The following is a 57671-nucleotide window of genomic DNA, read 5'->3' as shown; positions in this document are numbered from 1 at the left end:
CAAATGGGTAAAAATGTTACTCTAATCCGTGGAAATTTGTTACGTGATAATTTTTCGATAAATGTTGTTATTGTAAATGATAAAGATGAAAAAATGGTCTGGCTGGCTGATTTTCTGTTGAAAGTTAAAGGAAATGGGCTAATTTATACGGGCACTCGGGTTACAACTGAAACATTTTCCGCCTGGTTACAATTTAATCATATCGAAGCAATAAACTATAATGCTGGCCTGGATGCTATTTCGAGAAATGAAATAGAAAAAGGGCTACAATCAAATCGTTGGAAATGTGTAGTTTCTACAAATGCTCTGGGCATGGGTATTGATAAGCCGGATATTCGATTTATTATTCACACCCAAATTCCACAATCACTCATTCATTATTATCAGGAAATTGGACGAGCTGGTCGGGATGGGAAACCAACACAATTATTTCTGCTTTATAGCCCTGAAGATTTGAAACTTCCAACACATTTCATTAAAAACAGCAGGCCATCATTAAAAAAATATCAACGTGTTATTGATGCTTTAAAGGAAGAACCGCTTGGCGAGTGGGATTTGATGAGAAAAACCAATCTGACCCAAACTCAAATCAGAGTCATAAAAGCAGATTTGATGGATCAAAGGATTATCCGAAAAGTATTATACAGCAAAAGGAATAAATATGAATATCAGTTCAACGCTCCTGATTTGGACACCAAACCATTTGAAGAATTGCGAAAGTTCAAGTTTCATGAACTTGAGCAAATGTTCGAATATATTCGCTCAGGAACTTGCAGGATGGAATATTTGTGCAAGTATTTAGGTGATTACAGTGTTGTAACGTGTGGAAAATGTGATAACGATCGAAATATAACACATAAAGTAAGTATTAACAATTTTTGGCGATCAAAGATACACTCATTTAGAAATTCTTATTTCCCCGAATTACCGTTTGAAAGCAAATCATCTAATATTATAAATGGTGTTGCAGCCTCCTATTATGGTGTTTCAAATATCGGTTCAACAATTCATCGTTGTAAATACGAAAATGGGGGTGATTTTCCTGATCACTTGTTAAAACAAACGCTGCGGGCTTTTCGATTTAAATTTGGTAGTGAAAAATTCGATTTTATTCTTTATATTCCACCAACAGAGTCAGGTGATCTGGTGAAAAATTTTGCAGAAAAAGTATCCAAAGTGCTAAAAATTCCCATTTCCCATAATTTAAAGAAAACGCGAGCTACAAAACCACAAAAGGTATTTACGAATTCCGTGCTCAAACGGGACAACGTAAATCATGCTTTTTCCTATGAATCCATTGATGATATGAATGGTAAAAAAATATTGGTCATTGATGATATCTTTGATAGCGGTGCAACGATTAAAGAAATTGGAAAATATTTAACAACATCAGGTGCAGCATTGGTTGCGCCATTAGTCATTGCAAAAACAGTCGGTGGTGATATAGCATGAATATAGAAAGCAAATATCCATATTGGATGGCTCTAAGTCATCTTCCAAAATGGGGAAATGAAAAAATAAACCAGCTAATCATAGATATCCTTGTTACAAAAAAATTATCATTTCAAGAGTTTTTTGCTTTAGATGAAAAAGATTTAAAAGCTAAATTTCGTCTTTCTGATAATCAAATAGCTGATATTCAAAAAGTAAAGTCAGAACTGCCCAACTATTCTTTCCTTGCTGAAAACTTGTTAGAACAGGGTTTCCAGCTCATTCCCATAAACTCTAAAGACTATTCAGAAACACTGAAACAAAACTTGAAAAGAAAAGCTTCGCCCCCATTATTATATGTAAAAGGTAATACAAAGCTCTTGAATGAAGAATCCATTGCTATAGTAGGTTCGAGAAAAGCGTCCGAAATTTCATTAGAGTTTACAAAAACGATTGCAAAACAATGTGCAGAAAATTATAAAGTAGTGGTTAGCGGTTTTGCAAAAGGTGTTGATAAAATGGCTCTTGATGCAACATTAGAGTTTAATGGGCACAGTATTATTGTTCTTCCCCAGGGTATATTAACATTTGGCAGCGGTATTAAGAAATACTATAAAAAAATAATCAATGGTGATGTGTTAATTTTAAGCACGTATCATCCAAAAGCGCCATGGTCCGTTGGCCTGGCAATGAATAGAAATACTTTTATTTATGGCCTTGCAAAAACGATTTATGTTGCGGAATCGGATACTAAAGGTGGCACATGGAATGGTGTAATGAGTGGTTTAAAAAAAGGTCGAAAAATATTTATTCGTAAACCAGACCCAAATGAAAAAAATGCAAATAATATGTTAATTTTACAGGGCGCTATCCCGGTAGACACATTTGGAAATCCCATTGAGTCAATTGAAAATAATATAGAAGAAAAACTAAAACAAATATTATCCAAAGGTCATTTGACAGCAAAGGCAATAAATGAAAGATTAGATATTGAAATTGACCAGAAAAATCTTCAAAAACTGCTCTCAAATTTATCATTTATTGATTCAAAATCAGCAAAACGAAAAACATATTATTTTTTAAAGGATTCTATTCCAGCACAACCAGAATTATTTAATCAAGTTTGATGCAAACAAGCCTTTTGGCAGGTTACGCTCGTCGATATACCATCGGCGGAATGATGCTATTTCCATCAGGCCGGATTAACAAAAAGTGGACGATCAACCAAACACGTGGTTGCACGAAAAGCATTTATGCCGAATCTGAATTCACATGCTGTTGCAGCAGACCAGCACGACATATTCGAAAAAGAAAGCAAACGATGAACACCGTATTTAGCCACATTATCCAAAAACGTTTCTCGCGGGAAAATGAGGATGTTGCAACCGATGCTCTTGCTTATATCCTCAAATCAAGCGAGTCTGCCCGTTACGGCATGATAAAGCTTTTACGCAGCATTGCGCCGAATCTTCCTGACTTGCGGTTTAAAACCCAGCAAACGGAGGGTCATATTCGCCCCGACATGTGGGGATACGCTGAGGATCAACCACGGGTCTTTATAGAAAACAAGTTTTGGGCGGGATTAACCGACCATCAGCCGGTTTCATATCTTGAACAACTTGGTTCTTATGAACAGCCCACCGTACTTTTCGTCATCGCACCTGCTATGCGTGAGCAGACACTATGGCGTGAGCTGAAGAATAGACTTGCTGCTGAAAATATCTTTATAACCAACCGCGCCGGCACCGCCATTATCCCGTGTTCTGCCGATACGCCAAACGGAACCGTAATCGCACTCTCCTCATGGAATAAGGTTTTATCTGTATTGGAACATGACTGCATGAATGATCCATGCGCAAGAGGAGACCTTGTGCAGCTTCGTGCACTCTGTGATTCCGCCGATGCCGATGCGTACACACCGGTTTCCCGTGAGGCAGTCTCGGACCAGCGCACTCCGGCTTTTGTACTGCAACTCGGCGTTATTGTTCAAGCCGCCGTTGACAGGGCCGCGAGTGAAAATTCAGTTTTAATCAAGGGACTTAATCCTCAGGCGAACTGGGACAGGATCGGACGATATATTCGTTTCCCATGTCAAGACTCCATCGGAGCCGGCGCCTGGTTTGGTATTGATTTCAGTCTCTGGAAGACTCACGGTACATCCCCTGTTTGGCTGTTTTTTTATAACACAGACTTTGGTCGTGGACAAAAAGTCCGTGCACTTGTCGAACCCTGGGCTGCACAAGAGGGATATCTCACAGCTGTTTATGATCATGGCATTGCCATTGCTTTGGAGATTCCCATAGGAGAAGAAAAAGATGCCGTGATACGTTCACTGGCGGATGACCTGAAAAAAATCGCCGGCGTTCTGGCACATCTGCCGCCACTGCCTACAAGTGATACAAAAGAGAACAATGATGCGGTTTCCCTCTGATCTCAAAGCATTTGTAAACGAGTCTCTCTGGATATTCGCAAAGACCTATGCAAAAACCTGGCCTCACGAATACATTGTTTGTGACCGGGTTGACAAACGCCTCTTTGTCTCGCTCGTCCACCATATTCGTAAATATGGATACGAGGGCAAATTTTATCACAAATCAATCACCTACTTTGATGAGGATGGAATGGTCTATTGGACGATGGGCGCCCCGGTTGAAGAAACCACTATTGTGAATAGATGTGCAAAAGAACAAACCTATGAATATCGTTTAAACCATGGGGCGCTTCCCGGTTCGAAAAATAAATCCGCATCATTATAATTAAAGGTAAATTATGAACAATTATCATTCTCATGATTTGGGTATTATTGCACTTGCAACTGGATTGATTGCTTTGGGTTGCTCTATAGGCAATAAATTGTCTTGAAGCCAAAAAGTGATTTCAATGAGGAATGGCAAGTAATTTTTTATTCAATATTTTCACTTTTGTTTGAATTTTTACTACAACCCGTAAAATCCAAATTATGCCTGTTGGTATAATAAGCAAATGAATCATGGAATCTCGATGAATCAGGTTTAAAATAATTTACAACCAAACAATTTTGGATAATAAAACTTCTTGCAAAAGACCCTAAAACAGGCTATATTGTGGTCAATTTAAAAGGAGATTAATAATATGAAATATAGCGAAGCAGTAAAACCCATCAGTTATTTTAAAGCTCATGCATCCAAAGTAGTGCGAGATGTATTTGATAATAAAAAAACCATGATCATCACCCAGAATGGTGAAGCTAAAGTTATTCTGCAGGATGTTCGTTCGTACGAGCAATTACAAGAAAGCCTTGCCTTGCTAAAAATATTGGCAATAAGCAATAAAAGTTTAAATGAAGATAAATATAAACCTGCAGCGAAAGCTTTCGAGGATATCAGACAAAAAATTGACGAACGACAGGCTGAATGAGCTATAAAGTTTATATTATTGCCGATGCCGAGCAAGATATACTGGAAATCTATGATTATATATCACATTCGGATTCCTTGGAAAAGGCAGAATATGTCTACAGGAATATTGAGGAAAAATGTGCAAGCTTGAGTGAACAGCCAAATAGGGGGCATTTCCCACCGGAATTAGAACGAATTGGAATATATGAATATCGCGAAATACATTACAAGCCGTATCGAATCCTGTATCAGGTGATGGATGAAAAAATGTATATTCATTGCATATTAGATGGACGCCGCGAGTTACAAGCTTTACTGGAAAAACGACTGTTACGTTCATAGATCATTTGCAATAAAGCGATTTTAAAAACGGTCCATTGAAGAAAATCAATCGCAATAGTCCAAATAAATGCACACAAGCAGCAAAAACTGCTAATCGGGTAAGTGCCGAATTCTCTCCGGTCCTCCCCACACCACCGGACATGCGGGTCCGCATCCGGCGGTTCACCCCGTTGGATATAAGCAGAAAAATTCGATGCAGCATAAAGCTTTTTCCAAATTACACTTTTATGTTATGAACCAGGCAGATTTATCCATTGGGGTTCATCATAGATCACTTTGGATAGTGTAAAGCGATCCAGAGATCGCGGACTGAAACAAGACCCTGTTTTTTTAAGCTAAGCCTTTGTCAAACTGCTTTGACTGCCATAGGTTCCGGCAAACTGCCAAGACCCCCATAGGCGATTCGACAGCTGGTGCCTTTTTTAAACAATATTTGTATTTATTCAGGAAAATAGTATATTAAAGATGTCAATTCACTCAGGACATGACAAATCAAAAGGGGTCGCATGCAACGTTTGATATGGATGACACTGCTTTTTGCAATTTCCGCAATTGCTCAAGATATTCCGGAATTGCGTCTGGTTGGTGAACCCGTGTTTTCTGAAAATGAGTTTGTCGGTGTACGCGATGTGAACGGAAGACTATGCGCGGCGATTAAAGTCATTTCTGATCTTGACGGACTCCGGTATACGTCATACAATGGTATCGTGCGAGTCGATGATCTGCCGGGCCAGGATATGGTCTACTTGTCACCGAATGAACGGGTGCTGGAAATTTATTACACAGGATTCAGACCGAAAAAGATCATATTGTATGATGCCGGTATCCGATTGCAAAGCAAAGCTGTCTGGGAAATTCAAATCACGGGTGATGAGAAAAAAGATCCCATTCCGGTGACCATTCTCACAGAACCGCAAGGCGCTGCAATTCGCATTGATGGCGGACCTGCCAGCGCTGAACTCCAGCACCTGCTCGTTCCCGGTATGCACCGCATTTCAGCGGCAAAACCGGGATACGCAATCACGGATACAGTCGTATCCGTTGACCTCAACCACGCCCTGGTGCGTCTCGGTCTGCAGGCACGCTCAGAAAAGGCCGTGGTTGACATTGCGGTCACACCTCCGGACGCTTCTATCCTGTTAACACATACAACCGGACGAACCTTTACCGCAGACGGCAGTCATACGTTCGCCGATCTTCCGCCCGGTGATTTTGAATACCAGATTACTCATCGCGGCTATGAACCAAGAACCGGCCAGATTAGCGTCAAGGCCGGACGGCGGCTCAGAGGACGGATCAGTATGCAGCCGGTGGACCCTAAAAAAATCGGATTGAAATCCGTAAAATGGTACTGGTGGGCTCTCGGAGTTGCGGCTGCAGGCGGCGGATATTATTATATCAATCATGTAAAAAAGGACAAGCCATCTACGATTCTGCGCATTGATATGCCGGATCAAGTCGGTAATTGAATCACTATCAACATCAACGGCGGGACATCTATGAAGATTTCATCACTCATTAAAACAACCCCGGCACTTGCCCTGTTATTCACCCTGTCTTGCGGCATCTTTCAGCCGCAGGATCAATCCGCGCATCTGCTGCTGCAGATACGGCAGGCGGAACCGGAAACATTGGCCAAAGCGCAGACGTCCATTGACAGTATGCAGTGCATTGTTCAGCGCAATAACAAGATCGTTTACAATGAGATATTGAGGCCCGAAAACGGCCGGTTTCAAAATGATATCAAACTGGATCCGGGCAACGGCTATTCGGTGAGTTTACTGGGACGGCATCAGAGCGTGACCGTCGGTCAGGCCTATGAGGACAGTATTGATTTGAATCAAGGTGAAACGCGTACGGTGGTGTTGACCTGGAACGTGTTCACTGTCAAACTTTTGCAGCCGGGCTCGGACAGTCTGCTGTTTCAGAATAAAACCGAACTGGCGTGGCAGGACTGTCCCGGAGCGGTCAGCTATGACCTGCAGATCGATGATCAACAGGATTTCGCGGCCCCGGAGGTCAATGAATCTGCCCTGACCGCCACAGAATTCAAGCTCGAAACGCCATTGAGCGCCGCAACCTGGCACTGGCGCGTGCGGCCGCGCGATGAACAGGACACACCCGGACGCTGGTCGAATTCACGCACATTCAGCGTTGACACCCGGGTGCCGGCTGCGCCTGAATTAATCTCTCCTGTGGATCAATCGGTGCTCAGTTCACCGCCGACGTTAGAATGGCAGAAACAGCAGGGCATTCAGAGCTGGCATGTTCGTCTGGATGATCAACCGGGATTTTCATCGCCAGAGTCACAGGATTCGGCACTGACTGTACCTTCTTTTCTACCAGATTCACTCAATGATGGTCTATACTACTGGCAGGTACGTGCCTCCCGCAACGGAAAATGGAGCGACTGGTCGGATGTCTGGCGCTTTACCCTGGATACCCGCGGTCCCGAGGCGCCGTCACTCACCCAGCCCGCAGACGGGAGCGTGCTTGACACAGACACTCCAACGCTCAGCTGGCAGCAGGTGAGTGAAGCCCAGACCTACGAGGTGGTGATTGACACCCGTTCGGCGTTCACGGCACCGGTGGCTCGCGATACGGCCTTGAATGAAACCTTGTACACGCCGTCATCCCTGGACGATGCGTCCTATGTCTGGCGCGTGCGGGCTTGTGATGCGCAGGGACATTGGGGCGCGTGGTCGGAAATTTGGTCTTTTGTTGTTGATGCACGGGTGCCGGAGGCGCCAGAGCTGCAGAGTCCGACCGATGGGAGTGTGGTTGCGGATTCTTTGCCGGAGTTCAGCTGGTACTCTGTTGACGCTACCGGCTATAACATTCGTATATATTCGGATGGATCATTTGCTTCACCCTTTATCGCGGATAGAGATATTGTAAAGCCAGAATATACAGTACAAATCGCTTTGCCTGATAGCGTTTATCGTTGGCAGGTTCGCGGTAGTGATTCTCACGGGAACTGGGGAGATTGGTCTGAGACCTGGTCGTTCAGCATTGACACACAGGGGCCGGACGCACCGCCATTGATGTCACCCATAAACGACACGACTTTAATAGACAGTATTGTAACTTTTAAATGGTCTTTTTTAGATGATGCTTCGGCTTATGAACTGCAAGTCTGTAATGAACAGAGCTTTACCAATCCTGAAATCCATTTAGCCGACCTCACATCAACAGAGTCACCCGGAAATTTAATAACTCAAGGTATTTGGTACTGGAGGGTCCGAGCAGTGGATATGTATGGAAATTATGGTAGCTGGTCACAAATTTGGTACTTTAAAATTCCTGAACGAGGAAAGATGACGGATCAAGACGGCAATGTATACAAAACAATAAAGATCGGTGACCAATGGTGGATGGCGGAGAATCTGAAAGTGACGCATTTCCGCAATGGAGACTTAATTCCGAATATTACCAGTAACTCTGAATGGATAAATTTATCAAGTTGTGCTTATTGCGCCTATGGCAATGATGAAAACAATACAGAATTGTATGGCTATTTATACAACTGGTTTGCGGTAAAGGATCCAAGAGTAATTGCTCCAGAAGGATGGCATGTGCCGACTGATGAGGAGTGGAAAAAGCTTATTAATTTTTTAGGTGGACCGAATATAGCCGGTGTAAAATTAAAAGATAAAGGTACTGAATATTGGCAAGATTCGGATGAACAAGGTACGAATGAAAGCAGGTTTACTGCATTACCAAGTGGACTTCGTTATTTTGAAGATGGTATTTTCTATGAGCTTGGGCAAAGTGCAAATTATTGGTCGTCAAGCCAAGCTGAGCCGAATCAAGGGGTGGCATGGAGCAGGACATTAAGTTTTGATAGCAAAGGCACAAGTCGAGATTACAGTGATAAGCGCAGAGGTTTTTCTATACGGTGCATCAAAAATGGATCGGTTCAACCGAGCAATACGCCCAATGCATCGTTTTCTATATCACATTCTTTTGGCACAACCGAAACTATTTTTACGTTTGATGCTTCAGGATGTACCGATGCAGGGGATGCTGTTTCGGCCTTACAGGTACGTTGGGACTGGGAAAACGACGGAATCTGGGATACCGGGTATTCGACAACCAAAACCGCAACACACACTTTTGTAGATCCGGGGACAAAAACAGTAAAATTACAGGTTGTGGACAGCGGCGGATTGACAGATTCGACCACGAGGCAGGTTACCGTTTTAGATGCAAATTATGAAACCGGCATGGTGACGGACATTGACGGAAATACCTATCAGACCGTCAAGATTGGTGATCAGTGGTGGATGGCGGAGAATCTCAGGGTGACTCATTATCGCAATGGGGATGCAATCCATAATGTGACAATCGATTCGGAATGGCAGGCATTAGCATCTGGTGCCTATTGTGCTTATGATAATCTTGAAAGCAATGCGCATGTTTACGGTTATTTGTATAATTGGTATGCAGTTGATAATACACGAAATATAGCGCCCGAGGGCTGGCATGTGCCCACTGATGAGGAGTGGAAAGAGTTAGAGATGGCATTGGGAATGAGTCTGCAGGAAGCTGGTTTAACAGGATGGAGAGGAACGGATGAAGGGGGGAAGTTAAAAGCTACCGGTATTGATCATTGGACTGCACCCAATACTGGCGCGACAAATGCAAGCGGTTTTGGCGCCTTGCCTAGCGGATTCCGCGATCATTTAGGTGAATTTCACAAGAAAAATAATTTCGGCTACTTTTGGTCATGCACCGGATATGATATCGTCGATGCATGGTGTCGTTATTTATATCATGACCATGCTGATATCTATCGAAATAATGATAATAAAAGGTATGGTTTTCCTGTTCGCTGTATAAAAGGCGAACATACCCCAATAACAAATACAGCACCTCAAGCTTCATTTGCCATATCTCCTGATTCCGGCACAACCGAAACCACTTTTACATTTGACGCCTCGGACTGTTCCGATGCCGAGGATGCAACATCAGGTTTGCAGGTCCGCTGGGACTGGGAAAATGACGGAAACTGGGATACGGAGTACTCAACTTCAAAGACGGCAACGCATCAATATTCAACAAAAGGAACCCGGACAATAAACATGGAGGTTATCGATACCGAGGGATTGACAGACACTTTCACTTTGGATATTACTGTTTCAGAAAAGACAACTGGCACAGTGACCGACATCGATGGTAATACATACAAAACCATCAAGATCGGTGATCAATGGTGGATGGCTGAAAACTTGAAAGTTACACACTATAGCAACGGAGACACGATTCCCAATGTGACGAGCAATTCAGAATGGATGAATTTAGAAAGCGGTGCGTATTGCGCCTACGACAATAGTGAAAGCAATGCTGAAACTTTTGGTTATTTATACAACTGGTATGCGGTTGATGACAGCCGAAATATCGCTCCTGAGGGTTGGCATGTGCCTACAGATGATGAGTGGAAAGAGTTGGAGATGGCTTTAGGCATGAGTCAATCAAAAACCGATATTGTTGGATGGCGCGGCAACAACAGTCAAGGCAGCAAGTTGGCCGATAATGCTTCACTCTGGAGTGATGGTGACTTGAAAAACAATTCCGCCTTTGGAGCCAGTGGCTTTAATGCGCTGCCTGGCGGGTACAGCTTAGACAATCGTGTTTATGACGACGGTATAGGCAACGACGCCTACTTTTGGTCCTCGTCAGAAAGCTATAGCTACCACGCGTGGTACCGCCATCTGAATTACAGCAGTACATACGTGGGTCGCAACGAGCGCAGTAAGCGAACCGGGTTCTCGATTCGCTGCGTCCGGGATTGATTTTACAGCCTTCCAGTGATGGGAGGCATATTTAAATTTAATCACACTCTCCACACCGCTGATCTCAACCAAAGTAAAAAATGATAGAATGAGAATCAAACTTGATAAACCAGGACAAAGCTCAAAACCCCTCATACCCGCGTCGTTCCCAAGGAGCCTTTAATACCAATAATATCATTAATTTTCTATTTAATATCGTCAGTCTCTTTTCCGCCAGTCGGCGGACACAGGTTCAAACCCTGCCCCCATCCCCTGTCTTATTTTTCAGTTCGTTTTGTTCGCTGCCCGTTTTTTCATCCTGACCGCAATCCAGCATCCCGGCGTTCCGCTCGTATTTCCCGTCCTGTCATCCGCTCTGAAAAGCTCCGGTGTCATCGTTTTTTGGAGTGCAGCAATCCGCGATGCTAGCGTGCAGGGCAAGAGCGGAAATCCCGGTTGCCAGTCAGGCACCTGCCCCGACCATTCGTAGCACAACAAAAGCAGTTGTACTACGGAGGCGCTGCCAAGAATTCAGGAATTCAGCCGCGAATCCGGCCCATGGCACAGGTTCAACTACAGCCTCATCACCGTCTGATGCTGTAGTTCGTTTCGTTCGTCTTGTTCGCTGCCCGTTTTTTCACCCTGTCTGCAAGACAGCATCCCGGTGATACACGCGGATTTACCGTCTCGTCATCCACTCCGACAGCTTTCGGCGGCATCGCTTCGTCCAGCACCTGCTCCGACCATTCGCAGCACAACAAAAAGCAGTTGTACTACGAATTTAATGCGTCCACAAACCGGATATTATCAGAATCTTATTGAGGAATCTGCCGCGTTAATGGAAAGCCTGGTCATGAATCATCCTTTTATCGACGGCAACAAACGTGTGGTATTTTTGCAACTGATACATTAACCAGGTTGAACGGATATTATACCGACTGTGATCATGAAAAAGCCTATGCCTTTTTCATGCAACTGTTCGAGTCGAACCAATTTCGCTTTGATCATATGTATTTTCTATCCAGGTTCAATCTACTTCTTCTCATCTCGCAAATTATTAGAAATAGTTGCATCCGGCCACATGTTTATAATAAAGAGTTATGAAAATGATAAAAAACAGGACACAACATGCCGGAAAAGCAGAACAAAAAATCCAAAAATCAAAAGACTCGCAAGAATTCTTCAAACAAACCGACTCCACCGCCACCGCCGCAGCAGGCGGGACCCGTATCCTGGATACGGGTGGTGTTTTTTGCCATCATTGTGTATCTCATCCTGCAGTGGGCGTTTGGCTCCTTCGACCAGTCGGTAAAAATTCCTTATTCAAGCTTTAAAACGCATCTTCAGGAGAACAAAATCACTCAGGTTACCGTACGCGGCAGCCGCATTCAGGGCTCTCTGAAAAATCAGGCGCAACTGGTGAACGCCCGCGGTGATACGGTACAATATAGCGACTTTGTCACTTTTTTCCCCAAATTCGGTGATGAAAAACTCATGTCCATGCTCGAAGAAAATCAGGTCACGATAGCAACCCAACCGGAACGGGACACCAACTGGTGGACCACCCTGCTGATATTTGCGCCTCTGATTTTTCTGGGTTTGATTTTCTACAGTCAATACAAACGCATGCAGGGCGGCGGATCCCAGGGCGGACTGTTCAGCATCGGCAAGAGCCGCGCCAAACTGCACACCGTATCCAAAGAGGATACCACATTTGAGGATGTCGCCGGAGCGGAATCCGCCAAGGAAGAGCTGCAGGAAGTGGTCAGTTATCTTAAAGAACCGGAACGCATCCAGAAATTAGGCGGTAAAATCCCCAGCGGTATGCTGCTGCTGGGACCACCGGGATGCGGCAAGACCCTGCTGGCACGCGCCGTGGCTGGAGAAGCGGGTGTGCCGTTTTTCAGCATCACCGGCTCTGATTTTATGGAAATGTTTGTCGGGGTGGGCGCCTCACGGGTGCGCGATCTGTTTGAGCAGGCGAAAAAAAACGCCCCCAGCATCATTTTCATCGATGAACTGGATTCCATCGGACGCCAGCGCGGCGCCGGACTCGGCGGCGGTCATGATGAACGCGAACAGACGCTGAATCAGCTCTTGTCCGAAATGGACGGATTCGAACCCAATGAAAGCGTCATTGCCATGGCCGCGACCAACCGGCCGGACATCCTGGACTCGGCTCTGCGCCGACCCGGTCGTTTTGATCGCCAGGTGATTGTGCCGGCTCCCAAACTGAAAGACCGTCTGGAAATTTTGAAAATGTATGCCGACCGCAAAACCATGGCGGATGATGTAAACCTGGAACAGGTGGCCAAAAGCACACCGGGATTCAGCGGCGCGGATCTGGAGAATCTGCTCAACGAGGCGGCGCTCATGGCGGGACGCAAAAATAAAAGCGAAATCACCCAGCAGGATGTCGATCAGGCGCGCGACAAGGTGATGATGGGCCTGACACGCCGCGGTCTGGTGCTGTCGGATGAAGAAAAGAAAATGATCGCGTATCACGAAGCCGGACATGCTGTAAGTTCCGTGATTCTGACCGAAACGCATCCGGTGCACAAAATATCGATTATTCCGCGCACCCGCGCCATGGGTGTCACTGAGCAGTTTCCGGAAGAGGAAAAATATGTGTACAAAAAAGAGTATATGCTGGATCAGCTGAGCGTCATGATGGGCGGCCGCGCGGCCGAAGAGCTGTTTTTCAACACCGCCACCACCGGCGCGGAAAACGATTTGAAACAGGCGACCCAATTGGCCCGGCGAATGGTGCTGGAATGGGGTATGAGCGATAAATTCCAGAACATCGCTCTGGGTCAACAGCAGGGTCAGGTGTTCCTCGGACAGCAGCTATCGCAGAAACGCGATTTCAGTGAATCCACAGCATATAAAGTCGACAAGGCAGTACAGGAATTGCTCAAGCAAGCACATGACAGAACCCGAAAAGTCCTTGAAAACCGGCGCAAGGTGCTTGACAAAGTGGTAAAGCGGCTGCTGGAAGACGAAGAAATTGCCGGTGAAGAGCTGGATGAAATTATCGAGAATGACGGAGAATAAAAACCTCTCTTTTTTTTGCATTGAAACGCATCTGGTTTTCAAATTGTATTTGGAAACCAGATGCTGTAGGTTGTTTCATTTTTAACTCTTTTTCACGGCTGAGAACGCCCGTTCCGTTTACAGCCCTTTCCAACAGTTTTGCGCGCGAATAATCCGATTCACCTCTACCCTGCCGGATCTATGGCTATCCAAGATAATGCATTAATCTATATCACATCCGACTTTGTTTGCAAAACATCGATTTTTTTCATACCTTGATTTTATAAACATCTATTCAAAACATCAATGACCCCATGCCGAATTTCAAAATTCCTTTTCATAAAACCAATCTGACGCTGGAGATTCCGGACTCGATATCCGTCAACGTGCTGAAATCCAGACTGGACGATTATCAACCCGCCGCTTCGGAAACCCGCCTGATCGATCAGGCCCTGGACCAGCCCGTCGACAGCCTGTCCCTTGAATCATTATCACAGAATAAATACAATATCGTTATCATCACCAGTGACCACACGCGTCCGCTGCCCAGTCATTTGACACTGCCGAGGCTATTAGAGCGCATTCGTCGCGGCAATCCTGCCGCGCAGATCAAAATACTGGTCGCGACTGGCTCACACCGGCCTCCCTCCCGGAACGAGCTGGTCTCCATGATGGGAGAATCGGTTGTTCAAACAGAGACCCTTCTGATGCATGACTGCCACGACCCTGAGAACTTGAGCTATCTCGGAACACTGCCGTCCGGCGGCGAATTATGGGTGAACAAAGAAGCATCTGAAGCGGATTTACTGATTGCAGAAGGATTTATCGAACCGCATTTTTTCGCCGGATTTTCCGGCGGCCGCAAGAGTGTGCTACCGGGAATAGCCGGCTACCAGACCGTACTCGCCAATCACTGTTCAACATTTATCGCACATCCGAACGCCAAAAGCGGAATCCTGGACGGCAATCCGCTGCATAAAGATATGCTGTATGCCGCCAGGCAACTCAACCTACAATTCATTCTTAACCTAATTCTAAACCAGGATAAAAAAATCATTTCGGCCGTGTCGGGAGATTCGGAAAAAGCCCACAGCAAAGGCTGCCGTTTTTTGAACAGGTATTGCCGGGTTCCCGCAGCCCCGGCAGACATTGTCATCAGTTCCAACAACGGCTATCCCCTGGATCAGAATATCTACCAGTCCGTCAAAGCCATGAACACCGCAGCAGCCACGGCCAAACCGGGTGCGGTCCTTATTGTGGCTGCCTCCTGCGCGGACGGTCACGGCGGTGAGGGATTTTACCGCTCCATGGCGGAGGCTGACAGTCCGGAACAGGTCCTAAAAGCCGTGCTGCGTACCCCGCAGAACGAGACTGTCCCCGACCAATGGCAGTTTCAGATTCTGGCACGCGTGCTCAAGGAGCATCGGGTCATTCTGGTGACCGATCAATGCGATCCGCAAGTCATCTTGGATATGCACATTGATCACGCATTCAGCATGTCCGAAGCGCTGCGTAAAGCGCAGCGCATCAAGGGTGCGGATGCTGATATCACGGTTATTCCGGACGGGGTCGGGGTGATTGTGGAGCAGAATCCGGATGGCAGGTAAAACATTAAAAACAATTGACTTGACACGTAGGATTTAAAAAGCCTTATCCTGCTTTTGATTTTCAAACCGCTATACATTTTCATCATAGTTTTTTATTGCATTTTTGCGCCATATACACTATTTTTGTGTACACTATATATGTATGCGGAGGTTTTATGAAGAAAAATATTACACTCAGTGCTGAAGAGGAGCTCATAAAAACAGCCAGACAGAAAGCTCAGCGTGAACATTCAACCTTGAACCATGAATTCCGGCAGTGGCTTCTACAATATGTACATTCAAATTTAAAAAGAAATGAATACCAGTCCCTCATGCAGTCGCTAAGCTATGCAAAACCCGGCAAAAAATTCAGCAGAGATGAGATGAATGAACGCTAAATACTTTATTGATACGAACATTTTTGTGTATGCATTTGATCAAAGCGACAAAAACAAGCAACACACTGCAAACCAGTTGATTCAGGATGCGCACATTGAACGCAAGGGTTGTATCAGTTACCAGGTGATTCAGGAATTTTTAAATGTGGCTACAAACAAATTCAAGCAGCCATTATCCATTTCAGATTGTCAGCGGTATCTGCAATCCGTTTTATCCCCATTGTGCCAGGTTTTTACAAGTGTAGATTTATATCAGTATGCACTTGACATCATGCAACGGTGGAAATATTCATTCTATGATTCCTTGATCATTGCCGCAGCAATCCAGGCAAATTGTGGTATACTATATTCCGAAGATATGCAGCATGGACAATCAGTGGGTTCTCTCACCATTCTTGATCCATTTTTATAATTTTGCAATGTTTGTGATATTACCATCGACGACCTGTTGATCAAACAACAATCTACCATCATAGACCAGTTCCTGAATGCCTGACCATCTTCTTTTGACGTCAATGTGTGAAATAGTAGAGTTCTTTCACCTCAAAAAAAATTTACGAGTAAAACATCCGTGATGTTGTCTTGCAAGGCGCGGTCGGGAATCTCAACGCCTCGTCCAATACCTGCCCCAGAGCATTCATAGCACAACAAAAAGCAGTTGTACTATGAAATACTGCTCTGCGTTAAATATTTATGGTGCCCAACATCCATGATATTGCCGAACAGGATCGATCCTGCAGATAAATGGCGACGGTCCGACGCTGTGCACTGAATTTGTAGATATTACCATGACGCTAACCGGTGAAAACTCACGGATATTTCACGCCAACCTATTCACTCCGCAGCGCCTCGATCATCCGACCTTTTAATCCGTTGCGGATCGCCAGTTGCGTCCACCCTGCTCCACTGATCAGGAGGACGATTACAATTACCAGCATGGTCACGACCGGCACGTCCGCGCCCGGTGCGGTGATCGCCGGCCACACGGCCAGCAGCGACGCCAGAGCGCCGAACAGGATGCCGGTGAGCATCAAGGGTGCGTGTTCGGCAAACAGTATCAAACGCAGCTGTCGGTGATCAAATCCCACGGTCAGCAGCAGTCCCAGTTCATTGCGGCGTACGTCCAGATTGCGCAGCACCACCAGACCAAATCCGATACTGCCCAGCAGCAACCCGAGTCCGCCCAGAATCATAAAAATAGACAGATAGGTGTTGGGCACGCGCGCAAACTGCATCAGCCGTTCCGAGGTATGACTGATATCCACCCCGTAATCCTGCAGCGCCCAGCTGAGCTCGGACAAGGCCGTATCCGCTTTGGCCGGGGGAGCGTCCACTAAAAACAACCGGTGACCGCTGACCGACGGGAAATGCCGGACAAAATGCTCCTGCGAAATCAGAATATTACCCTGAAACACCGAATTCGCCAGTCCGGCTGCCAGCACGATATTCAGATCATCGCCGTTCTCATCCAAGTATTTTAGCGTGTCCCCCACCGTCATTTGCAGGCTCCAGGTGATCACGGTCTGATCCGCGATCCCGGGGATGGTGTGTTCATCGAACCGCTGATCCAGCGCGGTCCAGGGATCATCTTCCGGCACGGCTTTTGTGCGACTGACAAAACTGAACGCGTCGCGCTGCGCCAGTCTCTCCGGCTGCAGTCCGAGAATCCGCGGTCTGGAGATCCGGTTCAGATTCAAACAGCTGGCTTCATCCCCCTCTTTCACCCGGAACGGCACAAAACGGACGGAATCCGGTAATTTGAGATTGTATTCACTCCGGCCTTGCCGGCTATTCAGGTTTTCCAGAATCGGTACCCGCGTCTGCATAAACAGGGCAAATCCGCCGGTACCTGCGGACCGTTCATACTGGTCCTGCTTTGTGCTGGTGCGGTTGGCGCCGACCATGAACACCAGAAACACGCCCATGGCCAAAAGTCCGACCAGCGACAAACTGCGTCCCGGTCGCCGCGCGATGTTGCGGAATCCGGCGTTGCGCAGATTTACCGTTTTTGAGGTGGCGTGCCATAGCCGGGCGATGCCCACACAAATCCAGGCCAGTCCGCCGATGAGCAGACAGGCGCCGGAGATAAAAAACGTCACCGCCGCATGGCGGTCCTGTCCCGGATTTGTCGTCAAAATCAGAATCAGCGCAGCGATGACCGTGATGCTGCCGATAATCAGGTCCCGGCGGGATTTCCACGGCCCCGCGGCCGTCCCCTGCTGCAGCTGTACGATTTCCTGTTTAACATGCCGGCGGATGACGATCAGAATCGAAGCGAGGGCCGTGAGCACTCCGGCGGCAAATCCAGTGAGCAGCGACTGCCAGGTGACCAGCATGTGCAGACTGGTGGTGCCGACGATCTCGTGCCAGATGGTCTTGACCGCCAGGATCAGCAGACCGTTATACGCCAGTCCCAGCGGTATCCCGACGAGTCCGCCGGTTACTGCAAGAATAGCCCCTTCCTGTAACAGCAGGCGCCGCACCCCTTTTACCGTAAATCCCATGGCCAGCAGCGATCCGATTTCACGTCGGCGCCGTTCGGCATTCAGAGCGTACAGCAGCGCCGTCAGAATCAGCGCCGCGATAATGATGAAAAACGACAATCCGATGAACAGCTGGGAAAAATTCGTGGACTGCTGTGCCGACTGTAAAGCGCGTTCACGCACCGGCTGAAACAGCAGTCCGGTATCGCGCGGATGCAGGCGCTGATTTAATAATTCTGCTGTACGTGCGGGCTGCGGTTCAATATCAATGGCTGTGGCTGCCCCGAACCGGTTGGCCCACATATCCTGTCCCGCCTTTAGGGATACAATCGCCTTGGGTGTGCCGCGATAGGCATCCCAGTAGGCTTCATCCTTGTCGCGGATGCGGTCATAATCAATGGGAAAACCGGATTCCCAGTCACGGCAGTTTTCCTGATCCAGTCCGGGGAAATCCGGCATCAACCGCGGCGACCACACCGGATGCGTCATCGGCAGGATACGCGCGACCGTAAATGCCCGCTGCTTTTCCCGCAGGGTCTGATTCGCGTCCAGAATATAATAACGCAGTGTCAATGCATCACCGCTGCGCAGATTCAGATCCGCGGCCAGCCAGTCATTGACAATGATTTTGTCCGGGTTTAGCTCGTTGCCCGCAGGCGTTCCGGCGGTGACAAAGGAATAAGGCGTGGATTGGTTGTTATGATTTAGAGAATTGACCAGATAGGTCAAGAGTACATCGGGAGTATCAGCCATCTGTTTAATGTTCTGCGCCAGAGTCGACTCGATGAACGCGCGCCGGGACTCGATGCGGGTGCCGCCGTCGTGTTCCGATAATAACAATTCCGCATCCTCTAACGTATAATGCCGCTGCAGAACCGACTGTGCGGAATCAGCTGAAACATTACCTGCGAGCAGCGTATTGACGCGGCCCGGCAAATCAACGAGATATCCCAGCTGCTCCAGCGGCAGATACACATTCAGCGGCGCCACCTGCGTGGTGCGCAGGGTGTAGCGTCCGAACTGCCGGTCATCGATTACCGCAGCGACCGTAAACCGGCGGGTGAGGGTCATAGCATCGGCGTGCGCAAACGGCGTATCCAGCGGCATGGCATCGGGACGGTCCAGGCGGATCAACAGCTCGTCGCCGGCGCCGCAGCCGAGTGTTTGCGCCAGATGCGAATTGATCATCACACCCTCACTCGATTCAGGCGTGACCGGTTCAGGTGCAAGAGACCAAAAGGTTGAATCTACGCCCAGCGCCTGAACCTGATTGGCGCGCTGATCGCCGCCCTGAAACACGGCCATCGCCTGCAGATTCAGCACCGGCGCCACTGTTACACCCAGATCGGCGCTCATGTCCTGCGCCAGGCTTTCTGTAAAATAGCGGTCGCCACTCTCCATGGCGACGTGTGTTTGACCCAGATTCATCAGCGCAATGCTCTTTAAACTGCCGCGCACCGAATCGCCGATCACCAGAGCACCCACGAGAATGGCGGTCGCGACCGCCGTGCCGAGTATCACGTTCACATGCCGTCGCGGGAACCGGGTCAGGGATTTTTTCACAACATCGGAACGCTTCATACCGATGCCCCCTCCTGCAAACGACCCTCGGTCAGGCGGTAAACCGTGTTCATCCGTCGCGCCAGGTCCAGTGAATGCGTGACCATGATCAGCGCGGTTCCCTCCTGTTCATTCAGCTGCACCAGCAGATCCGCCAGCGCCGCCGCCGTATCCTGATCCAGAGACCCCGTGGGTTCATCCGCCAGCAGCAGCCGGGGACGATTGATCAACGCCCGCACCAGAGCGGTGCGTTGTTTTTCACCCCCGGACAGTTGCGCGGGATGATGGTCCTGTCGCTCAGCAAGTCCGACAGATTCCAGCAAATTCCCGGCGCGTTCCTGCGCGTCGTCCGGACTCGTTTTCCGGAACGCCAGGGTGGGCATGAGCACATTTCCAGCACCGTCAGAGTGCGGCAGCAGATGATGTTCCTGAAACACAAAGCCGATCTGTTCATTGCGCCAGCGGGCGCGCCGCGCTTCGTCATAGTCGGCAATATGTTCTCCGTTGAACCGGATTTCGCCGCTGTCCGGCTGATCCAGTCCGCCGATCAGATTCAGCAGCGTGCTCTTGCCGGACCCGGACGGTCCCACCACCGCCAGCGCCGCACCGGCATTGACAGACAGGTTCAGGCCGTTCAGGACCGTCAGGGGCTCATTGTTGGCCGGAGTCGCAAAGGTTTTGACCAAATTTTCAATATGTAATAGCATGTGATCCTCGACATGAAAAAGTATTGGGATTGATAAACAGTGTTTTGACTGGTTAAACAGTTGATTCGGTTGCTGCATTCCGGACAGATAGGAATGATCGCAGGATAAACAAGAATCGATGTAATTTCCAAATTATTTCTGGAGTTATTTTCCTCATCGATTCAGCCAAACTTTACATAGTTTTTCCTAATTGATTAAACAAAATTAGCACAATTCATTCAATATTGTTTGCATATCAAATAAAAAATGCTAAATTAGAAGTGCAATATCTCAACCACATAAAAATAATCTGAATAATTTTTATTTATTAGCGGGGACATCTATATGGGATATTCATATAAAATGATACTCAAAGAATTATTATCCCTAATTGAACGAGCAAAAGGACTGGATCAGAAAAAAAATCAAGCTGACTATATTTTATAGGTAAATTGACTGCCAATCAATCAAAATGGATTTTTTGATAGATACAAAAATTATCTGGATTTACTACTTGTTTGGCAAATATGACTGGAATGTTATTTAATGCCTTACAACTATTTTATTGAGCACATAAAATGACAAAACAAATACAACATATCATAAGACATTTTAAAAAAGACACACAGGCCATTTTAAAGGACAACCTGCTTGCCGAATACTTGTTTGGTTCTTACTCAAAAAACACATATACATCACATTCAGATATTGATATTCTTATCATCGTCAAATCACTCAATCCGGAGATTCGTGATAAAATCAGCAGCTTGTCCTCAGATTATTCGTTGAATCAAGGTGTAATCATCTCGCCGATACTCAAGGATCATGAAACATGGGATAAAAACAAAAAATACAATACATACTTTTATAAAGAAATTCAAAAGTATGGGAAAGAATTATGATCAACCAGCCCAACATTGATTTGGCAAGTTACAGGATTGATAAAGCCAAAGATTTGTTTTCCCAGGCTAAATTGCTCCATAAAAACAAAAAGTATGATGGCAGCATCAACAGATCATATTATGCCATATTCAACGCCGTCAGAGGTCTATTGGCCCTGGTTGAATTAGACAGTTCCAAGCACAGTGGCATCTTGTCATATTTTGACCGTTACTTTGTTAAAACCAAAATATTTGACAAAGAATTCAGCAAAATTGCTCATAAAGCCTTTGACACGAGACAGGAAAACGATTATGAGGATTTTTATAATCCAAGCAGTGAGGAATCGGAATCCCAAATCAAGAATGCGATCAAATTCATTTCAGAAATAGAGAAAAAACTGTCTCAACTTGTCACTGGGGAGATAAAATTGCCCTCAATTAGAGAAAATAAATAACCAAAGATTACTCTTAATCGTCCTGCTGAATAACGCAGGCCGGCCGCTCGATTGCCTGTCTTCCGCCCCCTCTTTAAAATCGAAAACAATCATTTGCAAAGGATAAATTGTTCAGACACGGATAGTATTTTAATCCGCATAAAGACTTTTTACACGTCAATGAAAAAATATTATATTCAATTCTTTACCTGAAAACGCCAGGCAAAAAGTCGCTGATTTTATTGATTTTTTGCAGGAACGTTATAAAAAATCAAAGACGCTTCAATCTGATAAATCAGACCTGTCAAATAAAGATTTTGTGGGTATATGGCAGGATTGCGAGTAATTTGAAGACAGCGTTCGCTGGGTTCGCGACCGCAGAGAAACCGAATGCAAGAACAAATGGTGCAAAATCCAAGGTTTAAATTTACCTCAATATCCCTGACTCGAAGAGTTTCTCTCTAAAAACTGATTAAATATCAAAACCAATCTTTCTTTTCACCAAACCACTTTACACCAAAAAAATAAATCTAGGCCATGAAATAGATGTCGATCAGGAGGAACTTGGATATGAAACCCATTTAACCGATGGATTATAAAGTCCACCTGGGTACTGCCCTGCTGCATTCTGTTACCTTCATGAGTCGTGGTAAAAAACTTTGTTACGAAAAAGGATTCGATTGATATCACATAGACCTGATTGACAGAAAAACCGTCCCGTCGCCTCCTTGTCCCGTATGACGAAGCGCATTTACAACTTGAATATTAAATTGTAACAAACCCATGCAACCTGCGTTTTAATTGTTGAATATCATTCTTATTTGTACATTCCGGGTAAATGCTGCATACACTATTAATCAGATTTTCTATAAATCCTTCACAATATCAAACACCAGGATTTTCGCATGGACAAATTCGTACCTGAATCTTCAACGCATCAGAACACAGCAGACCAATTACGATCGGAATCCCTGTCGCCCGCTCTTTTACAACTTGAGCAAAGCATATACACTGCACTGCAGACCTATTCCAATGTGCATCGCGGTAGCGGACAGCATTCCATGTTGACCACGCATCTGTATGAACAGGCGCGCGAGGTCATCCTGAACGAACTCGGTCTGGACAAGCGTCAGTACACCGTGATCTTTTCCAGTCCGCGGCGCGCCGTTCTGCTCAAGAAACAACTGGGGGCAGCGGTACAGCATACTCTGTCCAGCCGCGATCACGGATTATCCCTGGGTGTACGGGCTCTGGCAGTACGCAAATCCGCGCTTCCCAAAGGCCCGCCGGTGGAGAGCGGCGGCGGCACCGCCAAGCTGATGTCGCGCGACTGGGTGATCTGGGCGGAGGCACCGGATAAATACGAAGCCGGCACCCCGGCCATCATCAATGTGATTGCCTTTGCCAAAGCCCTGCTTTTAAAGCGACAATTCGGGAATGATGCGTTCCAGAGATCAGAGAACAGGTCGGCAGATGTCAAAGAAATTCTGTACCGGGATGAACTGGCGGGATATACGCAACGTGAACTGCTGCGCAAACTCGGAGACACGCTCATCGGCCGGGACAGCCGGGTTCCAACGCTGAACGGCGACCAGCCCTTTATCAATCTGGACAACAGCGCCAGCACCCCGACATTCGAACCGATATGGGATGCGTTTTGCCGGTTCTGGCGGCAGCCGCCCGATATACAACAAAAGATCATTCAGGAGGTCAAATCCATCTGCGCCGGGTTCCTGAATGCGCCGCCAGCGGAATATGACATCATCTTTACATCCAATACCACTGAAGCCGTCAATACAGTTGCAGAAAACCTCACTCCGGACAAAACTAACGAGAGTGAGCCGGTCATTGTCAACACCCTGCTCGAACACTCGTCCAATGAATTGCCATGGCGTGCGCTACCGGGACACACGCTGCTGCGCCTTTCCGTTGACAAAACCGGATTCATGGATCTGGGAGAGTTGGAGAATCTGTTAAAGGCCTATAACCGGGACGGCGTGCACGGCTGCAAACGCATCAGACTGGTGGCGGTCAACGGCGCATCGAATGTGCTCGGGACTTGCAATGACCTTGCTGAAATCAGCCGCATTGTGCATCAATACGGTGCACAGCTTCTGGTGGACGCCGCACAGCTGACCGCGCACCGGCAAATCAACATGTCCGCTGTCAACATCGACTATCTGGTGTTTTCCGCGCACAAAGTGTACGCGCCGTTCGGCTGCGGTGTGCTGGCGGTGCAAAAGGGACTGTTGAAATTCAGTTCTGAACAATTCGAGTTGATAAAAGCCTCCGGCGAGGAAAATATCGGCGGCATTGCCGCGCTCGGCAAAGCATTGAATCTGCTGCAGCGCATCGGCATGCCTGTGATTCAGGAGGAGGAGCGTTCTCTGACCCGGTACGCCTATCGGGAATTGTCAAAGCTCGCCGGCATTAAGCTTTACGGCATCACGAACCCGGATTCTCCCGAATTTGCGCATAAAATCGGCGTGATCGTATTCGACGTCAAGGGCAAAATCCCCAATCAGGCGGCCAAACAACTGGCCATCAGGGGCGGAATCGGTGTGCGCTACGGCTGTCACTGCGCGCATATTCTGGTCAAACATATGGTGGGTGTGCCGCCGTTTTTTGAAGGTCTCCAGCGCGTCATACAGCTCCTGTTTCCCAAATTGCGGCTGCCCGGCGTGGTGCGCGTGAGTTTGGGGCTGGAGAACACGCATCGAGATGTGGATGCGTTGATTCAGGGGCTCAAAGAGATGACCGATGACTCGATAAAACGCAATGCGATGCCCAAATCTATAATATCTAAAGTGCAGAAGCAAATAGACCGGTATGTGCAGGAATCGGTAGAGAGTATATTTTTCCGGGGATGTAAAAAGGAACAATAGATTTTTAAAATAAGGAATTTTCCTATATTTTAAAAATTTCCATTTGATTTTTTACGTTTCTCTACTAATATATCCATCGATGCCAGATGTTGCGTTTGCTGATTAAAAACATAACAATGGAAAATGCAAGCAACACCAACACACTCTGGCTTACGGCAATATGACCGTTTTCATTAATGGCTGTTTTCAAAAGATCAGACCCATAGGTTAATGGAAAAAGATAGGAAAGAGGACGTAGAAAAACCGGCAACTGACTGATGGAGATGAACAAGCCGCACAGGAAAACCATAGGAAACCGAAAAAAGCTGGAAAAGGTCTGCGCTTCAAAAACTTCACTGACCGATACGGCAATGAATAATCCCAGAAACGAGGAGGTCACGGCGATTAAAACGACGCTTGTCATGACAGTGAGCCAATGAATATTGGAAATATTGACAAAGAACAGGGCGATAAACACCGGTGTTTGTGATTTGAGAAAAAACATCAGCATCCAGGCAAAAGGAAAAATGATGCCCCAACTGATATTGGGCGGTTTCAGGTAATAGTTGCGCATATCTTTTTTCAGGATATTCCAAAAGGCGACGCCAGTCTTTATTTTATTTTGCCTTCCTTTTCTTTTTTCATCATATCTCGTTCAATGCCGGTAATTTTCACAAACACCTCTTCCAGCGGTGGTTTGATAATTTTGGTTTCCATCACCTTGATGCCCCGGGCATTGAAGAACGTCATGAACGGTATTAAATCCAGCACGGTTTCCGATCGCACCTGAAACACAGAATCTTGAATTTGTGTCAACTGACATTGACTGAACTGCCGGCAAAAATCCTGTGCGAACCGGTTAGGTTGCGTCGCACTGTCGAATGAAAACTGAATAATCCGTTCTTTTTGCATGTCTTGCATCAATTCATGGATCGTCCCGATTTTGATGATCTGACCGTTCACAATAAAAGCAATCCGGTTGCACAGCCATTCGGCTTCTTCAATATAATGGGTGGTCATGAAAATCGTGGTGCCGGTACAATTCAGATTTTTAATCAGGGAACGGATTTGCCGGGCGCTGGCAACGTCGATACCGGTAGTCGGCTCGTCCAGAAACAAAACGCTCGGTTTGTGAATGATGCCTGCTGTTATGGTAAGTTTTCGCTTCATGCCTTTGGAATAAGACTTGTAAAGCTTTTCACCGGCATTCGTTAAATTGAATTGGTTCAGTAGTTTTTTCGCCCGGCGCTCTCGTTCGGCCTTGCCGATCCCGTACAGCGAGGCGCAAAAACACAGGTTATTAAATCCGTCCAGTTCATCGTACAAGTTGCTTTCGTCCGGGACAATACCGATCAGGTCCTGCGCTTTTTTGATATGTGCGGTATAATCAATACCATTGAAAAAAATGTTGCCGGACGTGGGACGAGCCAGGCTGGTCAGCATATTGATGGTCGTGATCTTGTCTGCGCCATTTGGTCCCCCAAAGCCCTAAAATTTCATTTCTGATCACAGAAAAATTCAGATTGCGTAACGCCGTAAATCCGTCAAAATATTTGGTCAATTGACGCGCTTCCAAAACAGGTGTTTGCACAAGCTGTGAATACTCTTGTTGTTATCAATATCTTTAGTAGGATAAATAAAACGGATAACAGGCGCAAACATTGTCCCACGATGATTTTAAAACAAACTCCAGCCGATCAGCATTATTAAAAATCCGCCGCCGTAAATAAACGGAATCAAATAAAAAACCAAGGCTTTCCAATTGAATTGCGCAACATGTGCAGCGATCAGTTGGCGCACAATTACAAAACTCAGTGCAATGGCGGTTACCATTAAAAGCAGCGAAAGAATCATTATCGTCGGATCACGCCATACAGGCAGAACCGAAAGTTGACTGCTATTTTGTAAAATGTCGTTTGCCGACTTTATTCCGACAGGATCAGAAATCGTATGCGCCCAATATGGCAAACGCGATGTCATTTTGAGCAGCGCCTTGACCACATGTGCAGCACCCATAATCGGAATAAAGGCGATACCAAATTTCAAAAAATAATCGCTGAGGCCAAGGTGTCCCCCGAAAAGGCGGAAAAGCCCAAAGGGCAAAAGCCAAATGAACGTTGGCAGCGCTGCAAACAGTGTAATGGATTTTATCAGACCGATTCCCCAAATGCCGTCTGCATTTACAGTCTGGCTGACGGTTTCCGGTAACCACAATAAAAGGCCAGACGTCACCGACCATTCGGTGAACACCTCGTAAATAACAAATCCTGAAACCACCAGTGCAAACACAGCCTGCGCCGCGGTGAACGGTAACAGTGTCAATACATCTTTGAACCACTGCCGCCGGAACCAACCTGGATTCGGTCTTTGTTCAATACCGGGATTGTTGTGGTCACACGCTTTCAGACATTGTCCGCATAACAGACAGTCCGTGTTCTGATCAAGGTGAACAGGATACAACCCGACACCGCAACTGCGCCCCTGGAAATGATAAGCGGTTTTTGAAGAAATACAGGACTTGTCCTTGCAGTCGTTGCAAATCTCCTGATGACGCACACCCCACCCCAGAGGCGCAAGACGCGCATAAAGCCCCAAAAGATGTCCCACCGGACAAATATGCGCGCAAAATGTATTGCGTCTGAACAACAGCCCGGACCCTGCCGAGGTGATCAAAAGCAATATCATAAACACCGCCATCCGGTACGGCACGCGGTGAATAGCCAGTGTATGGATGCCAACGAACAAGATGAGCACGTAAAAGAGGGTAATTACCCAGCCGGAATGTAAAAACGCCGGCGGTTTTCGACGCAAACCCATTTTGGCGCACAGCGTTGTCACCAGCTCCATCGGGCATATCATACACCAAACCCTGCCAAGAAAAACTGCTGATATAATAATCAACGGCCACCAATAAGACCACACAATTAGATTGGCCGCATTGGTGTTCCTTAGAATTTTGGCAAACGCCATATCATCCGTATTGGCTTTTAATCCGATGATAATTAAAAGGATAAAAATAATAAAGGTGAATATCTGCGCTCCAACGGGAAACCAGATTCGCTTTAACAATCGATTGACAACGTTCAGCATTACTGTTTCCGTTTCTTTTGAAAATTCATATCAGTTTTAAATATTTCAAGGTTTAAAAAACAACATCAAAATGTCAACACTTTATCCGCTTCCACAGTCCATTGCGCAAACTCTTTCATATTGCTCAACTGAACGCCTTGAACGCATTCCAGTTCATGAATACCTCGCGCCTGCGAACAACCACCGCAGCTTTTAACCTTTCCGCCCTGCCGAATCACAGATTTTAGCATACGCTCAATATTATAGTATCCATCCGGTGTGGTTTGATTGGGAAGAGCGCAAGTCACCGCGTCAGCCAGAAGAAATATTAGAATTTCAACCGCGTCGCCGTGTTCTTTTTGCAGAGTCATGGCCATGCGCAGTGCATTGTAGGCCTTTTCCGTCCCATAGGGAGCATCGTTAATAATGATGAGTATTTTTTGCATGCTACCTTCGATAAAATCCAAAATTCGTTAAAAAAGCAATGCATTGCTCAAATTGTTCTTTGAAACAATTGCATTGCTACATTTTTTTCCAGTTCTTTTTATCTCTCTGACTAATTTATTTGAGTGCGATGTGAATTTTCTTATTAAATGATATGGTATGTTTTCCTTTCAACAATGTCTTTTACCTGTTTTATTCCTGTTTTTTAATGATTTGCAATCCCATGATTCTAACCCCGTCTTGCGTCTTCATCGATAATCTGGCCGGTTCAGTGATCAGACACTCCCCAGCATGAAGACGGCTTTCTTTTCCATTAACATTCACTGTCGCCGTTCCCTGGATCACAGTAAAGACGACAAAAGAGTCCATGTCGCAATCCGGCAGGGAACCGCCTGGCGGCAATTCAATGATCCGGGCTTTGAATTCCGGAGAGCGATGGAACACATTTTTGTCCCGTTGCTCATAGGGGAAAAATGGCATGGTTTTCAAATTAAAAACTTTCACAGGTCATCTCCTTTCATAGTATGCGTCGTTGTGGTTTGCCGGTCAAGTATCTTTTCGATGATCAGGCCGGTCAGGATAGCAAACGTACTGGTCAGAATGAGCCGGGTTATCATAAACCGTACGCCCAGAAATTCCAACTCTACCATCTCCTGGGGCAGTTTAATACAGGCCCAGGCTGTGAGAAAATAACGATATTTGACAGCCGCGCGCCCTTGTGGCGCAGCGCGGCTGCGATCGGAAAGGCGACGTAAAGCGGGCCGGTCGGTGTAGCGCCAAACAGCAGCGCCAGAGCCACGCCGCGAATACCGGATGTTTGTCCCAAATGCCTGACCACCATCTCGCGTGAAATCCACACCGAGAACAATCCCATCAATATGAGCACGGCCGGCAAAATCATCAGCATCTCTCTGCCTAATGACCAGGATTCTTTCAGTATCGAGGACTGATGTGCCGGAAAGAGGATTGCAACAATCGCCGTGATGATCAGCAACAGGATCAGAACAATCCATTCCTTCCATGGACGTTTGGATTGTACACTCATAAAATCACCCCCATCAACATACCGAGCGCCAGCGCAAAAATAAAGCTGAGACCATTCCGCAATAGCGCGAAGCGTTTGCCCAACTCTTTGGCTTCTATGGGAAAAGTCACAATCCCGATCATGGTCAGCGTCGCCACAAAGGTGGCAATAATCGTTACAGAAGCGCCGCTGCGCAACAGGGAGCCGGCCATGGGAAACGCGATCAGGGATGGAATGTGCAGCACGGCTCCCGCCATACCGGTTAACACCACGCCGGTCACACCGGATTTTCCGCCCAGCCAGTGAGCCAGTTTATCAGGAGTGATGAGCCCCACAATGAGCCCCATCAGCACCACAACCGTTAAAATAGTCGGCAGAATCCTCAGAAACGAACGCCCGGCGATGCGCAGAGCTTTCCAGGCGCGGCTTTGATCTTTGACAAACGCAATGATTAATAGGATTAACGCCAAAACATTGATAATGATCGTTGTAGACCTCATAAATTACTCCTGAAAGTATTTGAACGCTATAAAATATCTTCCGGTTTTTATAACAAAATATACATGATGGTTCCTGCTCATTCATCCTGTAATGCAATGACAGGATCAAGTCCGGCGGCTTTGCGCGCCGGGTAAACGCCAAAAAACAAACCGATGATCAGCGAAAAGACAAACGAATACATCATGGAAGGCAGTGAAAGAGCTGAGCGCCCATTCCGTTGCAGCCGCAATGATTACAGATACAATGATACCGATCAATAGTCCCATCACCCCGCCTCCTATACTCAACATAGCAGCTTCTAAAACAAATTGAACAGAAATATCCTTACGAGTGGCGCCCACCGCCATACGCAGTCCAATTTCATGGGTTCGCTCGCGGATGGCAATCAGCATGATAGCCAGAATGCCGATGCCGCCCACCAGCAGCGAAATGCCGGCAATGCTGGTAATCAGGGCGGTAAAAGCGCCCGTAGTCTCGCGTTGCGTCTCCAGCAATTCGGTCTGGTTCTGAATGGTAAAGTCATCCGGCTTGTCGCTTTTGTCAAGACGATGTCGTTCACGCAGCGCTTGTCTGATTTGCTGTTGCGCTGCGGCCATTTTATCCTGACTCACCACCTGAATATTGATTGAAGCAATATAATCCTGATTAAACACCCGGCGCAGGGCTGTTTGAATGGGAATAAATATCTGGTCATCCTGGTCAACGCCGTTCAGATCAACGCCTTTGGCTTCCATGACGCCGATAACCAAAAATGGAACTCTGCCAATACGGATCGTTTCGCCGACCGGGTTGGCGCCGTCGAACAGATTGTCAACAATGGTTTGTCCCAAAACCGCGACCCGCCGCGAGGCGCGGTTTTCTTTTTCACTGAAAAAAAAGCCTTTTTCAAGGCGAAAATTGCGCACCTCGGGAAATTCAACACTGGTTCCCACAATGGTGGTATTCGTGCTTAAATGGCCGAACTTGACCTGCATTTTTTTGCTTTGCACTGGCGCGGCGCGTTCAATGATCAAAGCCTGTTGCAGCGCCTCGGCGTCTTCAAGTCGCAATGTGGTCACAGTGCCACGAATCTGCATACGCCCGGGCGATTTCCGCACCTGTCCGGCATTGACGATGATCAGGTTGGTGCCCATGGCCTCGATTTTGCCCAAAACTTCATTTTGCGCCCCCTTGCCGATAGCGACCATGACAATCACCGCGGAGACACCGATGATAATGCCGGTCAGCGCCAGGGCGGTGCGCATTTTATGCGCCAAAAGCTGTTTGCGTGATATTTTTACACTGCGCGCTATTTTCATAGTTTTGCTGCCCGCGAAAAACACGAAAAAACAACAAAAATTAAACAAATATTTTTTGTTAGAAATCTAACCAAGTTATCCATTTTTTTCACAATCAATTTTTTTTTCATATATTCTGCGTGTTTCGCGGGCTATTTAATTGTCGATATAATAGCATAACTTTCATCAGGATAAATCAATTCAGCCATAATTTTTCCTTTTGGTAGTGTCTTTCGTGGGCAATCTCATGAACGTAACGATTCTACCGGCTGCAATCGGGAGGCGCGGCTGGCCGGCTGCATACCGGCGATAATTCCTACCAAACCGGAGCAAACAACGCCAAGTACAATCGCTTCCCAGGACAACAGGACCGGCATACCGGTGATGATTTGTAAAATCCGGGCGCCGATTCCACCCAGAATGATGCCCAGGACGCCGCCGGCTGATGTAACGACTGCGGCTTCGACCAAAAATTGCAATTTGATATCCTTGCGGCGCGCGCCCACAGCCCGGCGTAAACCTATTTCTTTTTTCCGTTCATTCACGGAAATCAGCATGATATTGGCAACGACAACGCCTCCGGAGATGAGTGCGATACCGGCAACCAAAGCCAGAAAAATATTTAAAGTCCCCGCCACTTTTCCGGCAAATTCCGTCACCTCGTCCGGGGTTACGATTCGGAAATCATCCGGCATGCCCGGTGAAATAACATGCCGCTCACGCAACATGGCGGTAATATTTTCGGCAGCCTGATCCATTTCACCGGCGGAGGTCAAGAGAATTTTTATCCCAAAGGTATAGTCCACATTCGCCACCCGGCGCATAAAGGTCGTGAGTGGAATATTGATCCGGTTGTCCATATCACCGCCACCGGGACTTGTGCCTTTGGGCTGCATCACGCCTTTGACCTCGAACTGCACATTACCGATGCGAAGGTGCTGTCCGACGGGATTTGTATCGCCAAACAGTTCTTTCTGCACCGTGGGCCCTACCAGGCAGACACGATTCAAATGATCCATATCCGTTTGTGAAATAAAGTCGCCCGACTGTACATCCCAGTCCCACACATACGCCCAGGACGGTGTAATGCCGAAAACAGCAGCGGTTGTCGATTGATCCAAATATTTGATTTCGGCATTACCCTTGCGGCTAAAGGGCGCCACCTCCGCAATGCCGTTCACTTCGCGTTTAATCGCTTTAGCGTCCCGCAGGGTCAACGTGGTGGTTGGTCCTTCGCCAACGGGTTGCCCCCTCTCTCTGCCACCGCCGGCAAACACCATCATGCTGTGCAGACCAAACTTTTTCACGCGGTCCATCACCCGTTTTTGCGCGCCCAACCCGGCCGAAACAATGAGCGTCAGTGCGGTTATGCCAATGACAATGCCGATCATCATCAAAAAGGTGCGCAGTTTGTTTCGTCCCAGTCCGATATAAGCAATTTTAAAAAGTCTATTGGTTTTCATCTTTGGCCTCCGTTGCAGAAATTTTTTCCAATTCATGTTTCGCATTGACCGGATTTTTATTTTCTTTTTCTGCAACGATTCTACCGTCAGCGATTTGAATAATGCGTCCGGCATGCGCGGCAATATCCGGTTCATGGGTCACCAGCACAATCGTGCGTCCGGAATTGTTAAGCTCGGTAAATAATGCAATAATCTCCAAACCGGAACGGGTATCCAGGTTGCCTGTGGGTTCATCAGCAAAAATAATTTCCGGATCATTGACCAGCGCCCGGGCTATCGCAACCCGTTGCTGCTGTCCGCCGGAAAGTTCGCCCGGATGATGGTCAATGCGGTCAGCCAAACCGACGGCGGTCAGCGCCGCTTTGGCCAGTTGGGTAATATTCTGTTTATCCGAATAAATCAACGGGAGTTCCACGTTTTCCAGCGCATTGGTGCGGGGCAATAAATTAAATGCCTGAAAAACAAAACCGATTTTTTGGTTGCGGATTCCCGCCAATTGCTCATCGTTCAATGCCCCGACATCGCTGCCGTCAAGCTGTATCGCGCCGGTAGTGGGTTTATCAAGGCAGCCTAATAAATTCATCAAAGTCGATTTACCGGATCCGGACGCGCCCATGAGCGCGACAAATTCACCCTGACGGATATCCAGCGAAACATCGTTAACAGCCGCCACTTGCGCGCCGCTCTTGCCGTAAATCCTGGATACCTGTCGCGCTTGAATAATGGTTTTATTCATCATCAGTTTCCTTTTATTTACTCAGAAATAACAATTTTCTCGCCTTCTTTCAGTCCGTCTCAGTAACGTCCGGTTAGGTAATTGCAACGCTCAGATTATACAAAAAAATATGACATAACACAAAAAAACACTTGACATTACGTCAAAAATTTTGAAGTCGATTTTCATAACATTAATAAATATAAGGTGTTATGGAAATGCGACGTAAATTCAAAAAGTTTAAGCCTCGACAAAAATCTAAAACATTCAAAAGACTAATGGAACCGATCAAGGCTATCTTGTCCAAGGTACCACCATTAGTTTCACGAGGAGATCGACCTCTGCAAATGACATTTGAAGATCAACTCAATGCCCTCGTGTTTTATCATCTTGAAGAGCATGAATCAGGGACTCATCTTGTCCAGGTTCTTCAAGAAGATACATTTGCTCGGGAGCATATTGCCCCGAAAGAAGGAATCAAAAAAAGTAGCTTTTTTGAGGCTATCAACAATCGCGGCCTCGAACAACTAGCTGTTGTTTTTAATGAACTTCAAGCCAAAGCTGCGACCACTATCCCAAAGCAATTTGAACATTTGGGGGAGCTTGTTGCCATCGACGGTTCTTTGATTGATGCTGTTCTTTCAATGACTTGGGCTGATTATAGAAACGGCTCTAAAAAGGCAAAAGTTCATCTCGGTTTTGATATTAATCGGTCCATTCCAACAAAACTATATCTCACAGGCGGTTTAGCCGGTGAACGACCATTTGTCGATCAAATACTCTCTTCTGACCAGTCCGGCGTTCTTGATCGGGGCTATCAATGCCATAAACGCTTTGACCAATGGCAGGAGGACGGTCGTCAATTTTTCTGCCGCATCAAAGCATCGACGAAAAAAATGTCTTTATGCACATGACATAAAACCAGAAAGCATTGTTTTTTATGATGCTATAGTTTTATTGGGGACGCCGGGCACCAATCAAACAAAAAAGTCGATACGACTTGTCGGTTATAAAATCGGCAATGTAAAATACTGGATCGCGACAAATCGTTATGACCTCTCTGCAGAAGATGTTGCTCAGGCATACAAACTTCGTTGGGAAATTGAAAATTTCTTCGCTTGGTGGAAACGCCATCTCAAAGTCTATCATCTCATAGCTCGAAGTCAGTACGGACTTATGGTTCAAATTCTCGGCGGCCTCATTACATATTTGCTACTGGCAATCTATTGTCATGAAAATTATAACGAAAAAGTTAACATCGAAAGAGTGCGAGAACTCCGTATTCAAATTCAAAATGAAGTGCGAGATTCCGACAAGAAAAATCGTAGAAAATCTCATCGAAAAAATCGACGAAATTACTTACGTGCAAAAACCTAACCGGACGTTACTGAGTCCGTCTGTAATTTCGATCAAACCATCGCTGGTCCAGCCGGTCTTTACGTTTCGCGGTTCACGCTGATCGCCTTGCAGTACAGTGACAAAGCGTTCTCCACGTTCTCGATAAATAGCAGCAAGCGGAATGGTCAGTACATTGTTGCGTGTTTCCAGCCGAATCGTCACATTGGCGGTCATTTCGGGGCGCAGCTTTTTGTTTTTATGATCTGTAATTTTCAAGGTGACAATATAATTCACCACATTATCCTGAATCACCGCTTTGGGATAAATAGCGGTTACCCTTCCATCGAATTCAGTGTCGGGGTAAGTATCCACTGTAAAACCGGCGGTTTGTTCTTCCTGAATTCGGCCAATATCAGTTTCATCCACAAAAGCCTGCACCTCCAGACGGTTCAGATCAATAATTGTCACAAACGTCGGCGCGGCAAAACTGGCGGCCACGGTCTCGCCTTCCTGAGTCGATACCGATGCCACAATCCCGGCAATCGGCGCGGTTATTTTGCTATAGTCCAGTTGAACCTGGGCAAATTCCAGATTAGCCCGCGCCTGTTCCAACTGCGCCTTGTTCACGGCAAAGGATTTTTCCGCAACGTCCAGCTGGTTTTGAGAGATATAATTTTGTTCAAACAATGACTTTTGCCGCCTCAGGTCCAGTTGGGCATATTCGAAATTGGCACCGGCATTCTGCCAGTTTGCATGCGCCTGATTATATTTGGCCTGCAATTCCGATGGTTCCAGTTCGGCAATAATCTGCCCTTTTTTGACAACATCGCCCACATTGGCGTAAATATTTTTAACCAGACCCGATACCCGCGAACCCACCCTCACCTCCGCGCCGACCATGGGTTTGATAATACCGGTCGCCAGCACACTGGAGCCAATATCGCGACGTGTGACCACGGCGGTTTTAAAAGCGCTGTCGGAATCATTGTTTTTTTGCAGCAGAGAATTGCCCAGCAAAATAACCGCGATCAAAACAATGACAACGCCAGCTCCGATATATATTTTTTTCATTTTATACATGTCCCTTCATTACGGCAAAAATACCTGGTGGCAATATCATTTTATCCAACATATTTACAATTCGTCAGAGAATGATAATTTTTTTAATTTCAAACTATTAAAATCATCCTGCAAATCAATTGTTTTGCTGATGAATAACGCCGGTTGCACGATCCAGTTCAGCAAGAGCAATCTGATAATCCGCAAGGGCTTCAATTAATGTCTGTTCGGCATTCACAAAGACAGTCTGAGCATCGATCACATTTAGCATGGAACCCAGGCCTTCACGGTATTCGCCTTCAGCGATATCGCGGCTCTCCAGTGCGTTTTCATAAAAAATACGAGAGAAAAGTACCCGTTCGGCTGCTTCCTTACGCTGCAGATGCGCGTTCCAAACGTCCAGACTTATTTGTTGACGAATACTCTCCTGCTGCCGGATCAGGTTCTGCATCGTCAAATTTTCCTGCTTTACTTGCGCCGGCCGGACAAAACCGCTGAACAGCGGCAGGCTTAAACTCATGCCAATATAAGAAGATGAATTCATCTCCGACATTGTATCTCCGGCATAATTATAACTGCCGTCCAGAGAAAGAGTCGGCAAATACTCACTGCGGGCAATATTTATATTTGCATGTTGAGCGTTGATTTGCCTTTTAATGCGGTCCAGCTCTGGCCGGTTTTGAAAAGCTATTTGCAAATAATTTAGCATATTTCATGTTCATTCCCGATCCTCTTTGGCAGATGCCGCGCGCCTTGATCCTGCGACTCTTCTCATATTGGGAAACCGTTCAGAAACAATGCTGTAAAATTTATCCCATTGGTCCGGCGTTAATACTTTTTTGAATTGGTAAAAATGCCAGATGACCAGATATTGAGATTCCATTTGCAGCTGGCTGATCTGATTCAGCAAGGTGTCGATACGACCATCCTGTGGGTGCGGCTGCCAGATTTCCTGCAGCAATTGATTATTGAGCCCTTCCAACACCTGATTCAAAGAATCCATTTTGGAGTGAAAGGCGCGGCGGATTTCCTCAAAGCTTTCGATTTGTGTCGCGGTTAAATCGAGTTCACGTTTGACTTGTTCAAAGCGAAATTCACGCACGCCGGCGCAGGGACTTGGATTGATCCATTGTTGATAGATCATTGTGCCCAGCGCGCTCAGATTGATCAGGGTAACAATGATGATCAGTATTAAAATTTTTTTATTCATTCCCGTGTCTCGCTTTCGGTTAATGCCAATATCCGTATGTCCGGAGAACCCGGCGGCAAAACCTCAAAATAATTCAAACCAAAAGAATCCGCTGTTTGTTGTGCAACGTCGGACAAGTCCGGGGTCGACAAGGTCATAAAAGTTCCCAACTGAATTCCTGCCCAAACCGTAAACAGCAGCGCCACCGCTGTCAACACGGGACGCAACAGGGCCGGCAAGGTATTTTTAGCTTTGCTGATAAAGCTGCGCCTGTTTTCCTCTTCCAACCGGATAGAAAGGCGCGTCCACAGAAACGGCGGCGCGAGGACAGGTTCGACGGGATGGTCAGGCTGCCACAGGGTTTCAAAATATTTTAACTTTTCCCGGCAGGCGCGGCAGTTTTGCAAATGTTCAGCGATTTCGTTGCGTTGCCTTTGTGGCAATTCGTCATCCAGATACCGCAGCAGCTTTTTTTTGATCGTTTTATGGTTCATATCAAGTCCTGTTTCTGTTTATTAGACCCATGTCATGTAAAAAACTTGCGCTTAGAGCAGGTCTTTTTTCTGGTGAATCAGTATTTTGGCCAGATTTTCTTTGGCCCGGCGCAGCAACGATTCTACCGCCGACAAGCTGATGTCCATAATTGCAGCAATTTCGTCATAGGACAACTCTTCATAGCGTTGCAGAATCAGCGCTGTTTTTTGCCGCTCAGAAAGTTGATGAATGGCGCGCTGAACAATTTGTTCTTTTTCAGAAATTTCAACCTGTTGGTCCGGCGTATGGTCCGGCGACGGCAGTTGTGTTTTTCCTTTATCCTGAAACATAAACTCTAAAGACATCAGGTTTTCCAGTTTTTTCCGGCGTTGTTTTTTTAAACACGTATTCACTGTAATCCTATAAATCCAGGAAGATAATTTCGCCTCGCCGCGAAATTTTTCTATAGAATGAAAAATTTTAACAAACACATCCTGGGTAATATCTTCGGCTTCCGCCCGGCTGCCGCTCATGCGATAACAAACATTGTAAACCCAGTCATGATGATCATTGAATAATTGTTTGAACGTCTTTTGTTTGTTGGCTTTCATTTCCGTTTTTTTATTTTATAAATACCCGTATACAAGACCCGAAATGTAGCAAAAACTTGCTCGATTATCATTACATTTTTATCATGAATTGCTGTTTTATTCTAAATAGAGCGATTTTAACCCAGAACAAAAAACAGGCCGCCGCGCCCGCTCATTTTTGTCCGTCGTGACCTCGTTTTTTGAGATTTATCCTTGCTTTGAATTGGTTTTTTTTTCATATTATTATCACCTGGTGCGTGGATTGATTTTAGTTGATTTTTTCTTAATTAAAATAATAACAATCTATTATAATCCCAAAAGGTTATTTATTTTTCTAAGAAACGACCAGCTCGGTAATAATAAAATCCTCAAATAGCAACCTATTCACATCTTTAAAGTATGTTTCAGATGAATCATGATGATCATTTCCCCAAAAAATATTCAACTCTATCGGTCATTGTTCAAAGGAAGAACAGATATATATGCTATTCGATGGGAAAAAAATGGCTACAGTGGGTATATGCCCGCATATAAGGTCGATTGGTCATTGTATAAAATCCACAAGGCAAAAGGGGGAACATTCAAAAATTATAAAAACAAAAAACTTTTACCAGTAGACAACAGTGCTATTGCATCGCATCTTGCAGGTGAAAAATGTTGTGGAATTTACCCGCTTTTACAAGATAACACATCATTTTTTATTGCCGTGGATTTTGACAATCAAAATTGGCAAAAAACTATTCTTCAACTTTACCGCACATGCAACACATACAATATTCCATGCTATATAGAACGATCCCGTTCAGGGAATGGAGGACATTTATGGATATTTTTTCAAAAGTCATTTCCCGCTGAAAGCAGTCGTAAAATTATCTTTGAAATACTGAAAAGATCTAAAATAATCTCCCAGTTTGATAAAGAGCCCAGTTTTGACCGCGTGTTTCCCAATCAAAATTACCATTCGGGTAAAGGCATGGGCAATTTGATAGCTCTTCCCTTACAAGGAAAATCGTTAAAACACGGAAATTCATGTTTTTTAAATCCAGAAACATTCAAACCCTTGGAGAATCAATGGGAATTTCTTAAAACAATCAAAAAAATTCCCGAACAACAGTTTAGAGATATCTATAATAGTTTATTTAAACAACCCTACCACAGCATGTTTATGATAAGCCCAAATACAGAAGGGTCTGAAAAACTGGAAATAATTATCAGCAATCAGGTATATCTTCACAAAGCTGAGTTAAATCATAAATTGATTACATTCCTTAGAGAGGAATTAAACTTTTACAACGCTGATTTTTTAATTAAAAGAAAGCTCGGAAAAAGCACGTTTAATACAGAAAAATTTTTTAAACTCATTCAGGAATCAGATAATAAAGTAATGATTCCCCGGGGTTTTTCTTCCGAATTAATCCAATTTTGCAAAGATGAGAACATACCATTAAAGATAATAGACAAACGAGAGAAAAAAATTTACATTGATTTTGGTTCGGAAATTGAACTTGAAAGTCATCAGGAGCTGGCACTTGAAAAAACACGAGAAAAGGATTTTGGTGTTATTGTTTCACCGCCGGGTTCCGGGAAAACTGTGATTGGATTAGCGCTCATCGCCGAAAAACAACAGCCGGCCTTGATTATTGTCCATAGAAAACAATTATTCGACCAATGGATTGAACGAATCCAAGACTTTTTAAAAATCCCCAAAAAAGATATTGGGCAAATAGGCAATCAAAAAAATAAAATCGGAAAGTCAATTACGGTTGCAATGATTCAAACCCTGTCAAGAATGACAGATTATACAAAGTTGGCCAGTGCTTTTGGGACAATTATCATTGATGAATGTCATCACATACCCGCCAAATCCTTTAGGGAAACCATTGTTCATTTCAATTCTTATTATTTGTATGGGTTGACAGCAACGCCCAAAAGAAAACACAATGATCAGAAATTGATTTTTGTTTTTATTGGCGATATTCTTTATCATGTAAAACAATACGAGTTTCTCGCCAAGAATAAAATTCAAACCGAACTTAATATAAGAGAAACGGAACTATTTGTTCCTTTCAATTATAAAACTGATAAATATGAAACAATTTCTCGTATACTTGTACATGACACACATAGGAATTCTCTGATCATTAAAGATATTGATAACAACGCAGAACGCTTCAAAACCATTTTGATATTGACGGAGCGAAAGGCTCATGTAGATATTTTAAACCTGTACTTGAAAGAAAAATATGAAACGATAACCATTCATGGCGGTGACTCGGAAACCGCTAGAAAAAACAAACTAGAACAGATAAAGCAAGGGCATTATAAAATAGTAATCTCAACAGGGCAATTTTTTGGAGAAGGTATTGATATCAATAATCTTGATTGTCTTTTTATTGTTTATCCCTTTGCATTTGAGGGTAAACTCATCCAGTATATTGGCAGAATTCAACGCTCTGGAAAACCACCCGTTATTTTTGATTATCGTGATTCAAAGATTGATTACTTTGAAAACATGTTCAAACAACGTAAAAGATACTATAAAAAATTGCTAAACAATCCTCCAAGCAACATTCATTTTACCTCATTTGATTCATAACAGGTCCCAGCCACCAAACTCACCCTTTCCCACCTGTCTGTTTGATGAATGGCATTGCATTCGTCTGCTGCACTTTATTTTTTCTTGACTTTCGGGTCATTAATAGCTATTTTATTGCTTCAATTTTTTAGACTCAATATTTGTCTGCAGATTTACAGTTCAAATCAACCGGTTCGGCAAAAGACTTGTCCAGCAAACTGAATTTTATAGTGCCCCGTTCTTATAAAATGCGTTCAAACATGCAGGTAAAGTATGAATAAAATTCTCGATACGGTTATCAAAGTCGAAGACGAATCTAAAAAAGTCGTCCAGGACGCGCAGCAAAAAGCGCGGGACATGAAAGAAAAAGCAGAAAAAGAAAACGCTGCCCGCGTGGATGCCGCACGCAAAGAAGCAGCATCGTTATATCAGAACTCTATTGAAAAGACCCAAAAAGAATGGCAAGAAAAAATCCAGCAAACCCGTTCTGCTCAAGACACCTTGTACTCTGACCTGCTCAAGGCCAAACACGACGACATTGAACAGGCGGTTGACAAGATATTAACGCAGATTAAAACCCCGCAGCATAAAACACTGAATGAGTAGCGCATTAAAAAAATATGCGTTTATTAACGCCAAAGTTCGCGCTCGCATTAGCAAAATGCTGCCCGATGAGCTCCTGGATGAGATGATCCAGGCAAAATCATTTCTTGAATCCATTGAGCATCTCAAGGGCACACCGTACGATACCATTTATGCGGTCTATTCCGAAACCGGCGATCTATTAACGGCAGAGAAAGAGCTGCTCAAAAAAGAAATTGCGCTCTACCTTGAGCTATTGAATTACGTTGACAAAAAAACCGTCGGGTTTATCAGGGCGCTTGCGTTGCGTTATGAAATCAATAATCTCAAAAACTGCATCCGTCTTTTTTTTGATCGGTTTATACGCGAACGGGATATTTCGTCGCAGACCCCTTATCTCATCTATGACAACATAATTCATCCAATGAATTGTGACCGCATCATTTACGCCGGTTCTCCGGACGAGCTGATTGAAGGACTGTCAGGTACGCCCTATTATGATATCGTCAAATCAAATATTCTCCGACTCGACAAAACCTTAACAGTCTTTCCCATTGAAACCGCCCTGGATCGCTTTTATTACGACAATGTCATTCAGCAGATATCTTCCTGTCTGTCCAGAAAAGACAAAGAGATCGCGCTCCGGGTTGTTTACCTTGATATAGATCTTGACAATATCGGCAAGATGATCAGATTCAAGCAGTTCTACGATATGGATGTGGAAACCGCGCAAAGCCATATAACTCCTTATGGTCTGGTTCCCCGGGAGCCTGATGCCTTTAAACAAATGTACGAAAATGAAGATATATCCGATATTCTATCCGCTTTGATGTCAAAAAGTGACAAATCGTTAAAATCTTTTTTCCAATCAGACATGCGCGAGCGCAACGCAAAGCTGCTGTTTATTGAAAAAATAACCGAGCAGATACTCCTCTATAATGCACAGAAAATACTTTCAGGCCCCCCGTTTAATATCGGTATCATACTTGCCTATTTTATATTGAAAAAGAATGAAATAAAAAAAATAATGACGATTCTGAATGCAAAAAACTATAACTATCAGCCGCAAAGGATAAGCGAACTGTTATGATGTTTCCTGAAAAAATGATCCAAGTGTTCGGTATCATCCCGCGTCAGTTCAACGATAAAGTGACCCAGGAACTGTTACGTCAGGAACTTGTGCATTTTATTAATCTGCATTATATAGATCAGGACACCCAGGATAAAATAAAGACGACAGAAGAATCTTCCGATCCTGCAAAAGAACCAAAGAGTCCTTCTGTTACAGATATCAGAAAACGCGCCGAACATTTTTTAAAAATGGGCGGATTCTCCGACTATGCACCCTCCTCCTTACCAGAAGGTGCAGAACCGCTTTTAAACCGTGAACAGGCGGGAAAAGAACTGGATTCGCTGGCCTCCCGGCTGGAATCCCTGCGGAACCGACAGAGCAAGTTGCAGTCGAATATATTAAAAATTGATGACATTAAACGTCAAATCGACCTGTACGGCGACTTTAACAGCATTATCAAAAAGCGTCTGCCGCATGCCTTTCTGCAATCCCATATCGGCAGTATTGATCCTTCACTGCTGGAAGACTTTAAAAAGGAATTTGCATCCCTGCCCTCGCTGGTGCTCGAACTGGGAAAAGATAGCGTGGAAAAATATCTCCTCGTCATCAATATGAAACGCGATGAGCGCGCCGTAAAAAGCATAAAGGAACGCTATCATTGGACCGATGCCGATATGCCGTCCTATGCGAGCGATATCAAAACCAACGCATTATCGGAACTGGACGCAAAGAAAGCCCGCTTGAAAAAAGAACAGGAAAAAACAGCCTCTGAGGTGAACAACATCTTTGCCGAAAGCAAAGATGATCTCATGGAGATTTACACCCGGGCGCGTTTGAATGAATTGAGTCTCAAGGTAAAATCCTACCTCAACACGACCGATCATACCTTTCTGTTCACCGGATGGATTCCCTTGAAGCGCAAAAAGGATTTTGAGAGCACCATGCAGCAAGCCACATCCGGGAATGTCTATCTTGAATGGATCCATCCCGGCGAATTATCTCCGGTTGAACAACCTCCGGCGCCGGTTAAACTGAACAACCCCGGTTTTCTCGCTCCCTTTGAAATGCTGGTTGAAAATTTTGCCATCCCCGCTTATGGAACCATTGATCCCACCCCGTTTGTGGCGCTCTCCTATCTGACCATGTTCGGTCTGATGTTTTCCGATGTCGGTCACGGCCTGGTGTTAATTCTTGCCGGATTGCTCGGTAGCCGCCTGATCAAAGAAAACAATAAAACGAAAAAACTGTTCCAGTTGATCGCCTACTGTGGCGCCTCCGCCGTGATTTTCGGAATTCTTTTCGGTTCCTATTTCGGATTCAGTGTGTTCGAGCCTGTCTGGTTTGATTATCACGGTATTGTTGCAGGCCACGATTCAGGCAATGAATTTGTCAATGATATTTACGGCATCCTCAAAATAACAATCTATTTTGGTATTTTTATTATCGCAGCCGGCATGCTGTTTAACTGGATCACAGCGATTCGTAATCATCAATGGAAACGTCTTGTTTTCGATAAAACCGGACTGCTCGGCGGCTGGCTATATGGCTCCGGCATTTATACGGCTTTTTATTTTATCACCAATGACTATAAATCACTGCCGGACAGCCGTTTTTTGTTAAGCATGATCGCGCTGCCGGCGCTGCTGTTTTTTCTCAAGCCGATTATCGGTTTTATTTTCCCGGATAAAAACGCAAACAAACAGCACTCGTTTTCGTTCTTTACCCTGATTGATATCATGATGGAATGGATCGTCGAGATGCTGGAAATATTCAGCGGATTTTTGGCAAATACGCTTTCCTTTATGCGTGTTGCCGGCCTGGGTATCGCGCATGTGAGCTTGATGATCGCTTTTTATCAAATTGCAACCATGGTCTCACAAAACGGCAGCTTTGGAATCATGTCCTATTTTGTGCTGATTGCCGGTAACATTCTTGTTATTTTGCTCGAAGGACTTTCAGCCGGTATTCAGTCACTCAGGCTGAACTATTATGAATTCTTTTCAAAGTTTTTCCAGGAAACCGGATATCGTTACAATCCCATTTCATTTTCGTCGAGTGAATAATAAAATAACAAACTCATACAGATTCACACTTTCAGGAGCATATGATGAAAACTTTTCGTAACACAAATTCTGCAGCAGATCAATTAAAAGCAAGCATCAAAATCAGCTTGATTGTCCTCACAGCTCTTTTGTTCATCTCGGGCGCGGTGTTTACCACTTTTGCCGCACAGGAAGAAGGCCAGGCCACGACAGAAGAAACAACCGTGGCGCCGCTCTCCAAAGAGCAGGCTGACGTCTCCAAAATGGGATTTCTGGCCGCGGCTATTGCCTTTGGCGCAGGCGCACTTGCTGCCGGTTTTGCCATATCGCATGTGGGCGCTGCAGCCATGGGCGCTGTTGCCGAAAAACCGGAAATCGCCGGTCAGGCGCTTATTTTTATAGCCCTGGCTGAAGGTCTTGTTGTATTCGGCTTTATCACCGCATTGATGATACTCGGCAAAGTCTGATACAGCAATCATGAACATCCGGCAGCCGGAAACCATTTGATTATAAAGGTATGTTTTTATGAAGTATACTGTCATCGGTGATGAAGACACGGTCTTGGGATTTGGTCTGGTCGGTGTTAAAGGATCTGTCGCCACAACAAAGGCCGAAGCGGAACATTCATTTAACGAAGCACTGCAGAATCAAGACATTGGCATTATCATTATTACGGAAAAAACGGCCGAACTCATTCGGCCGCTGGTCAACTCGTATCTGTTTACCTCCAGTTTTCCGCTGATTGTTGAAATACAGGACCGCAGCGGTAAAATGCAGGGAAAACCCGGTATACGCCAGATGGTGAACGAAGCGATTGGTGTAAAACTCTAAGTCTACAAGGCGATCAACATGACCACAAACAATCAGGAAACCGCTCTTATCGAGAGTATTCAGCAAGCGGCCCAGGATGAAGCTCAGGAGATTCTGGATAACGCGCAGCGGACGGTTCAGGAGCGGAAAAAAAGTACGGATCAACGCATCAGTGAATTGAAAAAAGAAACTCAAAAACGAATCGAACAGCAATCAGCCGCCATTGCCCACGAGAGCGAACGTAAAATCGCATCCATAAAAAGAAAACAGCAGCTGGCTCTCAAACAGCAGATTATTGATGTTGTAACAGAACGCGTGAGAGAAAAATTTGAGGCGCTTGTCGAGACCCCGGAATTTAAAGAGATGATATTGAAATGGACCGTTGAAGCAGCGCTGGGGCTTGAGGAGAGTAATGCCGTTCTCAAAGTAACCGAATCGTGTGAACCATTTGCTGATGATTCATTTTGCCGGGAGGCGGAGCGCCGATATAAAAATCTCACCGGGAAAGCAACACATTTAAAACGCTCTCCCGATGTTATTAATAAAGGACACGGTATTATTTTGCAAGCCGAAAACGGAAGAACCGTCTATAACAATCTTTTGCAAACCCGGCTTTACCGACATAGAGACAGGATAGAAGCACGTGTATTAGAGGATATTTTCGATGAATAAATATACGCCGGACAGCAGTGATAAACAAGAACGCATTATCGGATTTGTTTTCAGAGTCAATGGCCCGGTTATTGAAGTCACCGGCATAACAGACGCCATGATGCTGGAACTGGTAGCAGTCGGCAGCCATCAATTAACCGGCGAAATTGTAAAACTGGAAAACGACAGAGCCATTGTGCAGGTTTATGAGGATACCACCGGGGTCAAACCCGGCGAGCCGGTTTACGGCAGCGGCGCATTATTATCTCCGGAACTGGGTCCCGGACTGGTCGGGACGATCTATGACGGTATTCTGCGCCCCTTGTCCGCGCTGCTCGATATCAGCGGTGATTTTCTGGACCGCGGCATATCATCCCCCCCAATCGATCATGAAAAGAAATGGTTATTTGAACCCGAGGTCTCGAAAGGAGATGATGTTCACGGCGGCATGATCATTGGCAGCGTCCAGGAGACGGAATTGTTCAAGCATCGTATTCTTGTTCCCCCGTTTGTCCAGGGAACACTTGAACGTATTGTCTCCAGGGGTGAATATACAGTTGAGGACACCATTGCCGAAATTAAAACGCAAGATTCGGTTATTCCCGTGCGCATGTCGCAGAAATGGCCCATACGCCGCGGCCGGCCGGTCAGCGCGCGTGCGCCTCTGAACACACCGCTCGTTACCGGCCAGCGGGTTATTGATACGCTGTTTCCCATCGCCAAAGGCGGTACCGTGGCCATCCCCGGAGGTTTCGGAACCGGGAAAACCATTACCCAGCACGCTGTGGCCAAATGGTGCGACGCCGATATTATCGTGTACATCGGCTGCGGCGAGCGCGGCAATGAAATGACCGATGTCCTGAATGACTTTCCCGAGCCTCATCGATCCGCGTACCGGCAAAAGCCTGATGGAACGCACCATTCTGATTGCCAATACATCGAATATGCCGGTCTCCGCCCGCGAAGCCAGCATCTATACCGGTGTCACCCTTGCCGAATATATCCGCGACCAGGGTTATCATGTGGCGGTGATGGCGGATTCCACATCCCGCTGGGCGGAAGCCTTGCGCGAATTATCCGGACGTATGGAAGAAATGCCGGCCGAAGAAGGCTTTCCCGCCTATCTGCCGACGCGTGTCGCTGAATTTTACGAACGCGCCGGATATATGGAAACCCTGAGCGGTAAAAACGGCTCCGTTACCCTGATTGGCGCAGTTTTGCCGCCGGGCGGCGACTTTTCCGAACCGGTCACTCAGCACACCAAACGATTTGTGCGCTGCTTTTGGAGTCTGGACCGTCAGCTCGCCAATGCACGCCATTATCCCGCCATCTCATGGCTGGAAAGCTACAGCGAATACCTGACGGATATCGCAGCCTGGTGGGAACAGCATGCAGGAACAGAATGGAGCAAATACCGCAAAGATATAATGGATCTCTTGCAGCGGGAAGTCCGGCTCAACCAGGTGGTCAAGCTTGTGGGCCCGGACGCGCTTCCCGATTCACAACGCTTTATTATTGATGTGTGCAGACTGTTCAAAAACGCGTTTCTGCAGCAAAATGCCTTTGACGAAACGGACCGGTTCTCAACCATCGAAAAACAGTATAAAATGCTTGAACTTATTCTGCATTATTATTATCGCGGCCAAAAAGCGATTAAAAGCGGCATCACCCTGGTGAAACTTCGACAAATGAAGGTCTATCAGGATATTGTAAAAATGAAATTTTCAATTTCCAATGAGGATGTCTCGGAATTTGATAAACTGATGACGCGTCTGGGACGTTCTTTTGACCAGTTGGAGGCTATTTTTGAATAACGATAAAACAAAAGATACACAGATTACCGAAGGAAAACCTAAAGCAGCGGATTCCTCATCATTGTCGTCAAATCTGATTGAACAACTGAAAAGCGGCAAAGAATATGTCGGAATCAACAAAGTGGACGGACCGCTGTTGTTCATCAAAAACACGCATCCTATCGGATTCCGGGAACTCGTTGAATGTATCGATCCCTCCGGCGCTGTGCGTCTGGGAATCGTCCTGGACACATCGGCGGATGTGGTTGTGGTTCAGCTGTTCGAAGGCACTGCGTCTCTCACCCTGCCGAATACGCGTCTGCGTTTCAAGGGGCAGGCGCATCAACTGGGCGTTTCGGAAAAAATGCTCGGCCGGGTTTTCAACGGTCTGGGACATCCACTGGACGGCGGCCCCGCCCCACGGGCTGAAAACTATTACAATGTGAACGGCAAAGCCATCAATCCGACGGCTCGCGAATACCCGCGCGATTTTATCCAGACCGGATTATCAGTGATCGACGGCATGAACACGCTGATACGCGGTCAGAAACTTCCTATCTTTTCCGGAAACGGTCTGCCTCATAACGAGCTTGCCGCGCAGATCACCCGGCAGGCCAAAATACGCGGCACCGAATCCGAATTTGCCATTATTTTCGCCGCTATGGGTGTGAAACACGATGTGGCCAATTATTTTATCCGCTCATTCGAAGAATCCGGCGTGTCCAGCAAAGTCGCGCTGTTCTTATCCCTCGCGGATGAACCCTCCATCGAGCGGCTGATCACACCGCGAAGCGCGCTCACACTGGCAGAGTATCTGGCCTTTGAAAAAGATATGCACGTGCTCGTCATTTTGACTGACATGGCCAATTATTGCGAATCGCTGCGCGAGATCTCGACGATACGCGGTGAAATACCGTCGCGTAAAGGCTATCCCGGCTACCTGTATTCGGATCTGGCAGAGCTTTACGAGCGGTCCGGAATGCTGAAAAGCTCCAAAGGCTCGATCACACAGCTGCCGATTCTGACCATGCCCAATGATGATATTTCGCATCCGATCCCGGATCTCACCGGCTATATCACAGAGGGACAGATCGTGTTTGACCGCGAGATGAACTCGCGCGGGATATTTCCGCCGGTCGCCGGACTCCCTTCCCTGTCGCGTTTGATGAAAGACGGCATCGGCAAAGACATGACCCGGGAAGATCATCCGCATCTGGCCAGCCAGCTGTTTGCCGCATACAGCTATGTCAAAGATGTGCGTAATCTGGCCTCGGTTATCGGCGAAGAAGAACTGACGCCTCTGGACACTCAGTACCTTGAATTCGGCAAAATCTTTGAAGAAAAATTTATTACCCAGGGCATCAATGAGGACCGCAGCATAGAAGAGACCCTTGAGCTCGGCTGGGAAGCGCTCCGTAGTTTGCCCGTTGACGAATTGACACGTTTGACCGAAGACGAAATCGAAACCTATTATCATGTATAACAACTATACACCAACCCGCACCACGTTACTGCAACTGAAACAGGATCTTTCCTTTGCCAACCTGGGATATGATCTTCTGGATCAAAAAAGAAATATTCTTGTGATGGAGCTTTTGGATTTGGTTGATCAAACAGTGGATTACCAGAATCTGGTTGACGAAGCGTTACAGGCGGCCTACAACTCGCTGGAAGAGGCCGTTCTCAAAATGGGAAAAATGAAAGTATTCTGTCTCTCAAGCGCTGTTCATATTGATGCGGATATTGATATCAGCACACGCAATATTATGGGCGTTTCATTGCCGGTCGTGGAAACCCATTTTGAGGAACGCTCACCCTATTTTAGTACCCTGGACACCCATTTTTACATTGACAGTTCTATTGAGCATTTTAAAAAGGCGTTGAACATCATGGGACGTTTTTCCGAACTGAAAATATCCGTGATGCGTCTGGCTGCGGAAGTGAAAAAGACGATCAGAAAAGTAAATGCTCTGGAAAAAATCGCCATTCCCGAATATCGCGAGGCCATTCAATATATCGAAAACCGGCTTGAAGAAAATGAACGGGATGCGGTTATTTTACTCAAAAAAATAAAAGAACGGCTGGAAAAAAAGGCCTATTAAGGAGGAGCGTATGAGCGATATCATCCGTAACATATTGGTGTACATAGACGGGACTGAACAATCGATTGTCGCTGCTCATTATGCCGTCTGTCTGGCGAAAACACTTCATACAGAGATCTCGGCTCTGTTCGTCGTCAATACCCAGGCTCTCGGCACCCTGGTGAAATCGCGTATTTTTCTCCAGGATGAAGAGGCAGAATACCGCCGCGATCTGAATGCCGACGCTGATCGCTATTTGAAACATGTTCAACAAATTGCGCAGGCCAAAGGTGTGGATGTTAAACTGCACAACAAAAACGGTTCTGTCAGCGGTGAAATTAAAAACTGCATCAAAGAAAACGAGATCGATCTGCTGATCATCGGAGAATTATCCCGGATAAAATCCCGACGTGATCAGTTTTATGATGAAACAGAACGCGCCATGCGCAGTGTTCCCTGTTCGGTGCTCATGGTCAAGGATGAAGACCGGGTCTGGAATATGTATGACCATCTGTTGTAGAACAGCTAATTTACGCACAAAATTATTGAATGATTACAGGAGCTTGTGATGAGTTTACTTGACATATTGACAAAAGAGGTGATTGCCGTCCCGCTCAAAGCGCAATATAAAAACGAAGCGATCCGGGAATTAATTGAGCTTTTAAAGAACGATGGTCAAATATCCGATGCAGAACAAGTTTATGATGACGTTATGACGCGCGAGGACAAGGCGAGTACCGGGCTGGAAAAAGGTATTGCCGTGCCACACGCCAAAACAGGCGCGGCCGAAAAACTCACGGCAGCGATCGGCATCGCGCCGGACGGCATTGATTTCGGGTCAATGGACAACACGCCTTCCAAATTGATTTTTCTCGTCATCGCGCCGCCCGCTTCATCCGGAGCCCATATCGCACTTTTATCCGAAATCGCCAGACTGTCGCAGTACCAGTCGCTTTGCGATGAACTGGCAAAAGCCGACAGCCCGGAACAGGTGCTGTCCATATTGCAGGGAGAAGATTGAGGCAGGCTGTATCGAGGTAATTTTCACTTTGGGGGGAAATCCGTTTTGCCGCACCGGCTGTAGCCTCATCTCTATCGGTTTATATTGATGCCATTATCGTTTTATAATAACAGTACATACTGTAGTACGTACTGTCTTACCGTATTATAATAAATTAATTTTATACAAATTATAGCTTTATTTCAGAAACCTTCTTTGCAACTTGTCCACGATTCACAAGTAACCAGGCAGGCCGATACTTTTTCTTCTTGATTTTGTTTAGATAATTGATTAATGTTGCATTGGCATGACTGGAGATACAACTGTATATCGGTATTCAATCTGTAAGATATCTAAAGGAATATGAAATACTGTTAACCTTTGAAAATGGAGAGAAAAAGGTTTTCAACGTTTGACCCGATTTGCAAAAGGGGAAATTCATAAAATTAAAGGATAAAAATCTCTTTGTAACCGTTCACATGTCTTTTGATGCCATAGAATGGGATAACGGTGTGGAACTACATCCTGAATATGTGTATGAACAGAGTGTGCCGGTGAATCCTGCAGCGAACCGGTATTAGTTTTTTCATACAGCTTTTTCGATACATTATTTAAATCTGAAAATTCAGCCATTTACCAGAGCTATTTTTTATTTTTCAGTTTAATCACGTTTATCAATTGATTCCCGGGGTTTTGGGGACAACAAACAAGGGGAATTTAAAAAATGAAAACTCACAAAACCGGACATCGTTCCGGTTCACTCCGATTGAAAAACTGGGATTACCGATGGAATGCTGCCTATTTTATCACCATCTGTACACATAACAGAGAACACTATTTCGGTACGGTTGTAAACCAGTCCATGCAATTGTCCAAAATCGGTGTGATTGCCGATATTTTGTGGTATGAGATTAAAAATCATGCAAACCATGCGTGGATCTGGGTGCATTTGTGGTCATGCCCAATCATGTACATGGGATTTTGATATTGAATGATGTGAATGGGGTTAATTGCAATAAGGCCGGCAAACATCCGGACCATGGTGGTAATCCCGTTCCCCGTAGGCGCGTTGCATGCAACGCGCCTACGGGGAACGCGCCTACGGGGAACGCGCCCATAGGTAATATATCAACCGGCCATCCATCCACCCCACCCCCGGACAAAAACAAATTCATGTCGGATATTTCACCCAAATCGGGATCTGTTTCCACCCTCATACGGTCATATAAATCCGCGGTCACCCGGCATGCTCATCGTCTGGGATTTGATTTCACCTGGCAGTCGCGGTTTTATGATCACATTATTCGCAATGATCAGGCTTTTGAAAGAATTTCGGATTACATTAGAAACAATCCGTTGAACTGGCAGGATGATGGCTTTTATACTTGATTTTATTCAGAAAATTAATTTTTATTCTAAAACTAAATCTTGTAATTAATTGTTGAGCGATTCTCTATGCCCACGATTAGTATGTTTTACGGCATAATTATCAGATTGTATACCGGAAAAATTGAACACAATCCGCCACATTTTCATGCCTACTATCAGGAGTATCAACATTTGATATTAATCAAGGTGAATGACTGGAAGGAGAATTTCCTTTAAATAAACGAAAATTGGTCGAAGCCTGGGCTGAACTCCATAAAGATGAACTGCTTGCAAATTGGAATTTAGCCCAAAACGGAGAAACACAATTTCAAATTGATCCATTGAGATGACTGGAGATACAACTGTATATCGGTATTCAATCTGCAAGATATCTAAAGGAATATGAAATACTGTTAACCTTTGAAAATGGAGAGAAAAAGGTTTTCAACGTTTTACCCGATTTGCAAAAGGGGAAATTCATAAAATTAAAGGATAAAAATCTCTTTGTAACCGTTCACATGTCTTTTGATGCCATAGAATGGGATAACGGTGTGGAACTGGATCCTGAATATGTGTATGAACAGAGTGTACAGACGAAATAGTTTTTTTTCATGAACAATGTTTATGATTTTATAATAATCTCTTTATTATTACCTAAATTGAGCGATTTTAAAACAGAACAAAATAAACTGGCTCAAAAGGGAGCCAGTCATGTCTATTTGTGTAAATTCTATTCTGTTTTCATGTTACAAAAGTCTTTTTACCTGTTTTTAAAATGAACTATGCCTAAAAACATGAAAAAACTAACATTAGGGCGTATCAATCCTGTGAAATAAAATTTTCTGGAAACATTTTGCTCTATGTCATGAAAGCTGGTTTTTGTTCGCGAATCGCCTGCCATAAAAGTGGAATTTTTAATGCATCATAAGTAGCTTGGGTGACTTTCAGAGATTACCTGTTGACTCGTCGATATTATCTTGACAGCAAAATCAATTACAGTCCGGCGAAAAGTGCTGGGATAGCTCGTAACCGGTAACACATCCTGGGTCATATCACGCTTGAAAGCTTCGTATAGAAAATGACTCATCAAAAAAATGTAATAAAAGGCTCTGTTCATTCCAAAGCCTTTAAAGGGAAGCTGCTCGCATACGACAAAATCCTTTTGTGAACGATGAACAAGTTCACCCTTGCCGCGACTATGATCCAATTCAATGATCTTTTCCGCCTTTAAATAGTCATCGCCAACTGCCTGCACCAGCTTTTCATCACATTCTTTATTCTGGCCAATGTTTGTATAAATCACATTGTCCGGTCGAGCAAAATCAAAGGTCATCTGGCCATTATCTTCGGTTTCTTGTGATGTGAAAATGCATCGCCGAAATGTAGACCACGTGTCAAGCCGGTTACCAAATTCAACAAACGACCACGACATTTGATACAAGTGAAATCGATCAACAGGAACTTCTTTAACATATTGTTTAATACCCTTATAGAGCTTTCCGCTGCACGCATAATGAATGCCGAGGCGTTCTTCAAAAAATCTGAAATTCTTATCATCTAAAAAACCGCTGTCTTTAAGCAGTATGATTGGCACATCAGCATAATGGGTTCGAATCGCTTTGACCAAACGTCCAACAGCTTTTCTCAAATCTGTCCCATGATTGCAGTGCACATTGCCAGGACGGAACAATGCATCCACCACATAAGGCCCCCAGCTGATTTGCAGCGGCTGAAAGCCCTTTTCTTCTTATAAGTTGGCTTAACGCCTTGACGTTTTTGGGCATCGTCATTGTCAAAGACCACCGTATCAGCGAATAATATGATCACTTTGGGCTTTTCAACATGAAGGCGCCAGATAAAAAGCTTGAGCAAAATAGAACGAAAGAGCCATTGTCCGACAAAACCAAGTCGGCGAAACATTCTCTTTATCTGATGCGATGTCGCCATGTGCCAAGGCTCATTCTCTAGGAGCGCGGCATAAGCGTCGTCGTTTTTACGTCGATCAAAGCCTAACATGGAACGGTCGGTGCCATCAATGAACCAGCCCACAACTTGTTTAATAAACTGAAAGCAACTAATGCCCTTGGCCGAACCTTTTAGAGAACCAAGACATTGTTCGAAAAGCTTGAAAAAACCAATGTTTTCGACATATTTGATAAAGAAAAACAGGCCGCCGCGCCCGCTCATTTTTTCAGTTGTGACCTCGATTTTTGAAATTTTTACTTGCTTTGAATTGGTTTTTTTCTTCATATTATTGTCACCTTTTGGGTGCGTGGATTGATTTTAGTTGATTTTGTCTTAATTAAAATAATAACAATCCATTATAATCCCAAAAGGTTTTTTATTTTTCGAAGAATCGCTCAGTTTAGGTATTAATAAGTATGTATACATAAATATTATATACCAGATTATAAAATTTGGTACTAATAAATTTTAAAAATCTTGTGAATTATGCCTCATAAAAATCTCATTGTTAGTGGTCAGAATTTTTTGATATTTTTGTTTATTCTAAATGCATTAGCTTTGATAGCTTTTAGGTTAATTCCCGTTATCTATATTGACAATAATTATTTATACTCTCTGGCAATTTCTGAAATACTTTTATCAGCATGGTTTCTTTTTATAGACCGTGGTTACTCTTGGGCGAAATATTTGATGATTATTGCTGGGATTTATGGCTTTTTGATCTCCTATTATAATGCTTTTTCAATATTTATCACCAATACTGTTTTTTATGATGGTATAGAAATAACAAATAACTCGTCTATTAAAGTAACAAGCATTATTCTAGTATTTTGTGGATCAGTTTATTTTCTTTCAAGTCTTTTACTTTTGTTTTCTACCAAGTTAAAAATATACCTTTCCATGCAAAAAGCATATTTAGTGGTAAAATCTAAAAAAGAAAACATTATTAATTTTTTGGACGATTTATTAATAGTAGTCGGACTAATTATTATTATCTATGCCCTATCAATCCAGCAATATGTAACAATTATTTTGTTATTAATTGGATTGATATTACTTGCAGCGAATAAAATGTCAAAATCCACAAAAAGTAAGAAAAAACAAAACGTTAAAAAAAAGAAAAAGAAAAATATGACTACAGACAACGATAGCGTCAAGTTAAAAATATGCCCCTATTGCCATTCCTATCAAGATTTTGATAAAATAAAGTGCCCCAATTGTGGATTTGACTTGATGCATCTTAAATCTTCGGATACCAACAAACAAGATAATAAATTGCATGATCAAGAGACAGAAACAAGATATAATACAGATTTAGTTGATAAAACTAAAAATATTAGAGATATTGAAAATAAAATAAACTATCTGGTAAATTCTAATTTTGGAGAGATGTATTCTTTGGAATACAAAACATCAAATATTCCAGAGTTTACAAGTCATGGTCTAACATATAAAGAAATATTGATAAAAATTGCAAGTGGTGATGCAATACTAAGAAAAGCACCGGGTTCTTTTGATCCGACCACATTTTTACTTTTGTCTTTTCCAAAGGAAAAGTTAAAAAGGAATTTATTTTTAGTATTAGCATATGGAGGCCCGATTATTGGTTTGATTTTAGCAATTTCCTATTCATGGTATTTCATACTTCTCTATTGCGATTGCGCCAATTGGGTATTCCGGAGCAAACCTGCCACCCATTCCGCTGAAAACTGCCGGTCATTCCGGCTGAAACCTGCCACCTATTCCGATTGAAACCTGCCACTTTAGTTTTAAATATTTCCCGAACATTATCAGTAACGTCCGGTTAGGTAATTGCAACGCTCAGATTATACAAAAAAATATGACATAACACAGAAAAACACTTGACATTACGTCAAAAATTTTGAAGTCGACTTTCATAACATTAATAAATATAAGGTGTTATGGAAATGCGACGTAAATTCAAAAAGTTTAAGCCTCGACAAAAATCTAAAACATTCAAAAGACTAATGGAACCGATCAAGGCTATCTTGTCCAAGGTACCACCATTAGTTTCACGAGGAGATCGACCTCTGCAAATGACATTTGAAGATCAACTTAATGCCCTCGTGTTTTATCATCTTGAAGAGCATGAATCAGGGACTCATCTTGTCCAGGTTCTTCAAGAAGATACATTTGCTCGGGAGCATATTGCCCCGAAAGATGGAATCAAAAAAAGTAGCTTTTTTGAGGCTATCAACAATCGCGGCCTCGAACAACTAGCTGTTGTTTTTAATGAACTTCAAGCCAAAGCTGCGACCACTATCCCAAAGCAATTTGAACATTTGGGGAGCTTGTTGCCATCGACGGTTCTTTGATTGATGCTGTTCTTTCAATGACTTGGGCTGATTATAGAAACGGCTCTAAAAAGGCAAAAGTTCATCTCGGTTTTGATATTAATCGGTCCATTCCAAAAAAACTATATCTCACAGGCGGTTTAGCCGGTGAACGACCATTTGTCGATCAAATACTCTCTTCTGACCAGTCCGGCGTTCTTGATCGGGGCTATCAATGCCATAAACGCTTTGACCAATGGCAGGAGGACGGTCGTCAATTTTTCTGCCGCATCAAAGCATCGACGAAAAAAAAATGTCTTTATGCACATGACATAAAAACCAGAAAGCATTGTTTTTTATGATGCTATAGTTTTATTGGGGACGCCGGGCACCAATCAAACAAAAAAGTCGATACGACTTGTCGGTTATAAAATCGGCAATGTAAAATACTGGATCGCGACAAATCGTTATGACCTCTCTGCAGAAGATGTTGCTCAGGCATACAAACTTCGTTGGGAAATTGAAAATTTCTTCGCTTGGTGGAAACGCCATCTCAAAGTCTATCATCTCATAGCTCGAAGTCAGTACGGACTTATGGTTCAAATTCTCGGCGGCCTCATTACATATTTGCTGCTGGCAATCTATTGTCATGAAAATTATAACGAAAAAGTTAACATCGAAAGAGTGCGAGAACTCCGTATTCAAATTCAAAATGAAGTGCGAGATTCCGACAAGAAAAATCGTAGAAAATCTCATAGAAAAAATCGACGAAATTACTTACGTGCAAAAACCTAACCGGACGTTACTGAATTTGATTAAATCTTGTCCTTTTCTGCGACCTTTGCTTCTTGGCGTACATTGGGTTTTAGAGTTTATAGATAACTACTTTTCAGTTCATCTAAAATTTTGTTAATTAAATTCTTGTTTATCCAAGAATTTGCTCATATGATATATACCATTTATTAAAACTATGTTTTTTCTATCTATTGATCTGAATGTTATCAGCTCATAAGGATCTATTCTTCCATTGCAACCCTCATCAACATAATGCATCCCTTTCTTTTTATCTGATATATCTATATGTCCGCCTTCAGGGGTTCTCTTTATCTCTATGTCATGGTTTTTTCCTTTATATTTATGTGAGAATTTTATACGTGTACCCTCTCTCATCATACCCCACAATTGACTCATATAGCTCTTTTTGTCTTTTGGGGGCATATTCTTATTTGACTGAGCATTGTCCTCAGCATAGCAAGGATTGAAAAATAAATTTGAACCGTATATCAGAAGCCCAGTTAATCCTTTTGCTATACTCTGATCGATTTGGAAGTGAGTACTTTCCAACTTCCAAAGATTCCCGAATTTTATAAGCCTTGGTTACAATTTTTTTTATCATTTTAAAAAGAGCGACTAATTGCTTGGAGATTGACTCCCTCTTCTTAGACA

54 protein-coding genes and 4 pseudogenes (1 of these 58 running past the window's edge) are annotated in these 57671 nt (G+C 44.8%); 37 read left to right on the top strand and 21 right to left on the bottom strand.

From position 1 onward, the window contains the following. From U5R06_05160 to U5R06_05100, 13 genes are all read left to right on the top strand, one after another. A protein-coding gene (locus U5R06_05160; GenBank protein ID MDZ7722218.1) for a RecQ family ATP-dependent DNA helicase crosses the window boundary here: on the top strand, window positions 1-1452 show its 3' portion. Its footprint begins 564 nt before the window's first position; 1452 of the gene's 2016 nt are visible here — the last part of the coding sequence; its start codon lies off the left edge, out of view; the stop codon is at window positions 1450-1452. Then, on the top strand, window positions 1449-2558 hold the full coding sequence (locus U5R06_05155) for a DNA-processing protein DprA (GenBank protein ID MDZ7722217.1): 1110 nt from the start codon (window positions 1449-1451) through the stop codon (window positions 2556-2558). Before U5R06_05160 ends, U5R06_05155 begins: the two co-directional genes overlap by 4 nt. 194 nt (window positions 2559-2752) lie before the next feature. After that, on the top strand, window positions 2753-3862 hold the full coding sequence (locus tag U5R06_05150; GenBank protein MDZ7722216.1) for a hypothetical protein: 1110 nt from the start codon (window positions 2753-2755) through the stop codon (window positions 3860-3862). Further along, complete coding sequence (locus tag U5R06_05145; protein MDZ7722215.1) at window positions 3843-4187, top strand: hypothetical protein; 345 nt, start codon at window positions 3843-3845, stop codon at window positions 4185-4187. The genes U5R06_05150 and U5R06_05145 overlap by 20 nt, the downstream gene beginning before the upstream one ends. A gap of 355 nt (window positions 4188-4542) precedes the next feature. Next, window positions 4543-4827, top strand: coding sequence for a type II toxin-antitoxin system Phd/YefM family antitoxin (locus U5R06_05140; GenBank protein MDZ7722214.1), 285 nt, complete (start codon window positions 4543-4545; stop codon window positions 4825-4827). Beyond that, window positions 4824-5150 (top strand): type II toxin-antitoxin system RelE/ParE family toxin, encoded by a 327-nt coding sequence (locus U5R06_05135; GenBank protein MDZ7722213.1) that lies wholly within the window; start codon window positions 4824-4826, stop codon window positions 5148-5150. The genes U5R06_05140 and U5R06_05135 overlap by 4 nt, the downstream gene beginning before the upstream one ends. A gap of 506 nt (window positions 5151-5656) precedes the next feature. Beyond that, entirely contained in the window at window positions 5657-6619 is a 963-nt protein-coding gene (locus U5R06_05130; protein ID MDZ7722212.1) for a carboxypeptidase-like regulatory domain-containing protein, read from the top strand. A 30-nt stretch (window positions 6620-6649) separates the two neighbouring features. After that, window positions 6650-10945, top strand: a complete 4296-nt coding sequence (locus tag U5R06_05125) for an FISUMP domain-containing protein (protein ID MDZ7722211.1) — start codon at window positions 6650-6652, stop codon at window positions 10943-10945. A 763-nt stretch (window positions 10946-11708) separates the two neighbouring features. Beyond that, window positions 11709-11837, top strand: coding sequence for a Fic family protein (locus U5R06_05120; protein MDZ7722210.1), 129 nt, complete (start codon window positions 11709-11711; stop codon window positions 11835-11837). A gap of 215 nt (window positions 11838-12052) precedes the next feature. Continuing rightward, window positions 12053-13978, top strand: a complete 1926-nt coding sequence (gene ftsH, locus U5R06_05115; protein MDZ7722209.1) for an ATP-dependent zinc metalloprotease FtsH — start codon at window positions 12053-12055, stop codon at window positions 13976-13978. A gap of 293 nt (window positions 13979-14271) precedes the next feature. Beyond that, window positions 14272-15564 (top strand): nickel-dependent lactate racemase, encoded by a 1293-nt coding sequence (gene larA / locus U5R06_05110; protein MDZ7722208.1) that lies wholly within the window; start codon window positions 14272-14274, stop codon window positions 15562-15564. Window positions 15565-15719: 155 nt separating this feature from the next. Next, on the top strand, window positions 15720-15941 hold the full coding sequence (locus U5R06_05105; protein ID MDZ7722207.1) for a hypothetical protein: 222 nt from the start codon (window positions 15720-15722) through the stop codon (window positions 15939-15941). Next, window positions 15931-16353 carry a PIN domain-containing protein gene (locus U5R06_05100; GenBank protein ID MDZ7722206.1) on the top strand — a complete coding sequence of 141 codons (423 nt, stop codon included), beginning with the start codon at window positions 15931-15933 and terminating at the stop codon, window positions 16351-16353. The genes U5R06_05105 and U5R06_05100 overlap by 11 nt, the downstream gene beginning before the upstream one ends. 418 nt (window positions 16354-16771) lie before the next feature. Here the strand turns inward: U5R06_05100 and U5R06_05095 are convergent, their stop codons facing one another. Both U5R06_05095 and U5R06_05090 read right to left on the bottom strand, forming a co-directional pair. After that, a complete protein-coding gene (locus U5R06_05095) occupies window positions 16772-20005 on the bottom strand; it encodes an FtsX-like permease family protein (protein MDZ7722205.1) in 3234 nt (1077 codons plus the stop codon). Further along, window positions 20002-20691 carry an ABC transporter ATP-binding protein gene (locus tag U5R06_05090; GenBank protein ID MDZ7722204.1) on the bottom strand — a complete coding sequence of 230 codons (690 nt, stop codon included), beginning with the start codon at window positions 20689-20691 and terminating at the stop codon, window positions 20002-20004. Before U5R06_05090 ends, U5R06_05095 begins: the two co-directional genes overlap by 4 nt. Before the next feature lie 557 nt (window positions 20692-21248). On the opposite strand from U5R06_05090, the gene U5R06_05085 reads away from it, so the two are divergent. From U5R06_05085 to U5R06_05075, 3 genes are all read left to right on the top strand, one after another. Then, window positions 21249-21572, top strand: coding sequence for a nucleotidyltransferase domain-containing protein (locus U5R06_05085; GenBank protein ID MDZ7722203.1), 324 nt, complete (start codon window positions 21249-21251; stop codon window positions 21570-21572). Continuing rightward, window positions 21569-22006, top strand: coding sequence for a HEPN domain-containing protein (locus U5R06_05080; protein ID MDZ7722202.1), 438 nt, complete (start codon window positions 21569-21571; stop codon window positions 22004-22006). The genes U5R06_05085 and U5R06_05080 overlap by 4 nt, the downstream gene beginning before the upstream one ends. An 884-nt stretch (window positions 22007-22890) precedes the next feature. After that, window positions 22891-24870, top strand: coding sequence for an aminotransferase class V-fold PLP-dependent enzyme (locus tag U5R06_05075; GenBank protein ID MDZ7722201.1), 1980 nt, complete (start codon window positions 22891-22893; stop codon window positions 24868-24870). A 64-nt stretch (window positions 24871-24934) separates the two neighbouring features. Here the strand turns inward: U5R06_05075 and U5R06_05070 are convergent, their stop codons facing one another. The 11 genes from U5R06_05070 to U5R06_05020 form a co-directional block, all read right to left on the bottom strand. Next, the gene (locus U5R06_05070) at window positions 24935-25423 is read right to left on the bottom strand and encodes an ABC transporter permease (GenBank protein ID MDZ7722200.1); all 489 of its coding nucleotides are present in this window, start codon (window positions 25421-25423) and stop codon (window positions 24935-24937) included. 38 nt (window positions 25424-25461) lie between these two features. Continuing rightward, on the bottom strand, window positions 25462-26292 hold the full coding sequence (locus tag U5R06_05065) for an ATP-binding cassette domain-containing protein (GenBank protein ID MDZ7722199.1): 831 nt from the start codon (window positions 26290-26292) through the stop codon (window positions 25462-25464). A gap of 234 nt (window positions 26293-26526) precedes the next feature. After that, window positions 26527-27939 carry a 4Fe-4S binding protein gene (locus tag U5R06_05060; GenBank protein MDZ7722198.1) on the bottom strand — a complete coding sequence of 471 codons (1413 nt, stop codon included), beginning with the start codon at window positions 27937-27939 and terminating at the stop codon, window positions 26527-26529. Between the two features lie 65 nt (window positions 27940-28004). Next, the gene (locus U5R06_05055) at window positions 28005-28364 is read right to left on the bottom strand and encodes a DsrE family protein (protein ID MDZ7722197.1); all 360 of its coding nucleotides are present in this window, start codon (window positions 28362-28364) and stop codon (window positions 28005-28007) included. Between the two features lie 190 nt (window positions 28365-28554). Further along, the gene (locus U5R06_05050; GenBank protein ID MDZ7722196.1) at window positions 28555-28866 is read right to left on the bottom strand and encodes a hypothetical protein; all 312 of its coding nucleotides are present in this window, start codon (window positions 28864-28866) and stop codon (window positions 28555-28557) included. Then, complete coding sequence (locus U5R06_05045) at window positions 28863-29012, bottom strand: hypothetical protein (protein MDZ7722195.1); 150 nt, start codon at window positions 29010-29012, stop codon at window positions 28863-28865. The genes U5R06_05050 and U5R06_05045 overlap by 4 nt, the downstream gene beginning before the upstream one ends. Next, window positions 29006-29407 carry a hypothetical protein gene (locus U5R06_05040; protein ID MDZ7722194.1) on the bottom strand — a complete coding sequence of 134 codons (402 nt, stop codon included), beginning with the start codon at window positions 29405-29407 and terminating at the stop codon, window positions 29006-29008. The genes U5R06_05045 and U5R06_05040 overlap by 7 nt, the downstream gene beginning before the upstream one ends. Next, window positions 29404-29886 (bottom strand): permease, encoded by a 483-nt coding sequence (locus U5R06_05035; GenBank protein MDZ7722193.1) that lies wholly within the window; start codon window positions 29884-29886, stop codon window positions 29404-29406. The genes U5R06_05040 and U5R06_05035 overlap by 4 nt, the downstream gene beginning before the upstream one ends. A gap of 105 nt (window positions 29887-29991) precedes the next feature. Then, window positions 29992-31185, bottom strand: a complete 1194-nt coding sequence (locus U5R06_05030; GenBank protein ID MDZ7722192.1) for an ABC transporter permease — start codon at window positions 31183-31185, stop codon at window positions 29992-29994. 224 nt (window positions 31186-31409) lie between these two features. Further along, entirely contained in the window at window positions 31410-32627 is a 1218-nt protein-coding gene (locus U5R06_05025) for an ABC transporter permease (protein ID MDZ7722191.1), read from the bottom strand. Continuing rightward, window positions 32614-33363: an ABC transporter ATP-binding protein gene (locus U5R06_05020; GenBank protein ID MDZ7722190.1), complete on the bottom strand. Its 750-nt coding sequence runs from the start codon at window positions 33361-33363 to the stop codon at window positions 32614-32616. The genes U5R06_05025 and U5R06_05020 overlap by 14 nt, the downstream gene beginning before the upstream one ends. A 197-nt stretch (window positions 33364-33560) precedes the next feature. Between U5R06_05020 and U5R06_05015 the strand changes: the two are divergent. Further along, a pseudogene (locus U5R06_05015) lies at window positions 33561-34719 on the top strand (IS4 family transposase). On the opposite strand, the gene U5R06_05010 reads toward U5R06_05015, so the two are convergent. The 5 genes from U5R06_05010 to U5R06_04990 all read right to left on the bottom strand — a co-directional run bounded on the left by U5R06_05010 (window position 34702) and on the right by U5R06_04990 (window position 38013). Further along, window positions 34702-35751 carry an efflux RND transporter periplasmic adaptor subunit gene (locus U5R06_05010; GenBank protein ID MDZ7722189.1) on the bottom strand — a complete coding sequence of 350 codons (1050 nt, stop codon included), beginning with the start codon at window positions 35749-35751 and terminating at the stop codon, window positions 34702-34704. The pseudogene U5R06_05015 and the gene U5R06_05010 overlap by 18 nt on opposite strands. A gap of 124 nt (window positions 35752-35875) precedes the next feature. Then, on the bottom strand, window positions 35876-36448 hold the full coding sequence (locus U5R06_05005) for a TolC family protein (GenBank protein MDZ7722188.1): 573 nt from the start codon (window positions 36446-36448) through the stop codon (window positions 35876-35878). 9 nt (window positions 36449-36457) lie between these two features. Beyond that, window positions 36458-36949, bottom strand: a complete 492-nt coding sequence (locus U5R06_05000) for a periplasmic heavy metal sensor (protein ID MDZ7722187.1) — start codon at window positions 36947-36949, stop codon at window positions 36458-36460. Continuing rightward, window positions 36946-37422: a zf-HC2 domain-containing protein gene (locus U5R06_04995; protein MDZ7722186.1), complete on the bottom strand. Its 477-nt coding sequence runs from the start codon at window positions 37420-37422 to the stop codon at window positions 36946-36948. The genes U5R06_05000 and U5R06_04995 overlap by 4 nt, the downstream gene beginning before the upstream one ends. A 51-nt stretch (window positions 37423-37473) precedes the next feature. Further along, window positions 37474-38013, bottom strand: a complete 540-nt coding sequence (locus tag U5R06_04990) for an RNA polymerase sigma factor (protein MDZ7722185.1) — start codon at window positions 38011-38013, stop codon at window positions 37474-37476. A gap of 394 nt (window positions 38014-38407) precedes the next feature. Here U5R06_04990 and U5R06_04985 point away from each other — a divergent pair, with 394 nt between their 5' ends. The 18 genes and pseudogenes from U5R06_04985 to U5R06_04900 all read left to right on the top strand — a co-directional run bounded on the left by U5R06_04985 (window position 38408) and on the right by U5R06_04900 (window position 52568). Then, entirely contained in the window at window positions 38408-40588 is a 2181-nt protein-coding gene (locus tag U5R06_04985) for a DEAD/DEAH box helicase family protein (GenBank protein ID MDZ7722184.1), read from the top strand. Between the two features lie 252 nt (window positions 40589-40840). Next, window positions 40841-41173 (top strand): hypothetical protein, encoded by a 333-nt coding sequence (locus U5R06_04980; GenBank protein MDZ7722183.1) that lies wholly within the window; start codon window positions 40841-40843, stop codon window positions 41171-41173. Continuing rightward, entirely contained in the window at window positions 41166-42239 is a 1074-nt protein-coding gene (locus tag U5R06_04975) for a V-type ATPase subunit (protein MDZ7722182.1), read from the top strand. Before U5R06_04980 ends, U5R06_04975 begins: the two co-directional genes overlap by 8 nt. Further along, on the top strand, window positions 42236-44284 hold the full coding sequence (locus U5R06_04970) for a V-type ATPase 116kDa subunit family protein (protein ID MDZ7722181.1): 2049 nt from the start codon (window positions 42236-42238) through the stop codon (window positions 44282-44284). The genes U5R06_04975 and U5R06_04970 overlap by 4 nt, the downstream gene beginning before the upstream one ends. Window positions 44285-44325: 41 nt before the next feature. Beyond that, complete coding sequence (locus U5R06_04965; protein ID MDZ7722180.1) at window positions 44326-44730, top strand: ATP synthase subunit C; 405 nt, start codon at window positions 44326-44328, stop codon at window positions 44728-44730. A 58-nt stretch (window positions 44731-44788) separates the two neighbouring features. Beyond that, window positions 44789-45094, top strand: a complete 306-nt coding sequence (locus U5R06_04960; protein ID MDZ7722179.1) for a V-type ATP synthase subunit F — start codon at window positions 44789-44791, stop codon at window positions 45092-45094. 18 nt (window positions 45095-45112) lie between these two features. After that, on the top strand, window positions 45113-45745 hold the full coding sequence (locus U5R06_04955; GenBank protein ID MDZ7722178.1) for a V-type ATP synthase subunit E: 633 nt from the start codon (window positions 45113-45115) through the stop codon (window positions 45743-45745). Next, window positions 45738-46547: pseudogene (locus U5R06_04950) on the top strand (V-type ATP synthase subunit A). Before U5R06_04955 ends, U5R06_04950 begins: the two are co-directional and overlap by 8 nt. 40 nt (window positions 46548-46587) lie before the next feature. Next, the gene (locus U5R06_04945; protein ID MDZ7722177.1) at window positions 46588-47538 is read left to right on the top strand and encodes a V-type ATP synthase subunit A; all 951 of its coding nucleotides are present in this window, start codon (window positions 46588-46590) and stop codon (window positions 47536-47538) included. 73 nt (window positions 47539-47611) lie between these two features. Beyond that, window positions 47612-49000: a V-type ATP synthase subunit B gene (locus tag U5R06_04940; protein ID MDZ7722176.1), complete on the top strand. Its 1389-nt coding sequence runs from the start codon at window positions 47612-47614 to the stop codon at window positions 48998-49000. Continuing rightward, window positions 48993-49619 (top strand): V-type ATP synthase subunit D, encoded by a 627-nt coding sequence (locus tag U5R06_04935; GenBank protein MDZ7722175.1) that lies wholly within the window; start codon window positions 48993-48995, stop codon window positions 49617-49619. The genes U5R06_04940 and U5R06_04935 overlap by 8 nt, the downstream gene beginning before the upstream one ends. Window positions 49620-49629: 10 nt before the next feature. Continuing rightward, the gene (locus U5R06_04930; GenBank protein ID MDZ7722174.1) at window positions 49630-50118 is read left to right on the top strand and encodes a universal stress protein; all 489 of its coding nucleotides are present in this window, start codon (window positions 49630-49632) and stop codon (window positions 50116-50118) included. 48 nt (window positions 50119-50166) lie between these two features. Beyond that, window positions 50167-50619, top strand: a complete 453-nt coding sequence (locus U5R06_04925; GenBank protein MDZ7722173.1) for a PTS sugar transporter subunit IIA — start codon at window positions 50167-50169, stop codon at window positions 50617-50619. A gap of 401 nt (window positions 50620-51020) precedes the next feature. After that, window positions 51021-51179 carry a DUF2442 domain-containing protein gene (locus tag U5R06_04920; GenBank protein MDZ7722172.1) on the top strand — a complete coding sequence of 53 codons (159 nt, stop codon included), beginning with the start codon at window positions 51021-51023 and terminating at the stop codon, window positions 51177-51179. 143 nt (window positions 51180-51322) lie between these two features. Further along, window positions 51323-51583, top strand: a complete 261-nt coding sequence (locus tag U5R06_04915; protein MDZ7722171.1) for a hypothetical protein — start codon at window positions 51323-51325, stop codon at window positions 51581-51583. Then, window positions 51556-51987, top strand: a complete 432-nt coding sequence (locus tag U5R06_04910) for a transposase (GenBank protein ID MDZ7722170.1) — start codon at window positions 51556-51558, stop codon at window positions 51985-51987. The genes U5R06_04915 and U5R06_04910 overlap by 28 nt, the downstream gene beginning before the upstream one ends. 66 nt (window positions 51988-52053) lie before the next feature. Further along, window positions 52054-52316 (top strand): annotated as a pseudogene (locus U5R06_04905) (DUF4160 domain-containing protein). Further along, complete coding sequence (locus U5R06_04900) at window positions 52317-52568, top strand: DUF2442 domain-containing protein (protein MDZ7722169.1); 252 nt, start codon at window positions 52317-52319, stop codon at window positions 52566-52568. 320 nt (window positions 52569-52888) lie between these two features. Here the strand turns inward: U5R06_04900 and U5R06_04895 are convergent, their stop codons facing one another. Together U5R06_04895 and U5R06_04890 are read right to left on the bottom strand one after the other, a co-directional pair. Further along, window positions 52889-53665, bottom strand: coding sequence for a transposase (locus U5R06_04895; protein MDZ7722168.1), 777 nt, complete (start codon window positions 53663-53665; stop codon window positions 52889-52891). Further along, window positions 53611-54216 (bottom strand): hypothetical protein, encoded by a 606-nt coding sequence (locus U5R06_04890; protein ID MDZ7722167.1) that lies wholly within the window; start codon window positions 54214-54216, stop codon window positions 53611-53613. Before U5R06_04890 ends, U5R06_04895 begins: the two co-directional genes overlap by 55 nt. Window positions 54217-54417: 201 nt before the next feature. On the opposite strand from U5R06_04890, the gene U5R06_04885 reads away from it, so the two are divergent. Together U5R06_04885 and U5R06_04880 are read left to right on the top strand one after the other, a co-directional pair. Continuing rightward, window positions 54418-55683, top strand: coding sequence for a hypothetical protein (locus U5R06_04885; protein ID MDZ7722166.1), 1266 nt, complete (start codon window positions 54418-54420; stop codon window positions 55681-55683). A gap of 176 nt (window positions 55684-55859) precedes the next feature. After that, window positions 55860-57020 (top strand): annotated as a pseudogene (locus U5R06_04880) (IS4 family transposase). 114 nt (window positions 57021-57134) lie between these two features. Here the strand turns inward: U5R06_04880 and U5R06_04875 are convergent. Then, a complete protein-coding gene (locus tag U5R06_04875) occupies window positions 57135-57569 on the bottom strand; it encodes a hypothetical protein (protein ID MDZ7722165.1) in 435 nt (144 codons plus the stop codon). Window positions 57570-57671: the final 102 nt, after the last annotated feature.

It is taken from the genome of candidate division KSB1 bacterium, assembly GCA_034521575.1.
Classification (GTDB): domain Bacteria; phylum Zhuqueibacterota; class Zhuqueibacteria; order Residuimicrobiales; family Krinioviventaceae; genus JAXHMJ01.
This window is presented reverse-complemented; position numbering and strand designations above follow the sequence as displayed.

Excerpts from the sequence above, each read along its gene's own strand:
- U5R06_04960 (MDZ7722179.1), top strand. The coding sequence starts at position 44,789 with ATGAAGTATACTGTCATCGGTGATGAAGACACGGTCTTGGGATTTGGT.
- U5R06_05120 (MDZ7722210.1), top strand. The coding sequence starts at position 11,709 with ATGCGTCCACAAACCGGATATTATCAGAATCTTATTGAGGAATCTGCC.
- U5R06_05060 (MDZ7722198.1), bottom strand. The coding sequence starts at position 27,939 with ATGCTGAACGTTGTCAATCGATTGTTAAAGCGAATCTGGTTTCCCGTT.
- U5R06_05145 (MDZ7722215.1), top strand. The coding sequence starts at position 3,843 with ATGATGCGGTTTCCCTCTGATCTCAAAGCATTTGTAAACGAGTCTCTC.
- U5R06_04965 (MDZ7722180.1), top strand. The coding sequence starts at position 44,326 with ATGATGAAAACTTTTCGTAACACAAATTCTGCAGCAGATCAATTAAAA.
- U5R06_05105 (MDZ7722207.1), top strand. The coding sequence starts at position 15,720 with ATGAAGAAAAATATTACACTCAGTGCTGAAGAGGAGCTCATAAAAACA.
- U5R06_04995 (MDZ7722186.1), bottom strand. The coding sequence starts at position 37,422 with ATGAACCATAAAACGATCAAAAAAAAGCTGCTGCGGTATCTGGATGAC.
- U5R06_05080 (MDZ7722202.1), top strand. The coding sequence starts at position 21,569 with ATGATCAACCAGCCCAACATTGATTTGGCAAGTTACAGGATTGATAAA.
- U5R06_05125 (MDZ7722211.1), top strand. The coding sequence starts at position 6,650 with ATGAAGATTTCATCACTCATTAAAACAACCCCGGCACTTGCCCTGTTA.
- U5R06_04890 (MDZ7722167.1), bottom strand. The coding sequence starts at position 54,216 with ATGAAGAAAAAAACCAATTCAAAGCAAGTAAAAATTTCAAAAATCGAG.
- U5R06_05030 (MDZ7722192.1), bottom strand. The coding sequence starts at position 31,185 with ATGAAAATAGCGCGCAGTGTAAAAATATCACGCAAACAGCTTTTGGCG.
- U5R06_04930 (MDZ7722174.1), top strand. The coding sequence starts at position 49,630 with ATGAGCGATATCATCCGTAACATATTGGTGTACATAGACGGGACTGAA.
- U5R06_05045 (MDZ7722195.1), bottom strand. The coding sequence starts at position 29,012 with ATGGTAGAGTTGGAATTTCTGGGCGTACGGTTTATGATAACCCGGCTC.
- U5R06_05155 (MDZ7722217.1), top strand. The coding sequence starts at position 1,449 with ATGAATATAGAAAGCAAATATCCATATTGGATGGCTCTAAGTCATCTT.
- U5R06_04935 (MDZ7722175.1), top strand. The coding sequence starts at position 48,993 with ATGTATAACAACTATACACCAACCCGCACCACGTTACTGCAACTGAAA.
- U5R06_05135 (MDZ7722213.1), top strand. The coding sequence starts at position 4,824 with ATGAGCTATAAAGTTTATATTATTGCCGATGCCGAGCAAGATATACTG.
- U5R06_05025 (MDZ7722191.1), bottom strand. The coding sequence starts at position 32,627 with ATGAAAACCAATAGACTTTTTAAAATTGCTTATATCGGACTGGGACGA.
- U5R06_05130 (MDZ7722212.1), top strand. The coding sequence starts at position 5,657 with ATGCAACGTTTGATATGGATGACACTGCTTTTTGCAATTTCCGCAATT.
- U5R06_04970 (MDZ7722181.1), top strand. The coding sequence starts at position 42,236 with ATGATGTTTCCTGAAAAAATGATCCAAGTGTTCGGTATCATCCCGCGT.
- U5R06_04975 (MDZ7722182.1), top strand. The coding sequence starts at position 41,166 with ATGAGTAGCGCATTAAAAAAATATGCGTTTATTAACGCCAAAGTTCGC.
- U5R06_05040 (MDZ7722194.1), bottom strand. The coding sequence starts at position 29,407 with ATGAGTGTACAATCCAAACGTCCATGGAAGGAATGGATTGTTCTGATC.
- ftsH (MDZ7722209.1), top strand. The coding sequence starts at position 12,053 with ATGCCGGAAAAGCAGAACAAAAAATCCAAAAATCAAAAGACTCGCAAG.
- U5R06_05150 (MDZ7722216.1), top strand. The coding sequence starts at position 2,753 with ATGAACACCGTATTTAGCCACATTATCCAAAAACGTTTCTCGCGGGAA.
- U5R06_04980 (MDZ7722183.1), top strand. The coding sequence starts at position 40,841 with ATGAATAAAATTCTCGATACGGTTATCAAAGTCGAAGACGAATCTAAA.
- U5R06_05070 (MDZ7722200.1), bottom strand. The coding sequence starts at position 25,423 with ATGCGCAACTATTACCTGAAACCGCCCAATATCAGTTGGGGCATCATT.
- U5R06_04955 (MDZ7722178.1), top strand. The coding sequence starts at position 45,113 with ATGACCACAAACAATCAGGAAACCGCTCTTATCGAGAGTATTCAGCAA.
- U5R06_05090 (MDZ7722204.1), bottom strand. The coding sequence starts at position 20,691 with ATGCTATTACATATTGAAAATTTGGTCAAAACCTTTGCGACTCCGGCC.
- U5R06_04945 (MDZ7722177.1), top strand. The coding sequence starts at position 46,588 with ATGACTTTCCCGAGCCTCATCGATCCGCGTACCGGCAAAAGCCTGATG.
- U5R06_05055 (MDZ7722197.1), bottom strand. The coding sequence starts at position 28,364 with ATGCAAAAAATACTCATCATTATTAACGATGCTCCCTATGGGACGGAA.
- U5R06_05100 (MDZ7722206.1), top strand. The coding sequence starts at position 15,931 with ATGAACGCTAAATACTTTATTGATACGAACATTTTTGTGTATGCATTT.
- U5R06_05065 (MDZ7722199.1), bottom strand. The coding sequence starts at position 26,292 with ATGCTGACCAGCCTGGCTCGTCCCACGTCCGGCAACATTTTTTTCAAT.
- U5R06_05075 (MDZ7722201.1), top strand. The coding sequence starts at position 22,891 with ATGGACAAATTCGTACCTGAATCTTCAACGCATCAGAACACAGCAGAC.
- U5R06_04985 (MDZ7722184.1), top strand. The coding sequence starts at position 38,408 with ATGATGATCATTTCCCCAAAAAATATTCAACTCTATCGGTCATTGTTC.
- U5R06_04990 (MDZ7722185.1), bottom strand. The coding sequence starts at position 38,013 with ATGAAAGCCAACAAACAAAAGACGTTCAAACAATTATTCAATGATCAT.
- U5R06_05020 (MDZ7722190.1), bottom strand. The coding sequence starts at position 33,363 with ATGAATAAAACCATTATTCAAGCGCGACAGGTATCCAGGATTTACGGC.
- U5R06_05035 (MDZ7722193.1), bottom strand. The coding sequence starts at position 29,886 with ATGAGGTCTACAACGATCATTATCAATGTTTTGGCGTTAATCCTATTA.
- U5R06_05095 (MDZ7722205.1), bottom strand. The coding sequence starts at position 20,005 with ATGAAGCGTTCCGATGTTGTGAAAAAATCCCTGACCCGGTTCCCGCGA.
- U5R06_05010 (MDZ7722189.1), bottom strand. The coding sequence starts at position 35,751 with ATGAAAAAAATATATATCGGAGCTGGCGTTGTCATTGTTTTGATCGCG.
- U5R06_05005 (MDZ7722188.1), bottom strand. The coding sequence starts at position 36,448 with ATGCTAAATTATTTGCAAATAGCTTTTCAAAACCGGCCAGAGCTGGAC.
- U5R06_05140 (MDZ7722214.1), top strand. The coding sequence starts at position 4,543 with ATGAAATATAGCGAAGCAGTAAAACCCATCAGTTATTTTAAAGCTCAT.
- U5R06_05000 (MDZ7722187.1), bottom strand. The coding sequence starts at position 36,949 with ATGAATAAAAAAATTTTAATACTGATCATCATTGTTACCCTGATCAAT.
- U5R06_05085 (MDZ7722203.1), top strand. The coding sequence starts at position 21,249 with ATGACAAAACAAATACAACATATCATAAGACATTTTAAAAAAGACACA.
- U5R06_04915 (MDZ7722171.1), top strand. The coding sequence starts at position 51,323 with ATGAAAACTCACAAAACCGGACATCGTTCCGGTTCACTCCGATTGAAA.
- larA (MDZ7722208.1), top strand. The coding sequence starts at position 14,272 with ATGCCGAATTTCAAAATTCCTTTTCATAAAACCAATCTGACGCTGGAG.
- U5R06_04925 (MDZ7722173.1), top strand. The coding sequence starts at position 50,167 with ATGAGTTTACTTGACATATTGACAAAAGAGGTGATTGCCGTCCCGCTC.
- U5R06_04910 (MDZ7722170.1), top strand. The coding sequence starts at position 51,556 with ATGCCCAATCATGTACATGGGATTTTGATATTGAATGATGTGAATGGG.
- U5R06_04885 (MDZ7722166.1), top strand. The coding sequence starts at position 54,418 with ATGCCTCATAAAAATCTCATTGTTAGTGGTCAGAATTTTTTGATATTT.